This is a genomic window from Oleiphilus sp. HI0043 (assembly GCF_001634935.1).
In genome coordinates, this window is sequence record NZ_LWEY01001622.1 from 1 (window position 1) to 57,671 (window position 57,671).

At 43.9% G+C, this 57,671-nt stretch carries 50 protein-coding genes, 1 tRNA gene and 3 pseudogenes (1 of these 54 running past the window's edge); 14 read left to right on the forward strand and 40 right to left on the reverse strand.

Going from position 1 to position 57,671, the window contains the following annotated elements; all coding sequences use genetic code 11:
- From A3729_RS24410 to A3729_RS24500, 19 genes are all read right to left on the reverse strand, one after another.
- Nucleotides 1–502 (reverse strand): DNA translocase FtsK 4TM domain-containing protein (locus tag A3729_RS24410; protein ID WP_197476038.1); only part of this gene is annotated, 502 nt, incomplete at its 3' end.
- A gap of 156 nt (nt 503–658) precedes the next feature.
- The gene (locus tag A3729_RS24415; RefSeq protein ID WP_068515759.1) at nt 659–1,891 is read right to left on the reverse strand and encodes an O-succinylhomoserine sulfhydrylase; all 1,233 of its coding nucleotides are present in this window, start codon (nt 1,889–1,891) and stop codon (nt 659–661) included.
- Nucleotides 1,892–1,952: 61 nt separating this feature from the next.
- The gene (gene purF / locus A3729_RS24420; RefSeq protein WP_068515762.1) at nt 1,953–3,461 is read right to left on the reverse strand and encodes an amidophosphoribosyltransferase; all 1,509 of its coding nucleotides are present in this window, start codon (nt 3,459–3,461) and stop codon (nt 1,953–1,955) included.
- A 27-nt stretch (nt 3,462–3,488) separates the two neighbouring features.
- Nucleotides 3,489–3,980: a CvpA family protein gene (locus A3729_RS24425; protein ID WP_068515765.1), complete on the reverse strand. Its 492-nt coding sequence runs from the start codon at nt 3,978–3,980 to the stop codon at nt 3,489–3,491.
- Between the two features lie 104 nt (nt 3,981–4,084).
- The gene (locus A3729_RS24430) at nt 4,085–4,783 is read right to left on the reverse strand and encodes an SPOR domain-containing protein (protein ID WP_068515768.1); all 699 of its coding nucleotides are present in this window, start codon (nt 4,781–4,783) and stop codon (nt 4,085–4,087) included.
- Nucleotides 4,776–6,065: a folylpolyglutamate synthase/dihydrofolate synthase family protein gene (locus tag A3729_RS24435; protein WP_068515771.1), complete on the reverse strand. Its 1,290-nt coding sequence runs from the start codon at nt 6,063–6,065 to the stop codon at nt 4,776–4,778. The genes A3729_RS24430 and A3729_RS24435 overlap by 8 nt, the downstream gene beginning before the upstream one ends.
- 3 nt (nt 6,066–6,068) lie before the next feature.
- Nucleotides 6,069–7,034: an acetyl-CoA carboxylase, carboxyltransferase subunit beta gene (gene accD, locus A3729_RS24440; protein WP_068513657.1), complete on the reverse strand. Its 966-nt coding sequence runs from the start codon at nt 7,032–7,034 to the stop codon at nt 6,069–6,071.
- A 46-nt stretch (nt 7,035–7,080) separates the two neighbouring features.
- Nucleotides 7,081–7,884, reverse strand: coding sequence for a tryptophan synthase subunit alpha (gene trpA / locus A3729_RS24445; RefSeq protein WP_068513659.1), 804 nt, complete (start codon nt 7,882–7,884; stop codon nt 7,081–7,083).
- 2 nt (nt 7,885–7,886) lie between these two features.
- Complete coding sequence (gene trpB / locus A3729_RS24450; RefSeq protein ID WP_231872142.1) at nt 7,887–9,113, reverse strand: tryptophan synthase subunit beta; 1,227 nt, start codon at nt 9,111–9,113, stop codon at nt 7,887–7,889.
- Nucleotides 9,088–9,735 carry a phosphoribosylanthranilate isomerase gene (locus tag A3729_RS24455; protein WP_368664575.1) on the reverse strand — a complete coding sequence of 216 codons (648 nt, stop codon included), beginning with the start codon at nt 9,733–9,735 and terminating at the stop codon, nt 9,088–9,090. Before A3729_RS24455 ends, trpB begins: the two co-directional genes overlap by 26 nt.
- A gap of 131 nt (nt 9,736–9,866) precedes the next feature.
- Nucleotides 9,867–10,775 (reverse strand): tRNA pseudouridine(38-40) synthase TruA, encoded by a 909-nt coding sequence (truA, locus tag A3729_RS24460; RefSeq protein ID WP_068513664.1) that lies wholly within the window; start codon nt 10,773–10,775, stop codon nt 9,867–9,869.
- A gap of 65 nt (nt 10,776–10,840) precedes the next feature.
- Nucleotides 10,841–13,564 (reverse strand): FimV/HubP family polar landmark protein, encoded by a 2,724-nt coding sequence (locus A3729_RS24465; protein ID WP_068513667.1) that lies wholly within the window; start codon nt 13,562–13,564, stop codon nt 10,841–10,843.
- A gap of 304 nt (nt 13,565–13,868) precedes the next feature.
- A complete protein-coding gene (locus A3729_RS24470) occupies nt 13,869–14,732 on the reverse strand; it encodes a DUF4892 domain-containing protein (protein ID WP_068553128.1) in 864 nt (287 codons plus the stop codon).
- Entirely contained in the window at nt 14,713–15,585 is an 873-nt protein-coding gene (locus tag A3729_RS24475; protein ID WP_068513671.1) for an alpha/beta fold hydrolase, read from the reverse strand. The genes A3729_RS24470 and A3729_RS24475 overlap by 20 nt, the downstream gene beginning before the upstream one ends.
- Before the next feature lie 25 nt (nt 15,586–15,610).
- Nucleotides 15,611–16,381 carry a TatD family hydrolase gene (locus A3729_RS24480; RefSeq protein WP_068508560.1) on the reverse strand — a complete coding sequence of 257 codons (771 nt, stop codon included), beginning with the start codon at nt 16,379–16,381 and terminating at the stop codon, nt 15,611–15,613.
- A 114-nt stretch (nt 16,382–16,495) separates the two neighbouring features.
- Complete coding sequence (locus tag A3729_RS24485; RefSeq protein ID WP_068513675.1) at nt 16,496–16,846, reverse strand: PilZ domain-containing protein; 351 nt, start codon at nt 16,844–16,846, stop codon at nt 16,496–16,498.
- Nucleotides 16,847–17,008: 162 nt separating this feature from the next.
- On the reverse strand, nt 17,009–18,022 hold the full coding sequence (locus tag A3729_RS24490; RefSeq protein WP_068513678.1) for a DNA polymerase III subunit delta': 1,014 nt from the start codon (nt 18,020–18,022) through the stop codon (nt 17,009–17,011).
- Between the two features lie 58 nt (nt 18,023–18,080).
- Nucleotides 18,081–20,105, reverse strand: coding sequence for a transglutaminaseTgpA domain-containing protein (locus A3729_RS24495; protein ID WP_068513681.1), 2,025 nt, complete (start codon nt 20,103–20,105; stop codon nt 18,081–18,083).
- Nucleotides 20,106–20,135: 30 nt separating this feature from the next.
- Nucleotides 20,136–20,825, reverse strand: a complete 690-nt coding sequence (locus A3729_RS24500; protein WP_231872279.1) for a DUF58 domain-containing protein — start codon at nt 20,823–20,825, stop codon at nt 20,136–20,138.
- A 399-nt stretch (nt 20,826–21,224) separates the two neighbouring features.
- Between A3729_RS24500 and A3729_RS24505 the strand changes: the two genes are divergently transcribed.
- Entirely contained in the window at nt 21,225–21,851 is a 627-nt protein-coding gene (locus tag A3729_RS24505) for a hypothetical protein (RefSeq protein WP_068513687.1), read from the forward strand.
- A 45-nt stretch (nt 21,852–21,896) separates the two neighbouring features.
- Here the strand turns inward: A3729_RS24505 and A3729_RS24510 are convergent, their stop codons facing one another.
- On the reverse strand, nt 21,897–22,352 hold the full coding sequence (locus tag A3729_RS24510; RefSeq protein WP_068513689.1) for an isoprenylcysteine carboxylmethyltransferase family protein: 456 nt from the start codon (nt 22,350–22,352) through the stop codon (nt 21,897–21,899).
- Nucleotides 22,353–22,495: 143 nt separating this feature from the next.
- On the opposite strand from A3729_RS24510, the gene A3729_RS24515 reads away from it, so the two are divergent.
- A tRNA-Ser gene (locus tag A3729_RS24515) sits at nt 22,496–22,583 on the forward strand.
- Between the two features lies 1 nt (nt 22,584).
- On the opposite strand, the gene A3729_RS24520 is transcribed toward A3729_RS24515, so the two are convergent.
- Nucleotides 22,585–23,328: a type 1 glutamine amidotransferase gene (locus A3729_RS24520; protein WP_068513692.1), complete on the reverse strand. Its 744-nt coding sequence runs from the start codon at nt 23,326–23,328 to the stop codon at nt 22,585–22,587.
- 174 nt (nt 23,329–23,502) lie between these two features.
- On the opposite strand from A3729_RS24520, the gene A3729_RS24525 reads away from it, so the two are divergent.
- From A3729_RS24525 to ggt, 4 genes and pseudogenes are all read left to right on the forward strand, one after another.
- On the forward strand, nt 23,503–24,867 hold the full coding sequence (locus A3729_RS24525) for a CHAD domain-containing protein (RefSeq protein ID WP_082880551.1): 1,365 nt from the start codon (nt 23,503–23,505) through the stop codon (nt 24,865–24,867).
- 125 nt (nt 24,868–24,992) lie between these two features.
- Nucleotides 24,993–26,249 (forward strand): annotated as a pseudogene (locus tag A3729_RS24530) (ABC transporter substrate-binding protein).
- A gap of 147 nt (nt 26,250–26,396) precedes the next feature.
- A pseudogene (locus A3729_RS34700) lies at nt 26,397–29,402 on the forward strand (transporter substrate-binding domain-containing protein).
- A gap of 52 nt (nt 29,403–29,454) precedes the next feature.
- Entirely contained in the window at nt 29,455–31,245 is a 1,791-nt protein-coding gene (gene ggt / locus A3729_RS24545) for a gamma-glutamyltransferase (RefSeq protein WP_068513703.1), read from the forward strand.
- A 4-nt stretch (nt 31,246–31,249) separates the two neighbouring features.
- On the opposite strand, the gene A3729_RS24550 is transcribed toward ggt, so the two are convergent.
- Both A3729_RS24550 and A3729_RS24555 read right to left on the reverse strand, forming a co-directional pair.
- On the reverse strand, nt 31,250–32,005 hold the full coding sequence (locus A3729_RS24550; protein WP_197476044.1) for a pseudouridine synthase: 756 nt from the start codon (nt 32,003–32,005) through the stop codon (nt 31,250–31,252).
- Nucleotides 32,006–32,013: 8 nt separating this feature from the next.
- On the reverse strand, nt 32,014–34,059 hold the full coding sequence (locus tag A3729_RS24555) for an AarF/UbiB family protein (protein WP_068513706.1): 2,046 nt from the start codon (nt 34,057–34,059) through the stop codon (nt 32,014–32,016).
- A gap of 229 nt (nt 34,060–34,288) precedes the next feature.
- On the opposite strand from A3729_RS24555, the gene A3729_RS24560 reads away from it, so the two are divergent.
- The 5 genes from A3729_RS24560 (at nt 34,289) to A3729_RS24580 (ending at nt 37,357) form a co-directional block, all read left to right on the forward strand.
- Nucleotides 34,289–35,470, forward strand: a complete 1,182-nt coding sequence (locus A3729_RS24560; RefSeq protein WP_068513710.1) for a cation:proton antiporter — start codon at nt 34,289–34,291, stop codon at nt 35,468–35,470.
- The gene (locus A3729_RS24565; RefSeq protein ID WP_068513714.1) at nt 35,470–35,853 is read left to right on the forward strand and encodes a YchJ family protein; all 384 of its coding nucleotides are present in this window, start codon (nt 35,470–35,472) and stop codon (nt 35,851–35,853) included. Before A3729_RS24560 ends, A3729_RS24565 begins: the two co-directional genes overlap by 1 nt.
- Before the next feature lie 19 nt (nt 35,854–35,872).
- Complete coding sequence (locus tag A3729_RS24570) at nt 35,873–36,727, forward strand: DMT family transporter (protein ID WP_068513717.1); 855 nt, start codon at nt 35,873–35,875, stop codon at nt 36,725–36,727.
- A 111-nt stretch (nt 36,728–36,838) separates the two neighbouring features.
- On the forward strand, nt 36,839–37,066 hold the full coding sequence (locus A3729_RS24575) for a CopG family transcriptional regulator (protein WP_068511406.1): 228 nt from the start codon (nt 36,839–36,841) through the stop codon (nt 37,064–37,066).
- A gap of 3 nt (nt 37,067–37,069) precedes the next feature.
- Nucleotides 37,070–37,357 carry a type II toxin-antitoxin system RelE/ParE family toxin gene (locus A3729_RS24580; protein ID WP_068512156.1) on the forward strand — a complete coding sequence of 96 codons (288 nt, stop codon included), beginning with the start codon at nt 37,070–37,072 and terminating at the stop codon, nt 37,355–37,357.
- Nucleotides 37,358–37,515: 158 nt separating this feature from the next.
- On the opposite strand, the pseudogene A3729_RS31105 reads toward A3729_RS24580, so the two are convergent.
- Nucleotides 37,516–37,686, reverse strand: a pseudogene (locus A3729_RS31105) (integrase); the annotation flags it as partial.
- A gap of 149 nt (nt 37,687–37,835) precedes the next feature.
- On the reverse strand, nt 37,836–38,870 hold the full coding sequence (gene sohB, locus A3729_RS24585) for a protease SohB (RefSeq protein WP_068512159.1): 1,035 nt from the start codon (nt 38,868–38,870) through the stop codon (nt 37,836–37,838).
- A 307-nt stretch (nt 38,871–39,177) separates the two neighbouring features.
- On the opposite strand from sohB, the gene A3729_RS24590 reads away from it, so the two are divergent.
- Both A3729_RS24590 and A3729_RS24595 read left to right on the forward strand, forming a co-directional pair.
- Nucleotides 39,178–39,492, forward strand: coding sequence for an SCP2 sterol-binding domain-containing protein (locus tag A3729_RS24590; RefSeq protein ID WP_068507398.1), 315 nt, complete (start codon nt 39,178–39,180; stop codon nt 39,490–39,492).
- Between the two features lie 147 nt (nt 39,493–39,639).
- Nucleotides 39,640–40,380 (forward strand): YebC/PmpR family DNA-binding transcriptional regulator, encoded by a 741-nt coding sequence (locus A3729_RS24595; protein ID WP_068513720.1) that lies wholly within the window; start codon nt 39,640–39,642, stop codon nt 40,378–40,380.
- Between the two features lie 101 nt (nt 40,381–40,481).
- On the opposite strand, the gene A3729_RS24600 is transcribed toward A3729_RS24595, so the two are convergent.
- Nucleotides 40,482–44,204, reverse strand: coding sequence for an SbcC/MukB-like Walker B domain-containing protein (locus tag A3729_RS24600; RefSeq protein WP_068513723.1), 3,723 nt, complete (start codon nt 44,202–44,204; stop codon nt 40,482–40,484).
- A 10-nt stretch (nt 44,205–44,214) separates the two neighbouring features.
- Nucleotides 44,215–45,486 carry an exonuclease subunit SbcD gene (gene sbcD, locus A3729_RS24605; protein WP_068513726.1) on the reverse strand — a complete coding sequence of 424 codons (1,272 nt, stop codon included), beginning with the start codon at nt 45,484–45,486 and terminating at the stop codon, nt 44,215–44,217.
- Nucleotides 45,487–45,677: 191 nt separating this feature from the next.
- Between sbcD and A3729_RS24610 the strand changes: the two genes are divergently transcribed.
- Nucleotides 45,678–46,115 (forward strand): hypothetical protein, encoded by a 438-nt coding sequence (locus A3729_RS24610; protein WP_068513731.1) that lies wholly within the window; start codon nt 45,678–45,680, stop codon nt 46,113–46,115.
- 81 nt (nt 46,116–46,196) lie between these two features.
- On the opposite strand, the gene A3729_RS24615 is transcribed toward A3729_RS24610, so the two are convergent.
- The 13 genes from A3729_RS24615 to A3729_RS24675 all read right to left on the reverse strand — a co-directional run.
- On the reverse strand, nt 46,197–46,610 hold the full coding sequence (locus A3729_RS24615; protein WP_068513732.1) for a DUF2802 domain-containing protein: 414 nt from the start codon (nt 46,608–46,610) through the stop codon (nt 46,197–46,199).
- 59 nt (nt 46,611–46,669) lie between these two features.
- On the reverse strand, nt 46,670–47,158 hold the full coding sequence (locus tag A3729_RS24620; protein ID WP_068506790.1) for a chemotaxis protein CheW: 489 nt from the start codon (nt 47,156–47,158) through the stop codon (nt 46,670–46,672).
- Nucleotides 47,159–47,302: 144 nt separating this feature from the next.
- Nucleotides 47,303–48,583 carry a CheW domain-containing protein gene (locus A3729_RS31110; RefSeq protein ID WP_082880325.1) on the reverse strand — a complete coding sequence of 427 codons (1,281 nt, stop codon included), beginning with the start codon at nt 48,581–48,583 and terminating at the stop codon, nt 47,303–47,305.
- Nucleotides 48,580–49,224, reverse strand: a complete 645-nt coding sequence (locus A3729_RS24630; protein ID WP_068513734.1) for a hypothetical protein — start codon at nt 49,222–49,224, stop codon at nt 48,580–48,582. Before A3729_RS24630 ends, A3729_RS31110 begins: the two co-directional genes overlap by 4 nt.
- Before the next feature lie 48 nt (nt 49,225–49,272).
- Complete coding sequence (locus A3729_RS24635) at nt 49,273–50,055, reverse strand: ParA family protein (protein ID WP_068513736.1); 783 nt, start codon at nt 50,053–50,055, stop codon at nt 49,273–49,275.
- Nucleotides 50,056–50,310: 255 nt separating this feature from the next.
- Nucleotides 50,311–51,108 (reverse strand): flagellar motor protein MotD, encoded by a 798-nt coding sequence (gene motD / locus A3729_RS24640; protein ID WP_068513739.1) that lies wholly within the window; start codon nt 51,106–51,108, stop codon nt 50,311–50,313.
- A gap of 19 nt (nt 51,109–51,127) precedes the next feature.
- Nucleotides 51,128–51,868 carry a flagellar motor protein gene (locus A3729_RS24645; protein WP_068513742.1) on the reverse strand — a complete coding sequence of 247 codons (741 nt, stop codon included), beginning with the start codon at nt 51,866–51,868 and terminating at the stop codon, nt 51,128–51,130.
- Nucleotides 51,868–53,043, reverse strand: coding sequence for a chemotaxis response regulator protein-glutamate methylesterase (locus A3729_RS24650; RefSeq protein WP_068513746.1), 1,176 nt, complete (start codon nt 53,041–53,043; stop codon nt 51,868–51,870). The genes A3729_RS24645 and A3729_RS24650 overlap by 1 nt, the downstream gene beginning before the upstream one ends.
- Nucleotides 53,044–53,118: 75 nt before the next feature.
- Nucleotides 53,119–55,362 (reverse strand): chemotaxis protein CheA, encoded by a 2,244-nt coding sequence (locus tag A3729_RS24655; RefSeq protein ID WP_068511932.1) that lies wholly within the window; start codon nt 55,360–55,362, stop codon nt 53,119–53,121.
- A 13-nt stretch (nt 55,363–55,375) separates the two neighbouring features.
- Nucleotides 55,376–56,158: a protein phosphatase CheZ gene (locus A3729_RS24660; RefSeq protein WP_068511930.1), complete on the reverse strand. Its 783-nt coding sequence runs from the start codon at nt 56,156–56,158 to the stop codon at nt 55,376–55,378.
- A gap of 13 nt (nt 56,159–56,171) precedes the next feature.
- Nucleotides 56,172–56,558 carry a chemotaxis response regulator CheY gene (cheY, locus tag A3729_RS24665; RefSeq protein WP_068511934.1) on the reverse strand — a complete coding sequence of 129 codons (387 nt, stop codon included), beginning with the start codon at nt 56,556–56,558 and terminating at the stop codon, nt 56,172–56,174.
- Between the two features lie 245 nt (nt 56,559–56,803).
- Nucleotides 56,804–57,514, reverse strand: coding sequence for an RNA polymerase sigma factor FliA (locus tag A3729_RS24670; RefSeq protein WP_068511927.1), 711 nt, complete (start codon nt 57,512–57,514; stop codon nt 56,804–56,806).
- A gap of 29 nt (nt 57,515–57,543) precedes the next feature.
- Nucleotides 57,544–57,671 carry the final stretch of a MinD/ParA family protein gene (locus tag A3729_RS24675; RefSeq protein ID WP_068511924.1) on the reverse strand. Its footprint extends 694 nt past the window's final position, so the window shows 128 of its 822 coding nt (coding positions 695–822); its start codon lies off the right edge, out of view — the gene reads right to left on this strand; the stop codon is at nt 57,544–57,546.

Sequence of the window (57,671 nt, forward strand, 5' to 3'; positions counted from 1 at the left end):
CTAACATCAAAGTAGTGCCCAGGATGTTAAATTGAGCGAGCATACTGTTTGATAATTCCATACCAACAATACCACCCGAAACGTTATCTAAGCCTGCGACCGAATAAATAGCCAATAAACCCGTGGCACCAAGCAAAGTCAGAACAAAACCGATAACCCGAATGATAAACATTGGCCAATGAAAGACCTTCCTGGACTTTCTATTCTTAAAAAGCAGCGCGGCGCGATAGCCGATTAATATTGGGAAGAGGTAGGAAACATAGCCAAAAAAGTGCAGCAGTATATCGGCAAACCATGCACCGGCTTTACCACCGTAATTTGAAGCAACCTGATTTGTACCCGTGCTACTCCAACCAGGATCCATCGGAGAGTGGGAAATTAATGCAGCGAACAGAAAAATGCAGACAGCAACCGTTAGAATCAAGGCACCTTCACGCGAGCCTTGGGATAAATAGGCATGAAAATGATGTTGTTCTGAGTTACTACTACCAGGTTGTGCCATGTCGCTTATCACTGAATTACTAACTATGGTTGGCGAATCGAAAAAATATAAGTGTACGGACTATAGCTAACAGTATAGGAAAGCTTGAGGTATTTTTTAACTTTTATCGTTAATTATATGAAATATAGGAAAAAAGCTTTGCAGCAACAGGCTTTATTAAGCGATTGCTGCAATGCCACGACTCAAGTCTGCGATTAAGTCATCAGTGCTTTCAAGCCCAACCGAGATTCGAATCAAATTATCACTGATACCCGATTTATCACGATCTTCCTGACTTAAACGACCATGAGTCGTTGTCGCAGGATGAGTAATCGTAGATTTAGCGTCACCTAAGTTAGCGGTAATTGAAACAAACTCCAGCGCATCTATAAAGCGCCAAGCTGCTGCCTTGTCTCCCTTAATTTTAAAGGACAATACACCGCTATTTCCTGTTTGTTGGGATGCAACCAGGTCTGCCTGAGGATGACTTGCTAAGCCAGAGTAAAACACTTGGTCAACTTCAGCTTGTTCTGACAACCACTGAGCGATTTTCATAGCCCCATCACCGTGAGCTTTCATACGTATACTCAGGGTTTCTAAGCCCTTCAGCATCACCCAGGCATTAAAGGGGCTCAAGGCAGCACCGCCAGAACGGATAAAACCATGAACCTCTTCGATAATTGCATTTGAGCCGACAACCGCGCCACCCAAACAACGTCCTTGGCCGTCAATGTATTTAGTCGCTGAATGCACTACGATATCAGCACCAAGCTTCAAAGGCTGCTGCAAGATAGGTGTACACATGCAGTTATCAACAACAAGCAAGCAGCCTTTCGAATGACGCCCTTGTCTCGCCAGTTCTGCCAGTCTTGCGATATCAACTACTTCACACAGTGGGTTCGACGGCGATTCAAGGAATAGAAACCTAGTATTGTCCTTGATGCTGGTCTGCCATTGCTCGTAATCAGTCAGATCAACAAAGCTAATCTCAACACCAAACTTCTTTACAAACTTTTCTAGCAGAACTGTCGTCGTGCCAAAAACACTGCGCGAACAAATGACATGATCACCCTGCTCTAACAGAGCGTAGCAAACAGACATAATAGCAGCCATACCCGATGCTGCAGCAACACCACGCTCGCCTCCTTCTAAGGCAGCTAAGCGCGCCTCAAACATCGCAACCGTTGGATTGGTGAAACGCGCATAGATGTTCCCAGGCTCTTCGCCTGCAAATCGTGCAGCAGCTTCTTGCGCTGAATTAAACACAAAGCTTGAGGTCGGAAAAATCGCTTCGCTGTGTTCAAGCTCAGGACTTCTAATTTGCCCAGCTCGTACTGCAAGCGTCTCTAAACCAACACCGTCCAAATTTGGAACGGGAATATTACCTTTCGGTGGCTGGCTATTCGCCATCTCTTCTCACCTTTAATTCGAATTTTTAGTTTTCTATGACAAATAATGAGCTAATTCAGCCTTAATTGTCGTTATGAAGATCGATAGTGGCGTCATCTTCATTTAACTTCTTTTTGTTTGAATCATTACGTGCTTGCTCAAGCCTGTCGAGGTAATCACCACATATATCACCCGTTGGATAGACTCCGTTGAAGACCGAGCAATCAAACTCATCAATGTCTTCGTTTCCATCTTTCGCACAACGAATAAGATCTTCCAGGTCTTGATAAACTAGCCAGTCTGCACCAATAATTTCCTGAATATCTTCAACCGTGCGGTCATGTGCAATCAACTCAGTTGCAGCAGGCATATCGATACCGTAAACATTTGGGTATCTTACCTCAGGCGCGGCAGATGCAAAGTACACGTTTTTAGCACCAGCGTCTCTAGCCATTTGTACGATTTCACGACATGTCGTACCCCGTACAATTGAGTCATCGACCAACATAACGTTTTTATCTTTAAACTCTAGTTCAATGGGGTTCAACTTCTGACGTACCGACTTCTTACGCTGATTCTGGCCTGGCATAATAAAAGTACGACCAATATAGCGGTTCTTGATGAAGCCTTCGCGAAACTTCACACCCAACTCCACCGCCATTTGCATTGCAGAGGTACGGCTAGTATCGGGGATAGGCATGACAACGTCGATATCGTGATCAGGACGCAGTCGTTTTACTTTTTGGGCAAGTGTTTCACCCATACGCAGGCGCGCCTTGTAAACAGAGACCTTATCTATAATAGAATCAGGGCGCGCGAAGTATACGTGCTCGAAAATACAAGGTGTCAGTTTAGGGTTTTCAGAACATTGCTGTGTATGCAGTGTTCCATCATTCTCAATATAGATCGCTTCACCAGGCTCTATATCGCGCACAAGCTCAAAGCCTAGGGCAGCAAGCGCTACGCTTTCGGAAGAAATCATATATTCGGTGCCCTGCTCCGTCTCACGCTTGCCATAGCAAACCGGACGAATACCGTAAGGGTCACGAAAAGCCAACACGCCGTAGCCAGTGATCATGGCAATGACTGCATAGGCGCCTCGGCACCGCTTATGAACTTCTTTAACCGCGTTAAAGATTTCTACTTGCGTAGGTACCAGCTTTCCTTGCTCCTGAAGCTCGTGAGCAAAGACATTCAATAGTACTTCTGAATCGGAATTAGTGTTTACATGACGTAAATCCGACTTCAGAACCCCACTCGCTAGCTCAGCCGTATTAGTCAGATTACCGTTATGCGCTAAGGTAATACCATAAGGAGAGTTAACATAAAAAGGCTGAGCTTCCGCAGAACTAGAAGAGCCTGCAGTTGGGTAGCGCACATGCCCAATACCTACACTGCCTTGCAGGCGTTTCATATGCCGTGTACGAAAAACATCACGTACTAGGCCATTATCCTTTCTTAAAAAGAAACGATCATCTTGGCAGGTAACAATGCCGGCAGCGTCCTGGCCGCGATGTTGCAAAACGGTTAATGCATCATACAACGATTGATTCGCGTTGTTTTTTCCAACAACACCTACGATGCCACACATATGACTACCTCTTTAAAAACGTTTCTATCAAACTTTGGTTTCTTTATGACTTTCGAATACTGATCGAGACCATTGCTCTAATATAGACAAATTCTCGATCATTACCGAATTTTGCCACCAGTCGCTTTGCTCAAAAGGCGTTAAGCGAACAATGGCTACAAGCACAACTGCAAGAATTAACCCCCTGGCAAGACCAAACACAATTCCTAGCATTCTATCTATTGGGGTTAAGCCAGTTAAACGTATCAAAGCACCAACAATGAAGTTGATACCAGCACCCACCAGCAAGGTACCTATAAACAACATAATAAATGCTGCGATGGTTCTTAGTACTGGTTCATTAATTGAGTCAATCAATAAGGTTTGGAGATTAGGATGAAAGCTGCGCGCCACAATAAAGGCAACCACCCATGTAGCAAGCGACAAGGCTTCCTTAACAAAACCTCGCCTGAGACTCATTAAACTTGAAAGTGAGATAATGACGATGAGCGTCCAGTCGGCCCAATTTAAACCTGACATTTAAAGCGCATTAACCCCGTTAGTCTCTGACTTGCAATGATACATTTAACCCAAACAAATGATATCCAAAAAACAGGCGCGCATAATAACAAAGATAATGGGGGTTACGCATCAAAAAAGATGAGTCGACTATCAACCTTATACTTTTGGTCGAGTTTCTTCTTGGTTTTTTCAGCTTCACGCTTCTTAACAAAAGGACCGGTGAAGACCCTAATCGCTTTTTTACCGCCCAACAAAACTTCTTTTGTATGCCCGTCAAAACCATCGGCCCTGAGTTTGTCTCTTAGCTTATAAGCGTTCTCAGTTTTACTAAACGTTCCTAACTGAACCATCCAAATATTTTTAAAAACGGGCAAATGCGACACTTTTGGCTTGGAAGCCAGTGGACGTTTAGAGGCTGCTACGACAGGCTTAACTTCTTTGGGCTTAGGGGATTTTTTGACAGCTGCTGGGCTGGAAGGACTCTTTACCTGGACATCATCCGAAGGTTTTGACGCCTCATCGCTTAGGGCGCCAAGCTCAATTTTCTTAATAGCTTTCTCAGAGGGGCTTGGCTTAAGCAACTCATCACCCTCTACAACTTTACCCGTGTCGCTATCGACCGAGAGCACTTTGAACTGAGGTTGAACCGGCTTACCGATCTCTATTGTTTTATAGTCAGGTTTGGGTGGCACCGGTACTAAAAGACTTCGTCCTTCGTTATGAGGCTTATCAAAAATCATTGGCAGAAATATAATCGCCAAAGACAAGATAACGAACGCTCCGACCAAGCGTTGCTTTAAACTATCAACTGATTCACTCATAACTATCCATAAACTTTTTTGCGGCTTCGACAGTAAAGAACGAGCCAAACACTAACACAAGCGACTCTTTACCAGTAGTCATAGCCGATATTTCCTTCTCTTTTTGCTCTAGGCTAAACGCAAGTGCTTGATCTATCGTCTCGAAGCTAAGAACCTTATCGGACACTTCAGAAAGCACACTCTGCAATTCGGCAATAGACATTGCTCTGTCAACATTCAATGGCGCTATTAGCCAGCGATCCACAGATTCTGAAAGTTCCGCGACAACGCCTCGAACATCTTTATCTGCTAACGCAGAGAACACAACTTCAATTTTATCTTTTCCCTCACCCTCTTTTAACAAAAAGGACTTTAGGAACCTTGCTGCGTGAGGATTATGGCCTACATCAAAATATAAGCCTTTTACTTGGCTAGACTGTTCAAGGCGCCCTGACAACTTAACATTGCACATGCTTCGATATACCGAGTCGGCATCCAGCGAGCGGCCATCAAGCAATAGAGCGATTAACTGATAGGCGAGAAGAATATTGTTATCGGGTAAATTTAGCTTTGGAAACCCCTGAAACTTGAACCTACTCAAATCTTTCTGGGCAACACTCACCAAGTCATCGTCAATATAGAAATCTTCATGACAGACCAAGGTTTGACAAGCGAGCTTCTCAGCACATTCAAAGACGCTTTGAGGAAGGTTTTCACCAGCCAAAAATGGCTGACCTTTCCTTAGGATACCAGCCTTCTCTCTGCCTATTTGTTGAATATCGTCGCCGAGCCAGTCAATGTGATCAATGTCGATTGAAGTAATCACGGAGATATCTGCATCAACGATATTTACGGCATCCAAGCGCCCTCCTAAACCGATTTCGAGCAACACGACATCAAGATCTGCATTAAAGAGGACGTACAAAGCAGCCAAGGTGCCGAACTCAAAGTAGGTAAGCGGAGTGTCTCCCCTCACCTCGTCAATATATTGGAAGGCCTCAACAAGCTGATGGTCACTTGCATCAACGCCAAGCAATTGGACTCGTTCGTTGTATTTAGATATATGTGGAGAAGTATAGGTACCACACCTTAGCCCTTGCGAAGCCAGGCCAGCTTGGCTCAAAGCAATTGTCGAGCCCTTGCCATTAGTACCTGCGACCACCACAATTTTTCGCGGGCGCGCCTCAAAGCTCATTTTTTGGTAGACAGACTTTACTCTATCTAAGCCAAGCTCAATTTCTTTTGGGTGAGATTGTGATATGTGGCTTAGCCACTGATCGAGAGTGTTTAGCACGTTAGGCATGACTTAGGTAGACTGAAGCTCTTCACTCTCAGGTTCGGAATCAGAACCATCGCTATCAGCACTACTTTCTTCAGGTTTAGTCTCTTTAACTTCGTCCGGCGCTACTTTCGCCACTCTGAACTCTGTCAGTTTTGAAATAAGCGAAGACAAGCGATCCCTTAGTTCATGGCGCTCTAGTATCATATCGATTGCGCCATGCTCTAGCAAAAACTCACTCCGTTGAAAACCTTCTGGTAGCTTCTCTCGCACAGTTTGCTCAATAACACGTGGTCCGGCGAAGCCTATCAAAGCATTTGGTTCTGCGATATTCAAATCGCCCAACATCGCCAGACTAGCAGATACTCCACCAAATACAGGGTCTGTTAGTACAGAAATATAGGGAAGTCGTGCCTCTTTTAACTTCTCAAGTGCAGCGGCTGTTTTCGCCATTTGCATAAGTGAGATCAAGGCCTCCTGCATCCGCGCACCACCACTGGCACTAAAGCAAATCAATGGTTTACTTTCATCAAGACATAATTTTATCGCGCGAACAAATTTCTCCCCGACGACAGCCCCCATAGAACCACCAAGAAAAGAGAACTCAAATGCAGCAACGACAACCGGAACACCGTTTACTTCACCCTTAAAAGTAATCAAAGCGTCTTTTTCACCGCTCGCTTTTTGATTCGATACCAACCTGTCTTTGTATTTCTTCGTGTCTTTAAACTTCAGACGATCAACCGGCTCAAGGTTGGCATTAAGCTCAACCCGGTTATCGGGGTCAAGAAAGAGATCAATTCGCTGGCGAGCGGATACACGCATATGATGTTGGCATTTAGGGCAAACATTAAGATTTTTCTCAAGCTCAGGGCCATATAAAGCAGCACTACACTTTGGGCACTTTTTCCATACGCCTTCAGGTATATTGCCTTTTGAACCCGAGTCAGAACGAATCGACTTGGGTTTAATGATGTCCAGCCAACTACTCATTTTTCTACCTACACTCGTAACTTACACATTCAAAGTAAGAGATGGATTAAGCATCCATTGCAATACGCATTGATGAAACCAAGCCCTTAACGGCCTTATTTAACGCAACTTGATCATCTTTATTTTCAGCAATCAGATTTACAATGACGCTGCCAACAATAACGCCATTAGCTAACTTGGAAACAGCAGCAGCTGACGCTGCATCTCTAATCCCAAAGCCAACCCCAACCGGGATTTGGTTATATTTTTGGATCAATGCAACCTTCTCGGCAACCTCAGTTGTACTCAGTTCAGCTGAACCGGTGACACCTTTAACGGATACGTAATATACATAGCCGCTGCTATGACGACCGATATGCTGTATTCTCTCGTCGGTAGTTGTCGGTGCGATCAGGAAGATAGAGTCCAGATCATTTTCTTTCAGAAATGGTACAAGAGATTCAGCCTCTTCAGGCGGCAAGTCGACGATTAACGCACCATCAACACCAACCTCGGCAGCTTCAATAGCAAATTTTTCGTAACCTTTAATTTCCAAGGGGTTTAGGTAGCCCATCAATACGACCGGAGTATCTTGGTCTGTTTCACGAAATTCCTTCACCATCGAAAATATATCATCAAGCGATACATTGTGTTCAAGTGCACGCTCGCAGGCTAACTGAATTACCGGGCCATCGGCCATCGGGTCGGAAAATGGCACGCCAAGCTCGATTATGTCTGCGCCAGCTTCGACTAAGGTATGCATAATCTCAACCGTTGCGCCCGGTCTAGGGTCACCGCCAGTTACGTATGGGATTAATGCTTTTTTACCTTCGGCTTGCAAGTTCTCTAATACAGATTGAATACGACTCATAACTACACCTCAATTCCATCTATGCCAGCAACGGTATGAATATCTTTATCACCACGACCTGAAAGGTTAATGATCATAATTTTATCGGATGACATCGTCGCCGCCTTTTTAATTCCATAGGCGATTGCATGACTTGACTCAAGTGCAGGCATAATACCCTCAACTAGCGTTAGGCGACGGAATGCAGCAAGTGCCTCATCGTCGGTAACCGACACGTAATTTGCTCGCTTCATGTCCTTCAACCAGGAATGCTCAGGACCAACGCCTGGATAATCAAGCCCTGCAGAAATAGAGTGAGTGCCCTGAATCTGGCCAGCCTTATCAGACATCAAGTAGGTACGATTTCCGTGAAGAACTCCCGGAGCGCCAGCGCATAGCGGCGCAGCATGCTCACCAGTCTCGATACCGTGTCCTCCAGCCTCAACACCATACATCTCAACATCGTGGTCGCAGATAAAGGGGTAAAATAAACCGATTGCATTCGAGCCACCACCTACACAAGCGACTAAAGCATCAGGTAATCGCCCTTCTTTCTCAAGGCACTGAGCTTTTGCTTCTCGACCGATGATCGCCTGGAAGTCACGCACAAGCATAGGGTAAGGGTGAGGCCCCGCAACCGTACCAATAATATAAAAAGTATTATCGACATTCGTTACCCAGTCTCGAAGCGCTTCATTCATCGCATCTTTTAGGGTTTTAGTGCCGCTTGTTACTGCTTCAACTTCTGCACCCAGGAGCTTCATTCGATAAACGTTCAGAGCTTGACGACGCACATCTTCAATGCCCATAAAGACCTTACATTCGAGGCCCAAACGAGCTGCAACGGTCGCAGAAGCAACACCGTGCTGACCTGCACCTGTCTCAGCAATCACTCTTGGCTTACCTAAGTACTTAGCTAATAGTGCCTGACCGATGGTATTATTTACTTTGTGCGCGCCGGTATGATTAAGGTCCTCTCGCTTAAGGTAGATCTTTGCACCGCCCACTTCTCTAGTCAGACGTTCGGCAAAATAAAGCGGTGAAGGCCGACCCACATAGTCAGCCATATCCTTATCAAACTCTTTACAGAACTCAGGGTCATCTTTGAGAGAAAGGTATTTCTTCTCAAGGTCTTCAAGCGATGACATCAAAGTCTCTGAAACAAATCGACCACCATAAGGGCCAAAATGCCCTTTATTATCAGGAAGTTGAGCTAACAATTCTTCAGTAATTCGTGTATTCGCTGGCACTCGACACCTCATCTACAAAACTTGAAACTTTAGAGTGGTCTTTCACACCCTTACGTAATTCTACACCGCCACTTACATCTACCGCATAGGGGCGCACCTGTTTAACAGCAGCGCGCACATTCGAGGCGTTTAAGCCCCCGGCAAGAATAAGTGGTTTAGTGGTATTTTTTGGAATAATTGACCATTCAAAGGCCTCTCCTGTTCCACCAGGAACACCTTTTTTATAAGTATCTAGCAATAAGCCTAAGGCACTAGAGTAATGTTTATCGGCCTCTAGAATATCTTGCTCGCACTGAACACGCACGGCTTTAATATAAGGACGATCAAAGCTTGAACAAAAATCTTCGTTTTCATCGCCGTGAAACTGAATAAGGCTTAGCGAGGCTAGGTTAGAAACCTCTTTCACATAAGACTTAGAAGCATTAACAAATAAACCTACAGCAGAAACAAAAGGTGGAAGTTTAGCAATAATATCGCAAGCAAGTTCAGGAGAAACATAACGCGGACTCGGTTCATAAAAAACAAAACCAAGCGCATCAGCACCGGCGTTCACGGCACCCAAGGCATCACTTAAAGATGTTATACCACAAATTTTTGTTCTAGTGCGCACTTTGTCTTGCACAACCCTTTAGCTAAAAATAAATATGCGTCAGCATTATATCGATTTGCTAGACTGCATAATAGTGAAAAATAGTTGAGGCGCTGCTCGCTTCCTAAAACACAGGGCCAGACCATACATACTACAATGCTTAACTAGTCGAGCCTATGAGAAATACGCCACAGATCTGCATCATTGTCCATGCTTCCCGATGCACTTGCAATCATTGAGCGAATTATCGACGGCGCTCCTTGAGATACAGGCACACCAAAATGGGAGGGGTAATCGACATGCGTTAAGAACAAACCATTTGGCTGCGCAGTCACTCCCCCCTTAGTCCGGTCTCGTGCTTCGAGCACCCCGGCACACCAATCTACTGGTTTTCTCTGCTTACCTATTTCCATCAAAACACCAGCAATGTTACGAACCATGTGATGCAAAAATGCATTTCCCTTAATATCAATAACTAAAATATCGCCGAAGCGTTGAACATTAATAAATTCGACAAACCGAAACGGCGTTCTTGACTGGCAGCCTACAGCCCTGAACGAGCTAAAGTCATGCTCACCCACCAAACATTGAGCTGCCTGGTGCATCTTTATTTCATCTAAGGGGTCATGACACCAAGTCATTTCATTATGGAAGATTGAAGGCCTGACCGGGTGATTGTATATCACATAATGATAGCGCCTACTGGTAGCAGAAAATCGCGCATGAAACTCAGAGTCAACACAGCCAGCCCATGAAACACTGATATCTTTTGGTAGGTTTGAGTTGCTACCAAAAACCCACGCTCTTTCACTACGCTGCACTTCGGTGTCAAAATGAACAACCTGATGAGCACCGTGCACACCCTTATCGGTTCTGCCCGCGCAAACAAGCTCTATGGACTGATTGGCGACACTTGATACAGCCTCTTGTAAGTATTTTTGAACGGTAGGTAAGCCACTCTTTTGAGACTGCCACCCGTGATAAGCACTACCATTATATGACAAGCATAACGCAACACGGCCAGTAACGATTTCGTTACCGGCCGTGTCATTCGAAAGATGACCAGAACTCATTTGAGAGTCAACTCAGGTCGTCTAATTAAGACAAGTTTCATCCAAAAACTACCACTGCAAAATAATTAGTCCAATGAACTTAGCAATTCAGCCGCCTCTGCTTGCTGCTCAGAACTGCCTTCTTTAGTTACTTCTTCTAGTATATCTTTGGCGCCCTCGATATCACCCATATCGATATACGCTCGTGCCAAGTCAAGCTTGGTAGACGCTTCATCAGTACCTTCAAGGAAGTCAAACTCGCTTGCATCACCAAGGTCTTCATCAAACGACTGATCTGCATTCATCTTATCTGAAGCTTGCTCAAGAATATCATCGCTGATAACCGGCTTTTCGGCACCTAATGTTGCGTCAGACTCTAAATCTCCTTCTCCGCCCTGAGCTAATGATTCAACGATGGCTGAATCACTTAAATCTGAAGGCAGCTGAATCTCGGTTTCTTGCTCAAGCTCGCCGCTTAAATCTATGTCATCAAGATCCACGTCAAGAATCGCATCATCAAACTCACCAGAGTCTGACAACTCATCAGTAATCTCATCTACAGTTTCGTCTAGCACATCACTAGGCTCTAGAAGCGAGTCATCCAAGTCAGCAGTTAATTCTGCATCGAGTGATTCATCAATACCTAGATCATGCTCTTCATCTAGTTCAACACTGTCAAAGTCAAAAGATTGTGGTTCTTCCTCAAGCGCTTCAGCTTCAGCCTCAATAGACGCTTCAACCTCGCGTTTTGAGGCCTCAACCTCTTCCATCTCGCGATCTAGCTCAAGCTCATGTTCTTTATCTTCTAGCGACACCAACTGCTCATCCAGCATATCTCCGCGGATAGCGCTCGCTTGATCTAAGGCTTCAGAATCCTGAATTGCTTCTAATTCGCTATACTGGCGGTTAAATGCTTCAGTATCACCACTTTGCTTATATACTTCCAGCAACTTCAAGCGCAAGTCTGTTCTAACAGGTTCTTCTGAAATTGCACTTTCAAGAACTGCTGCAGCCTGATCCAGTCTGCCATAGGCAATGTAAACATCAACTTCAGCGATTACATCCTCATTTTCCTCGCCAGAGACGGCAGGCTCTTCTTCAGCAAATAAGTCTTCATCTATGTATTCGTCATCATCTTCAAGAGGGCTATCTAAAGATTCAACTTGCATGCCGTCTTCTTCAGCATCCTGATAATCGTCTTCCGACGATAGCGCATCTTCGCCCTCTTCTTCATATTCAATTTCGTCACTATCGTGCATTGCCTGAAACTCTTGCTCACGCTTAGCGTTATTACGCGAAACCAACCAGAGGACAAACACAACCAGCACAACAACTAGAACAGCAATTGATAAGTAGAGAGGATTACCAACGATCACTTCGATAATGTTCTGCTCAGCCTTAGCTGGCTTGCTTACAGGCATTTCAATAGACTTAGCCTTTTCAACTGCTGGCGATTTCTCAGCAGGTTTCATGCTCTCGGCCTGACCTGCTTGCTCAGTCTTTGGCATCGCTGCAATTTGCTCAGTACTTTCCTTAGCTTCAGCCATAGCGTCTTTTGCGGCTACCGTCTGATCAGAAGCCTCAGCAGCATTTTCAGCAACTGCGTCAGGCATTGCCATCAGCTTATCAGCCTCAGATAGCTCCTCAGTTTCCTGCGCAGCCTTCGCTTCCGCTAGCTCATTGACTCGCATTTGCGTCTGAATATTTGCTAGCTGATCATTCTTTAATGTAAGGAGTCTTTGCAAGGTTTGTAGCTGTTCTTCTAAGTCAGAAACACGACTATTTAACTCTTTATTCTCGATACTCGCTTTATCCAATTTTTCTAGCGTAATCGCTAGCTTCGGATCAGTCTCTTTACCGTTACTGCCGCCTGTTGCAGAGCTACCAGAGTTAGCACTGCTAGCACCGTCGTTTGTCTTTTCAGCAACAACAAGCTTGAGTTCATCACCAGCCCGCTTAACTGCTGGCTGATTAACGTCAGTTTTCGGTGCTTGGCTTGAAGCTACCGACTTCGAGCGTTTGCCTCTCGCAGACTCGTTCTGCGAAATAACTTCTTCTATTGCCTGATGCGTTGAACGCTGCTTAATCTGCTCAAGGCTGGGCAAACGTAGAACCTGACCTGCCTTCAATTTATTGATATTACCCTGAATGAAGGCACCTGGATTTAGGTCCTGAATAGCCAACATAACCTGCTGAGGGCTAACACTTCTATTTGGCCGCGCCTTGATTGCGATATCCCATAACGTATCAGAGCTACCAGTTGGGCCGTACTCACCACCTGAAATACCAGTCGAAGGGTTAGCAACAGAACGGCGACTTACCGGTGCAGGCTCTGGTACATTAAAAACATCGCCAGTTTGCGCTACCTGCGTCGTAACACTTGCAGCTTTAACCGGTGCGACAGGGTCTTCTGAAAATAATGGAGGATCAATCAACAAAGCGTATTCACGCAATAGTCGGCCACTTGGCCAAATCACTTCTACTAAGAAATTTAAAAACGGCTCTCGGACAGGTTTGTTTGTCGTAAGAACAACGACAAGCTTACCATCGGCATTCGTTTCAACTTTAAACCTCAGATCGGATAAAAAGTAAACACGGTCGACATTCGCTTTTAAAAACTCTTCGCGCGTTGCTAGTCCAGGAAGAATTTCTTCTGCCGAGAAATCACCTGAGTTTACAAGCTCTATTTCAGCTTTTAAGGGTTGGTTAAGTGCAGACGTTACAGTCGCCTCACCAATTCCAAGAGCGAAAACAGACTCAGCAATCAATACACCGAGTAGTGATAGAGCAAAGGCCAGCTTGCGTATCATCACTTATTATCCTTTATTATTTCTAACTTAAAAAAACAGTTCACTTATCTACTACCTTATAAAACTCTTCTACTCTACTCACACAAACAGGCATAGCCCATAAAACAAGGTATACAGGTAAAGAGGATTTTTTAAACACTGTAGATTAAGAAACCGCCACATTTTATTGCTTTTATTGGAAAAAATTCTGCAATATCCAATAAAGTATTGTTTAAACAAGCAGAATTATCAACAAATCTTTGTGTTTAGATTTGTTAAGTTTAAGTTTCATAAAAATGCACAACGAATACTGAACAATTAACGATCAATACGCATACAACCTGAACCAAACAGGAAGCTTTTCAAACGAAGGCTCTCCATGCAATGGCCCAAGTACTCGAAGCGTGATAGGTAATTTGGCTTGCCCTAGGGATTTACTTAACACTGCTACCTGAACCTCACCTTTTGTACGCAACTGATCCCAAAGCACTTTGGTTGGCTTCAGTTCTTGATCTGCATAGACAACCAAATATAGCTCAGAGGCTTCTACCGACTCAATATACCGGGCTATTGCCTCCGCTTGGTTTTTCGTAACATCACCCTCGCCCATGGAAGACCCGTTAAGCCAGACACCAACTGGCTCCGCATAATCCCCATCAGCAGCCGAGCTTTTGGTCACAGTCAGCTCATATATGAAACGCTGCCTAAGGCCATTCTGCACAAAATAGACGGCCGACCAGACTTCTTTCCCCTTACTGAGTGCCCTGCTTGCAACATAGTATTGATCACTATCACGGCCATACAGCTTATGCTCATCAAAAATTTTGTTCGCCCAGTAATTACTGCTGCCACAAGCGCGTTTTTTACACTGGAATAAGATTTCGCCTTTTACTGCTGCAGACTCCAGGTAATAATCAAAAGCCTGACTTAGCTCAACACCACTTTTGAGCCGATATAAACGTGACTCGACATCACCTGCAACAAACTCTTGCTTCTCGATACTCAAGGTATTACTGATGCGCTTCGGCGCGCTCAAAACGATCATCTGTTCAGAAGCTAAGCTTTCAACACTGCCCTCTAAAGAGACAGCCTTATAATTTTCCAAGCCTGAACTCAGCACATCCTGTACCAAGAAAAAAGATAGCAATAAAGTGAAAACCAGACTCTTTTTACTTATCGATAATTTCATCAATTAACTCCGCTGTTGCTGCAACATCACCATCCATGTGGAAGTGATGCCCACCTTCTAGGTCAAAGCGCGTAACATCCTTAAAATAAGATACCCGTTTTTGAGTCCTCTGAGCATCCGAGAAATACCCTTGTTTACCACATAAAACAAAGACCGGACATTCGATACCATTTAACACAACTTCAACTTGTTTTTCAGAAAACCGTACCATAGAAGGGGCTAGTAATTTCGGGTCTGAGCGCCAAATATAACCACCTTCTACCTCCTCTGTACCTCGCTCAATTAACAGCTGCGCTGCTTCTTTTGATACTTTTCCAATCCCCATCATTCGAACGCGAATAGCCATTTCTTTAGTTGGGTAAATGGTCTTTTTACTCTCTCGCGTCTGAGCAGCCTTTGCTACCGCTTTTTTAAGCTGTGGCAATACATTTTCTATTTCGTCTGTTAGAGGCCCTAAACTATCTAATAGAATTAGTTTATCAACCTTTTCTGGCATTGATGCAGCTAAAAACGAACACACAATCCCACCTAACGAATGACCAATCAAGGTAACTTTCTCGCCCGCATCATCAATCTGTTCGAGCACAGAATCTATAAACACGGCAATATCCACCACATTATCGACTAAATGATAAGACGACGAACTTGGCCTATGCTCGCTCCAACCATGCCCAGCCATTTCGACTGCATAGAAGGGACGATCTAGATTTAGGTAGTTGCATAGGGGTAGAAACGAAGCCGCATTGTCGAGCCATCCATGCAGTGCGATAACCGGCACACCATGACGTACACTATTTTTATAACCCGACAAACGCAATTTATCGGTTTGAATACTAAAAGGGCCTAACTCCATTCCATTCAACCTTTATGATAATTCGCTAGAGTCTAAACAGTTTCTTAAAGTTCTCACTTGTGACCTCAGCAACCTCTTCTACGCTGCAGCCCTTTAACTGTGCAATATATTTGGCAACCTCAGGTACATACTTAGGCTCATTTGGCTTGCCACGATACGGAACCGGCGCGAGATAAGGAGAGTCCGTCTCTATCAGCATGCGCTCTAATGGGACTCGCTTAGCAACATCCTTTAGCTCTACAGCATTCTTAAACGTAACAATACCTGAGAATGAGATATAAAAGTTATGATCCATCGCTCTGGAGGCCATATCCCAATCTTCAGTAAAACAATGCAGCACTCCCGCGACATCAGGGGCTGAGTATTGGCCAATGAGGTTTAGCGTATCTTCCTTCGCATCTCTAGTATGAACAATAATTGGTTTTCGACATTCTTTACTGGCAATTAAATGACGCTTGAATCTTTCCAGCTGAAGATCTTTATGCTCCAGGCCATAATAGTAATCCAGCCCCGACTCTCCAATCGCAATGACTTTTTCACGCTCAGCAAGCGATAATAGGCGTTCAATAGTGGGCTCTTCACAATCGGTACTACCTGGGTGCACGCCAACCGAAGCATAGACATCGGGAAATTTAGCTGCAATCTGAAGCACTTCTTCAATATGCTCCAGGTCAATTGCGACACAAAGCAATTTGTCTACAAGGTTTTCTTTGGCAGCTGAAATTGCAAGCGACAAGTCGCCTTCATATGGAGCTAATTTCAGACGATCAAGGTGGCAGTGGGAGTCAATAAACATGAAAATCAAGCGCGCTCTTGTTACAACGATAAAGCCGCACATACTAACTAAAAATGCGTATCTATGCGACTCACTTGAAGAATCGTATCAAGAAATTGGGGCACCCCCCTATTATTACATACTATGTGTAGGACGATCTGAGCTTAAAGAGCCTGCCAGGTAGGTTTCAATCTTGTTTTTGGCAGTAGCATCTTCTTCGTTAAACTGAACACCGATGCCCGCTGCTCGATTACCCTGAGCACCCTTAGGAGTCACCCAGATAACCTTCCCAGCTACCGGGATTTTTTCAGGTTCTTCCATTAGATTTAACAGCAAAAACACCTCATCGCCAAGATGATAGTTTTTTGCGGTAGGTATAAATAGTCCGCCGTTTTTAATGAACGGCATATAGGCGGCATATAAAACAGCTTTATCCTTGATTGTTAGGGTAAGGATACCACTACGCGCCCCAAATCCTGCTGACATACAATTCTCTTAACAATAACGCGCCCGTACAAACACTTGAATACAAAGCACTAATTGGTCGTTGCACCCACTGTAACCCGAACAGTTTCGAGTAGTATTAAGGTGATATATCTTCAGTATAGGCAAGCAATTGAAAATTGCTTCACACTTTTGAGATCTTTATTAAACCGTTCTTTTAGCCATTAAGCCAGCCCATTGGTTCAATAAAAACTCAAACACCAGCTGCTTGTTAGGATTGCTTGTACCGAGCAACAAACGCAGTTGATCCAAGGCACTTTTGTATAAATCAAGTAACTGAGCCTCGGTCGAAACCTTAGCCAAATGGTCGATCATTTTTGCCGCCGCAAGTCCTTCAGTGGAAAAGCTGGCCAACTTGACCTTTAAAACGAGCTCCAACCATTGAATCATCCACTCTACACGTAGAATCGACAAATCATCGCTCCACCTTTCAGCCAAAACAAGGGCCAAAACATCTTTACGAAGAAAGCTAGCCATTTCTTCTAGCATACGTTGATTTTCTTCAAGCGCGCCCGTTTTAACGTACTCCAAAGCTCTTAGCGGGGCTTGGGCCGCCAGCGCTAAAACCGAGTCTAACTCAGCTCCAGACAAGCTAAGCTCGTCTTTGTTCAGCGCCGCTTCTAGCCACTGCTTCGCTGCAGACGTTTCAGGTAACGAAAAGTCAATCACCTGACAACGAGAACGAATCGTTGGAAGTAACTGCCCCGAGCTATGTGATACTAAGATAATAACGGAATCGCCACTCGGTTCTTCAAGGGTTTTCAATAGCGCATTCGCCGCATTATGATTAAGTGATTCTGCAGGAGATAACACTGCGAGCTTTCGCCCCCCCTGCATGCTCGATTGCGCGAAAAACTCAACCATATTTCTAATCGCATCGACTTTAAGAATAGAGCTCCCTTCTTCGGGACCAATATGCTTATAGTCGGGGTGAGTTTCAGATTCGACAAGACGACACTGTTTACAAGTGCCGCAAGCTTGCTCAAGCTTTCCCTCAGACGTACTTTCACACAAAAGATACGCTGCTAGACTCTCCGCAAACTGTAGCTTACCGATTCCCTCAACACCATTTAACAAGAATGCGTGTGGAACTTTATTTTCTCTTACCTGCTTGAGCACACGCTCCCACTGAGCCGCCTGCCAAGGAAAAAATGACATTACCTGATTCCTTTAACCGTTTTAGCCAACACCAAAGACCAATTTTACCTTGATGACATCAAGACTGATATTGCTTTCGCTCTAAGTCACTCGTCACTCGCTCTAAAATACGATAGAGGTATTGCGGTGCGATAGAATGAATACGTAATAAATATTGCCTGGGCGTTTCACCCAGCGTTCTGCTATAGCCAATTCGAGCTAATACGTAGCAGCACATCATATATTTTTTCTCTGTCCAGGTATATTTGAAGGCATACTTTTGGCCCCACAAATAGATGGTGAATAAAATAAAAATAGCGACAAGCACATACGCAAATAAACTGGCGACACTTAAAAGGCTGTACTCCCCTAATACCGAACTGACAAACTTTTTATGCTCTCCCTGATTGTAATTCACTACCCATTTTTGCCAGCCATAACTCATTTTATCAACATATTGCCCCACCCACTTAACAAGCGCTAATTGCTGCCCAACTGATGAAAGTGGTGAGTCTTCAAGAAAGCCTTCTTTCTCGCGAAAGGCATCAGCCCCACCATCCAATATTCTTTCTGGTGCAACCATCGAGGTAGGGTCAGCCCTAAACCAACCTTTACCAACTATGTACACTTCAACCCAAGCATGCGCATCGTATTGATGGACAACCATATATTTTCCATTATCGCGCAACTCTCCACCTTGATACCCGATCACTACGCGAGCAGGAATATTTGCAAGCCGTAACATGTAAGCGAGGCTCCCTGCATAATGCGCGCAGAACCCCGTTTTTGTATCAAACATAAACTCATCGACGAAGTGCTCACCAGTCGTCTCGGGTTTAAGGGTGTAATAAAAATTCTGCTTGGCGAAGTTTTCCATTAGGGCTCGAAAGAGTGCTTCAGGTTCAGGGTATCGCGCCTTCATCTGCGCGATATATTGCTGTGTTCGAGGGTTGCTAGATGCACCTGGTCGCTGCAAATCTTGTACAACGGGCGTTCTGATTCGATCCACCCCCTTAAGCTCGGATAAAAAGGGTAATGAGCCAACCGCTATCCCAAGACTCTCTTGATAACTCAACTTGTATCGCGTCGCCTGAATGGCATCGTTTTTTAGGCTAAAAATGCCCATCTCACCTTTCAGTAAGTTACTACTTAAGGGCTGCCCATCATCGAGAGCAAAAGCCCAACGATTTTGATGCGGTTCTAGCATCACCTGGTAAGTAGCGCCGTCATGAGAATAAAGTTGGCCTGGGTCAATTTTATAGCGACTGACCGGATAATACTCAATACTTTGCCGCCACTCTCTGCCGTCAAACTCGTCGAGTACTAAACCTCGCCAATAAAGGTTTGACTTGGCGGGGACAACACCACTGAAATCTGCTCTAAAAGCCACTTCGGAAGACTTGGTAAGTGAGGCAATATCGCCAGGAGACATAACATTGCTAATACCTGTCTTTCCTTGCTGAGTTTTGAAAGGCATATGCCACAACGGAGCTATACGAGGAAAGAATAAAAACAGCACTATGACAAGAGGTATAGACACGGCCATGAGTTTGAAAAGCATTTTACCCAAAGTAGAAATACCACGCTTCCCTAAAGAAAATTCAGCGCCTATATTCTGGGATAGCAACACGTAAAAGCAAACAGCTATCAGTAGCAACTGCAACAGCGTATGAAATACACCCTGACTAAATAGAAACGAGACACAACTTAAATACAGCATCGTAAAAATACTTGTAAACAACTCTTTGTCAGCCTTGATCTCTAGAAACTTCAACACAGCTGTCAGAAACAAAAAGGCGCCAGCCATTTCAACAGAAAAGTTGGTTTTATAGTGCGCGACAAACACCGCGCAAGAAGCAAGCGTTAAGCATGTTTTGACAAATGTGCTTACCGGCGGGCTATTTCGCTTATAAGCTATAAAACGATAGACACAGATGAATAACGTAAAAACGATTAGCCATATGGGAAGATGATCACTGTGTGATATCAGCTGTAAGATGATAACTAATAGCAAGGCGCCAACCGGCTGCGCACGGACCGCAAATACGTTGCTCTGTCCGCTGATCACTGCTTTGTCATCACCTTCTCTTAAGTCTTTCTGCATTATCAAGCCACTAATATGATCACGTGCAAATTAATATAAGGCTAGCTGTTTAAGGCAGGCATAATAGTGCGCCTCACTTGAATCAGGTTCAATCACTATCACCGGTAACTCAAGACCAAAAGCTTGCTTAGCCTTGTACAGCCGAGTTATTTTCTCACACATAAACTGTAAGCGTTGCTCTTTTCCGTAGGGTTCATAATCTTGCCAACGTACACGGCTTGCATCTGAAGCAGTTAAGTCATTATCTTTAACCACTAGCAATTCAGAGCTTGCATATTTTTTCCAGTTAATACGCTGCATAGAATCGCCCGCTTGATAAGCACGAAGCGAATTATAGTCATCGGACCTTTGATCGCTCCTCAAACCTTTTTCAGCGCTATTCTCTGCTTTTGTAGGACTCCCTTCTACAGGTTTTGGGTAAACGAGTAGCGAGGCATCCAGTTTCAGCCATGTCCAGGCTCGAACCAGCCCAAAGGGAAAGCACGACTCCAAACGCAATCTTTTTAAGGTATGGTATCCCCGGTTTTTAAGTCCACCTTGAACCGGATATTCATTAAGATTATTCGTTACCGGAGGGACGGCACTCATTTGTCCTGCATCAAAGCCCACTTTAAGACCAAATGCCACTCCCTGCTCTTTTCTGTATTTCACGTAAAAGTAGCCGCGCTCCCCCTCAAATACACCCTCTTCTTTACCACTACTAATTTCAAGCCCGGACATATTCAAAAAACACATCCAGATAGAGAAAAAGAAAATCGCACCTAAGAAGAATGTAAATAGGTAAATAAGGCTATTCTGATAATTAATTGCCGTTATCAGCATCAACAACAAAAGTAACAGATAAGCAAAACCCGCACGCGAGGGGAAAATGTATATATTTTTTTGGGATAATCGAAAATAGTCACTTCGCTTACTGCGTGACGCAATCATCTCACCAACTCGTTCAGCTAAGGGCAACTTCAACTAGACACATCCCGCATAATTACTTTTCTTAACAGAAACATAGACTATAAACCTTGCATTAGCAGATCTCAGCCTAAATAATTACAGTATAGCTGACAGGTTGCTCACTTTTTCACCTGTTATTCTGCTGATCGTATAATATCGCAGGCACCGAATATGAACACTAGCTCTAGCATCATCCTAAAAGCGTCACCTTTATTACTACTGCCACTAATGGCTGGCGCAGAAGTTAAATCTCTTAGCAGTTCAGAGTTAACCGAAACCTATATCAAGGACTCGACAATTATTGTTACGCCTAAAAAGCAGGAAATTGAGACAACTCAAAAAACCTACTCCAGCCTGACAATTGCCCCGGTTGAAAATGTAGACCAGGATATGGATAAGCTAGGGCACCAACAGAACCACGTCGATGGCACTGCCAGCTCTGTCCTACTCAGTGAAGAAATGCTACGAAATGCAGCGATTGCTTCAGCAACCATCGCGCCTATTGACGTTGTGATCCCAACCTACGACGAGGTTAACACTCGCACAATGGAAGAAGTCATGAACGATACACGCTACGCGGTACCCGAGGGTGATTTCGACTTTGTCTATATTGGTGGCGACGGTGCCAACGATCTTGGGCTAAGTAGACAGGACAATCAACTTACCTTTTCAATTGGCAACCTTCCTCAAATTGACAAGATTGAACTTCCTCACGGTATTGATGAAGGTCCGCTTCAAATTACCCCCCGCGTTGGCGGCGGATTTGACCTAACCATTAATATACCTGATCAAAATTAGTAAAAGCTCATATAGCAGTCTATTTTTTTCTAACCTAATAGGCTGCTAAACCCACCTTCTCACTTGTTCGCAATACTCCCTGTAACTCGCCCCAAAGATCTTTACCAAAGCACGCTCTTCGGGCTTTATTTGAATTGCCGTCATGACATAGACGTACAATGCAAACACTAAGAAGTTAAAAGGGTTTGCCAAATACACAGCCCAAGCAAGCAACAGCGCTGCCATACCCACATACATTGGATTTCTCGAGTACTTATAAACTCCATCAACCACAAGCGTGGTCGCATTTTCAGGTTTAATAGGGTTAACGGTTGTTTTATTTTTCCAGAAGCTAAATACCGCTGGCATTAAGAAAAACACAGACGCAAGCCCCAAGACAGCCATAACAATACCAGCCAAGAGCCCAAACCGATATAGACTCACTGAAATCAAAGTATCCAGCCCATACATAATGCCTGCTGCAATCAGTGTTTGAAGTGGTGGAGGAATCCGAATATTCACGAGAACATATACCTATAAGTTAACTTTTATTAGCTACTAACGGGTTCAACTATTGCAATGATTAAAATGCTAGTTTAGAGTAGCGCACCTTTCTGGGAGCGTAACAGGGTTTACACCATTTGCGAAGCTAGAAAGTTCAAAACGGAGAGGTGTCCGAGTGGCCGAAGGAGCACGCCTGGAAAGTGTGTATACCGCAAGGTATCGAGGGTTCGAATCCCTCCCTCTCCGCCAATTAGTTTCCTAACAACACCCTATCAACAAACAACCCTATCAAATGGTTAGATTCTGGTGTTTCTTGGGCGCTTTCTAATACCTCTGTTAAATGCCCATCATCATCTGTATATTTTTCTTTGTAGTAGGTCAGCCTGTCAATCAAAATATCTCGATCAACTTCAGGATGGAACTGGAATGCCCAGAATGGTTTGTTCGCAACTCTAAAGGCATGGCAGCAAATATCGGTATAGGCTAATTCTATGCAGCCTTCGGGTGCCGAAATCGCTTTTTGCTGATGAACCGATACTGCGAGAAAGTCATTTCTGATGCCACGAAAGACCTGATCTGAAGCAGCATGTTCGGTGAGAGATATTGGGATAGTGCCCATCTCGTAATTTTCTTTGTCATCAATAATTTCACGTCCCAATGCTTGGGCAGCTAACTGAAAACCAAAACAAGATGCAAATACAGGGGTTTCATTTTCGACACACTGTAAAAGCAAGCGTTCAGCGTGAGGCACGAAAGTATATGTTTCAGGCTCCAAGACATTTGCCTCACTGGCTCCACCTACAAATAGTGCATCGTAGCCCTGCGCTACATCTCTCGCAAAGTCTGGCTGATCGAAAACGTTTAATACATCAAATTGGGTGACATCAAGCTTACTGTATCGAGCAAAGCTTTCTAATTCTTCCTGCTTAACTTGCTCGGTTTCCCTGATTTGTAATAATAATATTTTAAGGTCTGATCGTTCTTTGCTGGGCATAGGTACTTTCTTAATCCATGTTTTTTGACATACACCACTTTAGCAAAAACAACGAACAACTGTAAGAATTAGCAAATACAATCAAAACCTTGCAAACTAACTGTCATCTAAAAGGTTTATTATTGAGGAAGAACTTTTCTCACTAACATTTTTGATATTTCTAGAGGCTTTCTGATGAAGCACTTGTATCTCTTACGCCACGCTAAGTCCAGTTGCTCTAAGCCTTCTCTTTCGGATTTAGACAGACCACTGAACAAGCGAGGATTACGTCAGATAGCTATCATGTCTCCTATTCTTGAAGCTGACGGCGCATTACAAGCAAACATCTACTCCAGCAATGCAGAACGTGCACGGCAAACTATTCAGGCAACCCTTACATGCGCTAACTCATTCACTGAAGTCAAAACTGACAAAGATCTATACACGTTTAGCAGGAAGAAATTACTAAAATGGCTGCATAAGCTCGGCGATGATGAAAATGAAGTATTGATCGTTGGCCATAACCCCGCTTTTGAGGAACTTCTCGAGTTTCTATTAAAAACACCCATAAAACGTTTTCCTACCTGCAGCTATGTTCATTTAGAACTTGATACGCCAAGCTGGGCCGCTTTGTCTCCTCTTCAGGCTAAAGTACGACGCTTGATTACGCCCACGTCGGCGAGCTATGAAGAATATATGTGTAAAGTAAACAAAGCAGCTCATGACGCCGAAAGCGATCAAACACAAATCCGGTCTAATTTACTCAAACTACACAAAATGTCCTTGGGCTTATTGCCTGGCTGTCTTGCAGATATAGATTCCGAATTTGTTCATCAATACAGAGTTTGTCTAAGAAAAACCCGGTCAATTGCTAGCATGATTTACACCTTAACAAAAGACAAAACGCTTGATCAGCACCTACGGAACTTAAAACAGCACGCAATGCTCACTGGCGAGCTGAGAGATTTAGACGTATTTCTAAACTACCTTTCAGTCATTTCTGGTGAAGAGCAAGGCACATACGGTGAGGGGCTTTCTCAACTATACCAAGACCTCGAAAAAATACGTCACGAGAAGCTGTTAGCATTCTGTGAATTCGCCAATAGTGAACGTTTTCTTCGAGACAACAAACAATGGAAGCAGTTTCTTAGATCTAGTGAATTTGAACAGCTGTGTGGAAAAACTAATGATGACAAGCTTACTGACAAACAAATTGAGCTATCAGACAATATCAGTCGACTTATGGATAATTTAACCTCAAGCAATCAAGATGACGACCTTCACCATATCCGTAAGCTAATTAAGAAAAGCCGCTACCTCTCTGAGCTTACTGGCTCCAAAACAAACTCAGCCAAACAATCTTACAAAGCCCACCAAGCGCTCTTTGGGCGTTTCCAGGACTTATGCGTACAGTGTGAAATGTTAGGTAGGTATATTGAGCTACAGACTAAGAATGAAAATAAACAAGTGAAGACTTCTGCCAAAAAACTATTGAAGCACCTGCAACAACAAAAGACTGATCAAAAAGAAGTAATTTGTAAGCGAGAGCCTCATCTCTAAACTATTGGCGGATCAGTTTTTGTATAGCAATAGATATAAAACAATTTCTCATCAAAATTCCCTGCGACTTTACGTTGTATGGACTAAACTAAATTCCTGTTAATCCACTATTTTATGAGTTTTATATGCTTTTACGTAAGCTTTTCTGCCTATCCTTGTTAACACTAATCTCACATGCCAGTAGTTTAAGTGCAAATGAAGTCATTATAGGCCTTAACTATCCCGCTTCAGGCCCTTACCAAGTACAAGGACTCGCCCAAGAACGTGCTGCCGATATGGCAGTTGAAGAAATTAATAATAATGGCGGGATACTAGGAAAACCCATAAAGCTTCTTAAAAAAGACACTCAGTCAAAAGCCGCAATATCTACCACAAACGTCGTCCACATGATCGATGACCAGGGCGCAAAAATGATTTTTGGCGGTTCCTCTAGCGCTGTCTCTATTTCAGGTGGCTACGCTGCAAAAGCGCGTGACACTTTATACTTTGGCACGCTAACCTACTCAAATGCCACGACGGGGAAAGACGGTCATACCCACATGTTCAGGGAAAGTTATAACGCCTGGATGGGCGCTAAAGTGCTTTCAAAATACCTAAAGAAAAACTTCAAAGGTAAAGAGTTATTCTACATCACTGCAGACTATACCTGAGGCTGGTCGACTGAAAACTCAATTCGCAAGTTCAGCAAAACCAAAGACAAAAAAGCACACCAGCGCGCACTTGTCCCCTTCCCTGGTGCGACAAAGCAGGACTTCAAGGCGGCCTTAGACGCAGCGAAAGAAGAAGTACCCGATGTATTAGTGTTGGTTTTATTTGGCGATGATATGGCAAAAGCCTTAAAAATGGTCACCGCCATGGGGCTTAAGAAAAAAATGTCTATCGTCGTACCTAACCTGACCTTAGGCATGGCCAAAAGTGCTGGACCTGAAGCAATGGAGGGCGTTGTTGGTGCTTTACCCTGGGCATGGAATATACCAGAACAATACAATTATGAAACAGGCAAAAAATTCGTTGAAACCTTTAGCAAACGCTATGACGCCTACCCTTCTTCTTCCGCAGCTTCGGCATATTCAATTTTATATCAATACAAAGACGCCGTAGAACGCGCAGGCAGCTTTGAAACAGCCAAGGTTAGAAAAGCTCTGGAAGGCCATAAATATTCTTTGTTAAAAGATGAGCAGGAATGGCGAGCTTTTGACCAACAAAATATTCAGACAGTCTATGCTGTGAAAGGTAAGACTAAAGAAGATATTTTAAAAGATAAATACCAGTCAGATTACTTCGAGATTCTAACAAGTATGAGTGGCGAAAAAGCCGCAAGAACCCAGCGCCAATGGAAGAATGACCGATTTAAAGCAAACAAATCATCTATTCTGAATTAGCTCATAGGCCGGGGAAGGCGCTCAAAACAAGGAGCGCTTTGCCTACATTTTACTAGCGTTTGGGAATCACTGTTAAGTGCTTGTATTATTTGGTTTAAAACTAGGTATACATAAGCCCTAACTCTCTACAGAACAATCCGGACGTCTATGAGCAACAAGCAGCATGGTCACCCCCCTAAAAAATCAGTAATAGCAGCTACTCTTTTCCCTAGGATTACGTCTTTTTCTTCACTCACTCAGTGTTTGCAGCTGCTTATATTAGGTTTTATTTTAGCCCCGCTATATAGCCACGCGACGCCCGATAGCTCAATCAACTTAAGCCTGGAAGAACAAGAGTGGTTAGCACTACATCCCGTTGTATCAATAGCATATGATGGTTACTTCCCTCCCTACAGTTTTTTGGACAATGACAAATCTATCGATGGTTTTTCGCCAGAGTTGTTCGGTATTATTTCAAAAAAACTGGGGGTCGAGTTTTCGCCCTATGCAAAAACGCAATGGAAAGAGCTATACGAAGATGCCAAGCAACATAAAGTAGATATTGTGGCAACAATGGTAGAGCGTGATGAACGCAATACCTGGTTCAAGTTCTCTGACCCATATATTCGAAAGTCATTAGTTATTATCACTCGTGACGACAACACAGAGATTGATAGCAAATTTGACCTGAAATATAAAAAAGTTGCTCTGGTTTCTGACTACCAATACGCTAAACGAATTACTAAAGAGTTCCCTACGATTCAACCCTTGAAGGTTGATACGATGCTTGATGCGCTCAATGCCGTGTCTGTCGGTGATGCCGATGCAGCCGTCTCATTTATTGGTGCTGGGCATTATTATCGCACCAAGTATCTGATCTCAAACTTAAAATATGCAGCAATATACGACAGTAATGGCTCGCCTGAGTCGATTGCAGTAAGAAAAGACTGGCCGCTTTTATCTTCAATTCTAACCAAGGCTCTGCGCAGCATTCCCGAAGATCAGCTTCAAGCGCTTCGCTCTAAATGGCTTCCGATCGATTATTTACAAGCCAACAGGCAAGTTCGTCTAAGTCCTGATGAACGTGCTTGGGCAGATGCTCATCCAACTATTAAATTGGGTGTAGACCCGGAGTTCGCTCCTTTTGAGTTTTTTGAAGATGGCCAATACAAGGGTCTGGCCTCGGACTATATTAGCTTGTTAAATCGGCGCTTAAATTTAAATTTGGAAGTCATTCCTGACCTAAGCTGGGCAGAAGTGACCGAGAAAGCAAAAAATAAACAATTGGATGTTATGCCGGCTGTGGGTATGACTGAAGAGCGTAAGAAATTTTTTTAATTATACCCGCCCTTACCTGAGCTTCCATCGTGTCATTGTCACTCAGTCAGATTTTCCCTTTATTTCTGGCTTATCTGACTCAGCACTCATAAAGTCGCTGTTCAGGCAAATTCATCGCACTATGGCTTTGTCACTGAGCAGTCGAATATCCAGCCCCATACATACAAAACCCTGAATGAAGCCTTGCTCGCATTGTCAGGTGGCGAAGTCGATGCATTTGTCGGAAATGTCGCCTCAACTTCTTATTGGATACGAAAACTCAACCTTAACAACCTAAAAGTAGCCGCCCCCGTTTCAAAAGAAAAACAGAGTCTACACTTCGCTATACGAAATGACTGGCCCGAGTTGGTTTCTATTATTGAAAAAGGTCTGGACAGTATTACGGTGGAAGAAGAAGAGGCTATCCGCCAAAAATGGACAAGCATAAAAGTCGACAACAATCAGAGCCTAATGATCGTTCTTCGGATAAGTGCTGCTCTTTTTGTCATCATCATTATCGGTGCGCTTTGGAACATGATGCTAAAGCGTAAAGTAAGACAGCAAACTTCACAGATACTTCGTTCAGCGCATTATGACCAGCTAACCGACCTTCCAAACCGTTTCCTGATCGAAGACCGTTTACGAGAACGCATTAACGAAGCCAAACAGAACAACTCGAAAGTAGCCATGCTTTCGATAGACATCGATGAATTTAAGAAGATTAATGACTCCTACGGGCACAGTGCCGGGGATCAAGTTCTGAAACAAGTTGCTGAGCGGCTTGGCACAACACTAACAGAGGGTGACACACTGGGCCGCCTCAGTGGTGATCAATTCCTGATTATCATCAGTCACTTTAATGATGTGTCCGACCTAGCTTCAACAACCAGCTCCGTATTGGAGCAGTTTCGGGCAGCCTTTCAAATAGATGCGGGTTTATACACTCTTTCGGCGAGCATCGGGATCTCAATTTTTCCTTTTGACGGCGACACATCTGATGAATTACTTAAGAATGCCGATTCAGCAACTCACGTAGCAAAAGAATTCTCTAACGGTTCCTATGCTTTTTACACTAAAGAGCGAAAAGAGAAAGTATCGCGTCAAATTGAGTTAGAGCAAGCACTTCGCGCTGCCTTGGACAAGAACGAAATGTACTTGGTCTACCAAGCAAAGATCGACGCACAAAGTAAACAAGTAATAGGCTTTGAAGCATTATTACGCTGGCACAGCGAGCATCTTGGCCAAGTATCCCCTGCCGAATTTATCCCAGTAGCCGAGAGAAACGGCATGATCATTCCGATTGGTGAGTTCGTAATTCAGCAGTCTTTAGCTGCGCTGGTCGAGCTTAAAGCTCATTACAATGCACGCTGCACAATGTTGATAAACATTTCTCCGGTTCAATTTAACTCACCAAGTCTTATAGATGTCTTGAGCGACACGGTATCCTCCTCGGGCATTGACTATAGTTCGGTAGAAATTGAGATTACAGAAGGCGTTCTGATGTCCAGCCAGAGCAATACGGACTTCATACTTAATAAAATAACTGAGCTAGGTATGAAACTCGCAATGGATGATTTCGGCCAAGGATATTCATCTTTAAGCAGCCTCCGAAAATTCAGCTTTAACACCTTAAAAATCGATAGAGAGTTTATTAACGAACTTCCTTTTTACGAATCTGACTGCAAACTCGTCTCTGCTATTATCCTAATGGCGCACGGTTTGGATATGAAAGTAGTTGCCGAAGGTGTCGAGAGCCAGGAACAAAGCGACTTCTTGCTAGAGTGTGGCTGCGATTCAATACAAGGCTGGCTCTATGAAAAAGCCGAAAAGTTGTCTACCCTGCTCAAGCACAAGTAACGCACTGTTAAGCCGCTCCAGAATAAGAACCTAAGTAAGAGGATATCGCTAAATGAAGTCGCTACTCACCTTCATAACAACACTATCTTTCTATTCTCCTTTGCTTCACTGTCAGCAAGTAAGTGACCTATTCGCTCCAGAGCAAGGCCAAGCAGATAATAAACAACTCAAAACCCAAACAATACGCCCCGCTTCTGACCTTATAAAATCGCGCTATGCAAAAGAGTTTATGGTTGTCAGTGCACACCCGGAAGCAAGTAAAGCAGCCTATAAGGTATTAGAGCAAGGCGGTAATGCCATCGATGCTATGGTCACCGTACAAACGGTACTTGGTCTGGTTGAACCGCAATCCTCCGGTTTAGGCGGTGGCGCATTCCTGGTCTACTATGACTCACAAAATAACAAGCTCACTACCTTTGACGGGCGTGAGACTGCTCCCTTAGACGCTCACTCAGAACTTTTCTTAAAAGAAGACGCTCAGCCAATGGCTTTTTTCGACGCGGTAGTAGGTGGTCGATCAGTAGGCACACCCGGGACGGTTAAACTTTTAGCTGAGGTCCACAAGAAATATGGTAAGAAGAAGTGGCTATCTCTACTCAGCCCTGCGATACAACTTGCCGGAAATGGTTTTAATGTAGGCCCACGGTTAGCGAACGCAGTAAAAAGAGATGAAAAATATTTGAGCAGTGATGATAGCGCATACCAATATTTCTTTCCTGATGGACGTGCGATACAAGCAGGACAGCAACTTAAGAACCCTGCTTACAAAAACACCTTGGTCGCTCTAGCAAAACATGGTGGTGATTACTTCTATAATAGCGATATTAGCCAAACAATCGTTGATAAAGTAAAGCAAGCGAGCAACCCAGGCTTTCTATCCCAGAAAGATTTCTCAGACTATAAAGTGATTGAACGGCAAGCGGTGTGCTCTCCTTACAAGACTTACGAAGTTTGCGGAATGGGGCCACCAAGCTCTGGTGCGACTAGCATTGCGCAAATACTCGGCATCCTAGAGCCTTTCGGGCTGTCACAAAGAAGCTCAAACTCTGCAGAAACATGGCAGCTTATCGCCGATGCCAGCCGCCTAGCGTTTGCTGATCGAGGGCAATATATTGCGGACCCGGCATTTGTAGACTGGCCAAAAGCCATGCTCAACAAGCACTACCTTAGAAGTAGATCAAAGCTAATTACGCCAGGAACAGCCCTGCAAGGTGTATCGCCGGGAGTTCCCGATGCAAAATTTTATGCCGCCTATCAGGCAGGTAAGTCAATCGAAGTCCCCTCAACCAGCCATTTTGTGATCGTTGATAAAGATAAAAATATAGTTTCGATGACCAGTACCATAGAAAATGGTTTTGGTTCCAGACTAATGGTGAATGGCTTCCTTTTAAATAACGAACTCACTGACTTTTCCTTTAGGGCTCACCATAAAGGAAAACTCGTTGCTAACCGTGTTGAACCAGGTAAGCGTCCGCGTTCATCGATGGCACCCACCATCGTCTTTAAAAAAGATACCAATGGCCTCAAACAGCCCTATGTCGCTCTGGGTTCACCCGGCGGTTCACGCATTATTAACTATGTCGCCAACAGCTTAATTGCAATTTTGGATTGGGAAAAGACGCCACAAGAAGCCTTTGATCAGGCGCATATAGTTAATCGCTTTGGTGTGATGGATATCGAAGCAAACAGCTCGGCAGAGAAACTAAAAGACGTCTTTGAAGGCATGGGCTACCAAACAAAAGTGAAAGATTTAAACTCAGGCTTGCATGGGGTGATCTTTACTGAACAAGGCTTGCTTGGCGGCGCAGACAAGCGTCGCGAAGGGCTTGTCTTAGGAAAATAAATACTTATGTTTGCTTGTTGTCTAACTTGAAAGCAGCCTTGGGCCAATTTAGCTTCTGAGGCAGTCTAAAATCATTGCTTTCGCTTAAACTTGTGAGGCTAAAAGCTTCACCTCGAAAGTTCTCATCGGTGATATCATAGCGCTGTCCGAACAAATCAAAGCACATCTTATAAGCATGCAGATAGCCTCTATCAGCCTTCATACCACTATAGCGCTCGTCACCTAAAATTGGGCTCGCTAGTGACTTTAAGGCTACACGAAGCTGATGAGTTTTACCGGTTTCTGGCTTTAATGCAAATAGCCAATAGCCTTCTTTCGTGCTCAGTTCAGTATCTTTATTCAACATCGGGTCGAGCGCCTTGGCGAAAAAACGAGTCACAGCAGGATTAGTTTTTTCTCGACGAAGCAAATAACTACCACGACGCCCTTTAACCATATCACCGGCAACCGCCCCCTGCTTTTTACCTGGTTTCTTAGTACTCAGTGCCAGATAGTACTTTTCGATGGTTTTATTCTGGAGCATTTCACTTATTGCTTTGTTCGAGGCCTGAGTCTTTGCGAAAACCATCAATCCAGAAGTCATTTTATCTAAGCGATGAACAGGGAAAAGCTGCTCAGATTCGAACTGAAGCCTAACCTTTTGCACAATCCCTTGAAGTAGGTCATCACAGTGAAAAGGGATACCAGCTGGCTTATGAACGGCAAGAAGATTAGCATCTTCAAATAGCGTTATTAAGCTTTCATCAGTTTCTGAACTCACCAGCCGGCCTACTGAATTTCTAGTAAAGACATTGGCGCGACAGGGGCAGTTTTTGATTTTAATTGCTCTTGGGCAGCAAAATGATTCGTAGCATAGGGTGAATCTTCAGGCTCAGATAGAATATTCGGCCTAACAATGCGGTGATAAGTAAAACGAAGCGGAAACATCGCTACATCCGCAACAAGATCTTTCGCCATTGTCCAGCCAGAGATATCTTTATAAAGATTATTGTAGGTGCCGACCATAGCAAACAAAGATCTAGATAAGTGTAGATAATCGCTCTTAATGGTCATATCAAGCTGATAGGTATTAGACATTAAATGCAAGGCAGTCTGTAAACGCTGGCGCAAGCCTTCCTGCCCCTCTTCATAAAGGCGAAACATAAAGTCTCTACCCAATGGGGTAACGTTCTTTTTAATCAATGTTTCTTCAAGCGCTGTTTTAATCTCGTCATAGCGTTCCAGGTTTCCTTTTTGGCCCTTACTCATTTGAATAAGAGTCATCGTCAGCATATCAACATCGCCACTCAATACCGACGCCAGGTAACGACCTACCATTCCCCACTTACCACGCATATCGACGGCATTTCCCCAATCAATAAGGAACAACCTGGCATCGAGATCTACCATCACATTTCCAGGGTGAAGATCTCCGTGAAACTCCTGGTGTATCAGAAGATGTTCAAGCATGGTGTATAGGAAATTGTCGGCAAGTTTTCTCTGAAACTTTTTCTTTCGCTTACCACGGTAACGATCTATCGCCTGGTTTATCGCCATGGCATCCTGAAGGAATTCCATTTCAATGATGCGTCCAGTAGCACCGTATAAACCCGGTACATACCATACTGGCGATGCCAGGGCCCGCTGATAGAAACGGTCTTGAATTTCTGCTTCATGTTTAAAATCGAGCTCTTGCTCAAAGCCTTTGGTAAATTCCTTTATCTGTTCTGACATTGCCGCCAAAAACGGCCTCAACTTACTATGAGGTGCCCAGTACTGACTACTGATAAGCATCAGCTCGATGGCCAGAGAACCCATAGCAAACTCACGCTCTAGGTTATGACGTGCCACCTTTACGACGACCGGGACTAGAACCTCTTCATCCCCATGCTGCATTGGTTTCTTAGCAACAAATACTGAGCCAATTGAGCCGGATTTAATCGGGTTATTGACATCAAAACCAAAATATCGGGATTCTGGCTTCTGACCAAACTCCTCATTAAAGGCTTGATAGACCTCGGATGCCGTCATCGGGTCGACATCTTCCTGGAATACTTTTAACTCTTTAGAGATTTCTTCAGGCAGGAAGTCTGAGTTTGCAGCGGCGACCTGCGCCATTTTGATAAACAAAGGGCCGAACTCACGTACCATTTTGGCAACAATTTCTGCCTGTTGTTTAAAGTCTTTTGGGTCTGTTTGCAGGAAGGGTTTTATGTAGCGAATAGCCTTTATCTGTCGCTTAAGGATATGTATGTCGCCACGCAAAACCTGGAGCTTTAATACTATTTCAGACAAGGTTTTCTGATTTATCTTTCGGATATGCTTAATGCTGTTAACGATATCCAGAAGCAAAGGCTCATATGTACGCAAGACTGAACGGACAATATCCAGATTCAGCTCGACAACGCCTTTAAGCTCTGGCGATTCTATCAATTCTTGAAAGAAGCTCCAAAACTCATCAACAACAACTTCAGGAATATCGACTGGGCTGCGCAGAACCGCCTGCTTAACGACATAACCAATAAGATTTTCTGTCGACTCTTCATTGGGGATAATACGATACTTTCGAAGGTACTCCGTCAATGACCTAGAGTGAGATGAAACCGGGTGAAGATATAACTGCTCGAATAAAAGATCGAGTTCGTCGGCTAATTCATCTTGAGTGATCATGCGCTCTGTCATCAAGAGTTTCACAATCGGCACAAAGGCTTTTGGCAACGCGACACTACTCGTCGCCAAGTCGCCAGCCCCTTTAAATACGGAAAAGGTACTGTCCTTGATAGATGGAATATCCAGAAAGCGTTTTTTCTCTTTGGGCATTTTTGGCTTCGACATTATAAACAGAGCACCGTGCTTTCTTAAGCAGAATGACAGATTGATGAGCACAAGATTACCATAATGGCGACTTTCCTGCAGTCATTTGTCAACACAAAAAGCATTGTGACAGAGAGTTAAATTATTGCTTCAAAGCTAATAGCCGTAAATCGTTGCTATACTGCTTAAGAGGCAGATAAGCTTTCAAGTAAATTACATTGTTTTAAGACCCACTGAGCCCCAAAGTACTATGGAACATCTCTCGATTGTCAATTCCTTCTTCCTTATCTTTTCTGGGGCCGCGATCCTTGCTTCAATTGTTTTATATACTCGTCAGCCTATTATTGTCGCCTATATTGCCTTAGGTGCCTTAATAGGCCCTTATGGCTTGCACTATGTGAGCGATGCGCACCTGCTGTCAGAAATAGCAGAGATCGGAATTATCTTTTTGCTGTTTTTATTAGGGCTCGATATGCAACCAAAGAGCTTGATGCACATGTTGCGAAAAGCCACCCTGGTCGCTATTGTCAGTTCCCTAGCCTTCGCCTTTACCGGGTTTATGATTGGAAAAGGCTTTGGCTACAGCTCTCAAGAGTCCGTGATTATCGGCTGTGCGATGATGTTTTCTAGTACGATTATAGGCATAAAGCTTCTCCCTACAACCGTCTTGCATCACCGCCATGTCGGGGAACTTGTTGTGGGTATGCTACTGCTACAGGATTTGGTGGCAATTGTCGTGTTGCTCATATTAGGAGGCAGCGGTACTTCAGCAGATCCGGACAGCAACAGTATCTTTAGCTTCGTTAAAACAATGCTAACTTTGCCATTACTTATCTTTGTCGTATTCGCTACCGTAAAGCATGTCATCCTTAAATTGATATCCAAGTTTGACCGTTTTCATGAGTATATATTCTTGCTGACAATTGGTTGGTGCCTGGGTGTTGCAGAACTCGCACATTACATTGGGTTATCTTCTGAAATCGGCGCTTTTATCGCAGGCATCAGCATCGCGACTAGCCCAATCGCCCAATATATAGCCGAGCATTTAAAACCGCTTCGTGACTTCTTTTTAGTTCTGTTTTTCTTTTCGCTGGGCGCTTCATTCAACTTAGGCTTACTGGCAGACGTTATTCTCCCCTCACTACTACTGGCTGGGCTGATTATTGTTATCAAGCCAGTGATATTCCGTTGGTTGCTTACGCGCAGCAAAGAACCCAATGACATTGCCTGGGAAGCTGGTTTTCGATTAGGCCAAATTAGTGAGTTTTCGTTACTGATTGCCTACCTGGCAACCGCATCGGCTTTGATAGGGACCGAGGCCTCCCACCTTATCCAGGCCACAGCAATACTGACTTTCATCTTTAACTCATATATTGTTATCTTTAACTTCCCCAATCCGATCGCTATTAGCGACAAATTAAGACGAGATTAATGCCCAAAGCTCCTTGCCCCTGTGGGTCTTCCCTGACGTATGACGACTGCTGTGCTCTTATTCATGCTGACATAGCTAAAGCACTAAGAGCCGAGCAGCTAATGCGCTCTCGCTACAGTGCCTTTGTACTTGAGAATGAAGACTACCTTCTAACAAGCTGGCACCCGGACACCCGCCCAAGCAACCTTGATTTCGATTCACAAAGTAAGTGGCTTGGTTTGAAAATTAAAGATACAGTAGCAGGTCTAGAGGATGATAAGGAAGGCCAAGTGTCTTTCGTTGCACGTTATAAAGTGTCGGGCAAGGCTCAGCGAATTGTAGAGAATAGCCATTTCATTAAGCTTGATGGTATTTGGCAGTATCACTCAGCTACTGATAATTAATACTTGCTATGAAGCTTAAATGAATATATATAATAAAGTACTGCTTCATATGCATATCGCCGCATTATTGCTTGGTGGTACAGCACTTTTTTCAAAACTAATTCCCTATGCTGCCTGGGACATAATTGCCTACCGAACTCTGATTTGCGGCCTCACCGTATTTATTGTGGCACTTCTATTCAAACAAAAACTTAGAATTAGCACTTTACCCGTTTTTTTACTCTTGGTGTTTTGCAGCATGCTGTTCACCGTTCATTGGACAGCCTATTTTCAAGCGATGCAGCTGTCGACTGTCGCTATCGGCATGATCTCGATGTTTACCTTTCCTGTCATGACGGTATTTCTGGAACCCTTAATCAATAAAACACGGCTTCATAAAGCCGATATCCTCATGGGTTTGCTGGTTATGCTCGGTGTCTTTATGATCGTCCCGGACTTTACTCTCGAAAACAATGTCACCGCAGGAGTATTGTTTGGTCTTTTATCTGCACTGGCTGTGGCACTAAGAAATATTCTGGTATCAAAGCACCTGTCAGATATTTCCCCTTTCACCATTATGTTTTATCACGCGATGGTGTCAGCCGCAATTTTGCTACCCTTTGCATCTGTCTCGCCAGTGGAAATAAAAACACCCGATCTACTTGCATTAATTCTACTAGGCACCGTGTTTACGGCAATCCCACATACTCAAAAAACATACGCCCTACGCTATCGTTCAGCTAAAAGCGTATCAATGGTGATAAGCCTGCAAGTCGTTTATGGAAGCCTATTTGCATATTTACTTTTAAGAGAAGGAATAGTCTTCAACACACTACTTGGTGGTGGCATTATTTTGTTTGCTGCTTTGTATGAGAGTGTCTTTGCTAAGCACTGAGAGACTTAGTCTAAGTAGTGACTCTGTATCTAACTTATTAAATATTCTGTAGACCATTCACTACAAACCTGGTGTATAATTACACCAGGTTTGTATCGAGGGAGGTGTAAAATGCCGAGACAAAGTATTACGTTAACAGAGCAAAATGATTCTTGGTTGCGAAATCATGTAGATAATGTTCAAGATTACTCTAATAAAAGTGAATTGATAAACGATCTTATCCGCAGCGCGAGAAGGGCTGAAGCAATTAATAGAAAGCTTGAAGATGCAGAATCCAGTGGTTTTGTAAATCAAATGGCATCTGAGATGCTGGCTGAATTCAAGTCAGAACTGAAGTAAGGCATGTTTGAATTTAAGATATCTTCGAATACTAAAGAAGACCTAAAGCGGATATACGCTTACGAATATAGCGAGTTTGGAGAAGCTCAGGCAGATACCTATTACCATGGTTTTTTCGATATGTTCGAGAAAATTTCTATCAACCCATATCTCTTCCAATCAGTTGACCATATTCGCCCAGGTTATAGGCGCTGCTCTTATTGCTCCGATAATATTTACTACCGTGTTAATGGTGCGGTCGTTGAAATAATGGCTATTTTAGGAGGTCAGGATATTGATTGCTGGTTATAGGAACTCTCTAGAGTTAATAAGCGATTACTGAAAGTCGAGGTCTTATTTAAAAGCCAAAATTAATTTACTTATTTTGATGAGCCCTTAATGCCGGCTTTTAAAAAATTGCATAAAAAGGAAGTTACTTAAATTGTAAATAACCGCCTTTTGACGAAATTCTACACCTGAATTCGTTCGGCAAGATCAAGCGCATCATCTACTTCAACCCCAAGATACCTTATAGTGCTGTCAATTTTAAAGTGCCCTAGCAATATCTGAATAGCTCTAAAGTTCTTTGTTTCACGATAAATAATTGAAGCTTTTGTTCGCCTCATTGAGTGGGTGCCATAAGCTGGCTAAATAATGGATACACAGAGCTTCAATGAGCACCAAACTTGCGCACTTTGAAATTACAGGTAAATTGCGGCCCCTGTTTAAACATTCACAAAATAAAAATGGGGCCAGAGTCGCAACCCCGCCCCATCAACGACTTAATTAATTACTTCATACCACGAGAGATATTCAGCTCGGAAAGCAGTTTGGTAACAGACTGTTCAATACCTGAGCTTACCGACATGCCTAGTTTATCCATCAAACTTTTCTTTGCTTTGAATTCCAAGGAATAGACCTCTGAGTCCTGACAGGCTTCTAAAATATATTCATCTGATGTTTTCAAGTCATCAACTAAAGATACTTCCTTGGCTTTAGAACCAAACCAGATATCACCATTGGCAACTGATTCAATATCAACCGATGGACGACGTTCTGAAACGTAGGACTTAAATAACTGGTGAGTATCCTCCAAGTCCGACTTAAACTTCTCTCTTCCTTCGTCAGTATTTTCACCAAACATTGTTAAGGTTCTTTTGTACTTGCCAGCAGTCAGGATCTCATAGTCGATATCATTTTTCTTCAGTACCTTGTTGAAGTTAGGCACCTGAGCCACCACACCAATCGAACCCATTATAGCGAAAGGTGAAGCAATAATCTGATCTGCAACGCACGCCATCATGTAACCACCACTCGCAGCGACCTTGTCTACGCAAGCTGTCAGTTTGATACCCTTCTGCTTAATTCGATCTAGCTGTGCAGAGGCCAAACCATAGGAATGAACCATACCGCCAGGACTTTCAAGCTTGACCACGATTTCATCGGTACCCGGACGTGCAACCAACAGTGCCGCAGAAACGGCTTCTCTGAAGCCCTCAACAGCGCTAGCTTTAATATCACCCTCGAAGCTTAGAACAAACACCTTCTTTTTATCTTCAGTGTCTGACTTCCCCTTACTTTCCTTTTCTTGCTTCTTGAGCTGCTTTTTCTTGTCTTTTAATGCTTCTTTACTCAGCATCGACTCTTCAAGCGTATCTTTGATTTCCTCGTACTTTTCATTCAATTTTTCAATCAGCATTTCCTTGCTTTCAGGCTTCTTGTTTTTTAGAGCTGCACTGCTTGCTGCAGCCATCACTATTAAAATGGCAGCAACAACTGTAATTGTCTGCGCCAAGAAGACACCGTACTCAGTCAAAAATTCCACGCGCTTATCCTCAGGTTTGATATATACAAATAACGAAAACATTATGACCATTGCATTGTTGGGCCATTATTGCCAAATACAAGGGTTTCGTTCAGATATTGTTGGCTACTAATTTACACCTTCACACCATAATTCAAACAAGCGTTCGATTTATTAGTTGACAAGCGTTTTTCGAGTAACTAATCTTGACATCCGTGAAAATCAATACGCTTCACACTCAGGCTAGCTACCTTGCACTATTGAGCTTCAACCTCATGCATATACACGTGTAGCTTAGCGATAATTGATACATAAAAAGGGTATTCTCATGTCTGTAGCTTCTACTTTCGAGACACTAAAAGAAAACTTCAACGCTGACGCAGCTAGCGGCATCGACTTGGTATTCCAATTCAACATCGAAGACGATGACAACTACAGCCTAACTATCGCTGACGGTACATGCGAACTAGCAGCTGGTGAGCACGATGATCCTTCAGTTACTTTGATCATGAACACTGAAACTCTTAAAGGCATCGTTAGTGGCGAAACTGACGGTATGCAAGCGTTCATGGCTGGTCAGCTACGTGCTGAAGGCGACATGATGCTAGCAACTAAGCTAGGCGAGCTTTTCAGCATCGGTTAGTAAGGTCTGCTTAACATGATTAAGCTAAAAAAGCCGCTTCTGCGGCTTTTTTTGTGCGTGACACTTTTTAAACCTTTTACATCACGGTAGTATTCTGTTTCTGAAAACAGTATTCCGATTTCTAAAAATAGTTTGGGACCTTAAAAAATGGGTAGAGCTTACCAAAACCGTAAAGAATCAATGGCAAAAACCGCCGACGCCAAAACCAAGGTATACAGCAAGTATGGCCGCGAGATTTATATGTGCGCAAAGTCTGGTGGTATCGACCCGGACGGTAACCTTTCACTTAGGTCAATGATTGACCGCGCCAAGAAAGATCAGGTTCCTGGTCATGTTATCGAAAAAGCGATTGAAAAGGCAAAAGGTGGTGCTGGCGAAGACTTTGCGACAGCTCGCTATGAAGGTTTTGGCCCCGGAAACTGCATGGTAATTGTTGACTGCCTAACGGACAACCCTAACCGTACCTTCGGTGATGTGCGCCAGTGTTTTACCAAAACCAAGAGTAAAATTGGTGCCCAAGGTAGCGTTGGTCACATGTTTGATCACAGTGCTATTTTCGTATTCAAGTCTGAAGATGAAGACACCGCGCTTGAAGCCTTAATGGAAGCCGATGTTGATGTCAGTGATATCGAGTGTGAAAACGGCGAAATCACGATATTTGCACCTAACACTGATTATTTCAAGGCAAAGCAAGCGCTTAACGAAGCATTCGGTACAGAGAACAAGAACGGTGAAAAGGAAGTAGACTTTAAAGTTGATGAAATCCAGTTTGTTCCACAAACAACGACTGAAATTTCAGGTGACGATATTGCTACCTTCGAAACATTTTTAGATATGCTTAACGACCTGGATGACGTGCAAAACGTTTATCATAGCGCTGAGTTTTAAAACGTTTCTCTTAGGCAGAGGGTTTCACCCCTCGCTAATGCGGAATCCAAAACAAGCCAAGGTGCTTACGTTTCAGTAAAGCACTTTGGCCGCTGCCTACCTTAATCAGCTTGCCCTTTAATCTCATAAGCCTTATCCAAACGGCTGTACCCAAGCCCGCTCATTTTTTTAATATCAATCTGAACAGGTATACGCTCTTTCAAGGCATCTATATGACTAATCACGCCAATCATTTTACCCTGAGAGTTGAGCTGATCCAGTGAATCTAGTGCGATATCCAATGTCGCACGGTCTAGCGTACCGAAACCTTCATCGAGAAATAAACTGTCAATTTGAGTTTTATAGCTAACCAGGTCAGACAAAGCCAGGGCCAGCGCCAAGCTGACCAAAAAGCTTTCACCGCCAGATAGAGTTCGTGTATCTCTATGCGAATCTGCTTGCCATTTATCGACTACCTGCAATTCCAGCCCTTGAATATCACTTCTAACCAGATAATAACGGGCATGTAGCCCCTCAAGCCTTTGGTTTGCGAGTTGTATTAAATAATCTAAGGTCAGGCCCTGTGCAAAGACTCTGAAACGTTTACCATCTTTGGAGCCTATCAAACTATTAAGGTGACTCCAATCATCGTAGCACTGTCGCTGGGCTTCAATTTCTCGCATCAGGTTTTCATGCTTTTGTTTCTGTTCTGCGTTGGTCTTAAGTATCTGCGTTAGTTCACCCTGCCTCTGACTACAAGCTTCTACTTCACTCTCCAGGCCATCAAGTAGCGCTTTGAGCTCTTCGAGTGACAAATTAGGAAGATCTTTAGCTTGTAACTCTTTTAACTGGCTCTGGGCAGTTTTTAGCTCTGCCTCCAATGTTGCTTTAGTTTTTTGTGTTTCTTCTTTTAAAGACACCAAATTCTCGATCTCTACGTCATCAAGATGAGCCTGCTGAAAGCTGGGCAGGTCTTCGAACACGCTATTCTCGAGTCTCTGCTGCCAGTCATGAGCAAGACGATCCAACTGATCTTTGTGTTCAAACTTCTGCTGCTCGAGCTGCTGCTGCTTTCCCTGAAGTGCCGATAAGTTTCTCTCGATCTCAGCTATTGACCCCTGCAAGCCCTGATAGGACAGAAGCCTTTTTTCACAATTTTGAGCCGACTTCTCACGCTCGGCACTTACATCTTTATCGCCGAACAGACGTTTGCGCTCTGCCTTCTGTACAGCAAGCTGCTCCATGAACGACTGCTGTTTCTGTTTCGCCTCGGCAAACTGGGAATTAAGCTCGCTCAATACGGCTTTGTATTGGTCATGTTGCTTTTCGATATCGCTAATTAATCCAAGCTCTGTCTGAAGTAGCTTTGCCTTGTCGTCATACAGCGAACACTCCTTTCGGGTTGTCTCCAACCACTCGCCTAAAGCACTTAAGTCCGGACTTATCACGACATCATGGCCACTAAGCTTAGCCAGATTTTCTTGTAAAGATTGATCTAGCTCCTGCTCACTACTGCATAAGCTATTGATTTGATCTTGTTTATCTTGGCACTGCTGGCTGATATAGCGATGCTCAGTTTCTTGTATCTCTTTATCTCTTATTAGAGCGTCTAATAAATTCTGTTCTACTTTCTCTTCTTCCTGGCAGGCCTCTAGTGCGCGACGGAGGTTCGATAATTTTTCATATTGATTGTCTATATTTTCAATATCACTTAAGACTTCTTCTAAAAATTGAGGGACACCTTCATCTGCTACAAGCAAACTACAATTAATTTGAGCAGCATAAGTTGCCCAAACCTGCTCGGTTTCCGCCTCTTTTTTCAGTGACTCCTCTGCTCTTATTCTTAACCCTTCAAGTTCCGCACCTTGACGAATTAAGGCTTCCTTCTTGGCAAGTCCCTGCTCTTTTAACGCTTCAGCAACTTTTTCTTGAGCAAGAAGCTCATCATTCGTTGACGAAGACTCAAGCTCGCCATATCCATCTAACATTGGATGATCCACGGAACCACACAAAGGGCAAGCTTCGCCTTCTTTTAATTGTGCTCGGTGCTCACTTAAGCTGACAATACGGTTTTCGAGCAAGACTCTTTCTTTTAATGACAAGAAATACTTATTAGCTTGCTGATAGGCTGTTCGAAGGCTAACAAGCTCAGCCTCAAGGCTTGCTATCGAAGCATCTTGTTTTTCGATAGACGACAGGATTTGTCGACAACTAAGCTTTTGATCCTGCGCTTGCTCAAATATTCTCTTGCACTCGGCTACCGCATTCTTTCTAAGGGAATTCTGTTGAATAAGATTCTCTAACGTTTCCAAACTCAACTGCTTATTAAGCTCTTCTAGAAAGCGATCTAGTGCTGTTTTTGCACTCGAAGATCGACTAAGGAGTTTTTTATGCTCTTGCTCTCGGATAACAAGTTGCGAATTTAATTCTCTTAGGCCTTTTTCCTTCGCCAACTTAACTGCATTGTCGCTTTCAAGCAGCTTTGCCAGAGACACCGTTTGCTCTTTTACCCGGTTATACTGTTGGAATAGCGTGGCAATCCCGTCAAGCTGGGTTTGCGCACCTCTAAGCCACTCATGCTTTTCCAGCCACTCGCCCACGGACTTAGTTATGTCGTGGCTATTTTTAATCTGCTTGGCACAGTCTTGCAGCTGTTTTAGCGTTTGAGTTTTTCTGGCGTCTATTTCAACTAATTCGGCATCGGCGGTTGATATGCTTTTCTGCTGGGAAGTAATACCTTGATCTAAAGGAACCAGCTGCTCAACTAGAAAGTTTTCTAGTCTTACATGGGTATTCTGAGCATCCTGGTATTCATTTTTAGCAAGCTGACAATTACCTTCTAATAGGTGGAATTCCTCTTGCTTTAAGCTACAAGAGGCATTGATTTCCTGGAAGTTTTTATCATATTGGTTTTGTTGAGCTTGAGCGCGCTGATATTGTTCATAATATGGTGAGAGCACTCTCGCTGGTAGGGCTCTTTCAAGCCTTGCAAACTCGGGTGCTAAACTGTCGCAATATTGAACATGCGCATCGAGCGCTGAACGACACTGCTTATTACTCGCCTGCAATTTTTCAAGCTTTTCAATATGAGAAACCTGTGCCTGAATATCGCCTCTTTTAAGCAAAGCAGTCTTACGCTTTTCTTCGAGGGCCTGTTCTTCAGCATACAGTAATTCAAGCTCCTCGGGACTAGTCTGCTCTAGACCTTCCAACTTGGCCGTCAGTAGCGTGTGTCGCTCTTTTTCTTGTCGAAAGCGTTCAAACACCTCGCTAGAAACTCTGCCGTATATGTCCGTTCCCGTTAACTCTTCAAGAAGTTCTGCCCGGTCTCCCGAATTTGCATTGAGGAAGGCTGCAAAGCCACCTTGAGCCAGAAGCATGGATTTTGTAAAACGTGAAAAATCCAAGCCCGTTATTTCGGCGATATGTTCTAGTTTGTCGCGGAGCTTATCAGCAATAATTTTATCGCGCCCCTCCTCACCGGCCCCGAGTAGTGCTAGCTCAACTTTGGGGCTTTGTAATTTTCCATCAGCTTTGCTTCGCGCCCTTCTTACTTCCCAAAATGCGCGAAAAACCTGGTCACCCTTAACACTGAACTCCACCTCACACATGCATTCGTGACAATGACGAGTCATTACCTTCTCAGCAGGTGATGGTTCATTTAAACGCGGTGTTTGGTGGTATAAGGCAAGGCAAATTGCATCTAACAGCGTAGATTTTCCGGCACCAGTAGGCCCAGTGATTGCAAATAAACCGTTGCTTGCGAAAGGCTCCTGAGTGAAGTCAATAAACCACTCCCCTCGTAGAGAGTTGATGTTCTTAAGGCGAATACTTAGTATTTTCATAACTGCAGCTCTAGAGCTTGTCTCCTTGCTCAGCTTGTAGCAGCGCCTCTTTAAACATCTGTTGCAGACGGCTTTTTAGTGCATCATCGATTCCATCTGGCTCTAATGACAGCCGTTTTTCAAAGACTTCGCTTGCTTTAAGCTCCTGTAAACGTTCGCTACTTTCGGCGACCAGGCTTAACCCTTTTCGATTTCTGCTGCGCTTCAAACAAAGCACTTCGATATTGCTATCGACCACTAACTCTTCGATGCGTTTCTGAAGGTCTTCAAGATAATCCTGTTCTTCAACTTCTACCTCAAGCCAAATAGTCTCACTAAGGTCACCATTGCTTTCTGAACAATAAGCACTGCCATCACGACCGCCCTTCAACTCTGAAAGTTTAGTGCTAATCTCCTCGAGGTTTCCTTTTATTTTGTACAGCTGCTGAAAAACCGGTACATCTATGGCATCCACCGTCACACCAGCCTCATCAAACTCTACCACTTGCACTGACTTTTTCTGGTTTAGCTCGTCAAAGCTAAGCGGAATTGGCGAACCACTATAGTAGATATTGCCATTGCCCTTAATTTGCTGCTGTTTATGGATATGTCCCAGGGCAATGTAATCTGCCGAGGGAAATGATGATGCTGAAAACGCCTCCAAGGTGCCGATATAAATATCCCTAACCGATTCACTTGTGCGCGCGCCGACGACTGTTAAGTGCCCTGTCATAATAATCGGGATCTTTGAATCATTAACATCTCTTAAACCCAGTGCCTTACTATAAAGCACCTGATAGTGCTGCTTTATCGCATCTTGTACATCTCGTTGCTTTTCTTTCCCTGTCGAACCGGAGTGACTACCAACCAGGTCTCTAGCTCTTAGAAATGGAACGGCACATATAATTCCCTTTATTTCTCCAGCAGCGCCTGTCACGGGCAATAGCTGTTGCTCGTAGGTATTCTCGTTTGCAGAAGAAATTACATGCGTGTTGAAGTGTGCAAGCAAGTCAGAGGTTTCTTCAAGCATGGCGACAGAATCATGATTTCCGGCAACAATAACGAGAGGCACAGCCTTGTTTGTCGCTTCACTAAAGTCAATCACAAACTTGTGATAAAGTTCGCGAGCATAGCTAGGTGGAGCCCCGGTATCAAATATATCGCCGGCAACAATAACGGCGTCAACCTCATGCTCAAGAACCTGCTCAACCAGCCAATTAAGGAAACCCTGATGTTCTTTTTGGCGACTTTTACCCATGAAATACTGACCAAGATGCCAGTCGGAGGAGTGAATTATTTTCAAGATGTTGACCCGATTTTCAATTTGAAGACTAATTTACCCCTTATTTTTGTGAAGTAAAGGCATTTTATTGCGGACTTGGTTCACATGGTTGCATAAGCTTTCAAAGTGATACAAAGATCACCTTGTTAATTTTCTTGTAAAAGATAAGTTTAATAGTAGCAATGAATTAGCAGGACTTATTGAGACAGATTATGAAAAGACAACTCATCTATCACACACCGATTGCACTCGATGCACAAAGCTATAAAACAAGTGAAGCATCTGTTTTATCAGGCCAAGGGGTACATGAGAGAGCAACGATTAAAACCATTTCTCGTGACGGCATATGCCTAAACTGTGACCAAGAAACCTTGCATCGCTTACTACCCAATACACCTTCGGTATCACCTAAGTGTCCGGTTAAAGTTGAAGTCGCATTTAAATTAGAAAGCTTTCTTCAAATTAATGCAGATGTAATCTGTATTAGACGCTTATCTAAAGATACCTTTCAACTTGAGTTACGCTTTGGCGCCTTAGATGCCGAAGCTGAGTGTGAAATTGACGCCTATATTGAACATTCACTATACAAAGAAAAGAGTAAAGTAGTGCAGCCGATAAGAGCTATGAATGAATATTCTGCAGTTGCTTAAGCATTTGATGATGTATAACTAGTTCACACCCAAGCTATGCTCTCGATGTGAACACTGATTTAAGTATTGGCTGGCTTAAAGCTACTTAGTGGGAGTAAGGGTAGGAATAGTATCTTGCTTACTTTCGGTGAGAGCACTAACAAGCTCTGCTTCTGGACGAGAGATGCCACAACTATTCATTAGGTCATCGATCCCCGCTCCCAACTCCACCAAACGTGACGCTTCGGAGTAAGAAACTTTAGTCGGGTCATTTTTCTGCATTTCGTCTATTATGGCTTCAAGCTCTTCGACACGCTTTTCCAGAGCAATAACCTTACGCCCAACACCCATTGAGCCATGGCTAATTCCCTGAACTTCTTTTGATAGCTCATCGACCAGATCAGCAGTGCTCCTTTCTGATAAGGTAATGCTACGCTTGATTACCAAAGCGTACACCGCAAGCAAACATACGAGTATCGCTGAAACCAATGGAACAAACTCTACAGAAATTGACATGCCTACTCCTCATAGCCCTCAATTAGCATTGAGGGCCAAAAACAAATTGGCTATCGAGTTTAGAACGAGCCCATTTCAGACCATTCTTCTTCAGATAGCATCTTCTCAAATTCAACCAAGATAATCAGTTCGCCGTTCTTATTACAAACGCCCTGTATAAATCTTGCACTTTCTTCGTTGCCGACATTCGGCGCAGTTTCCATTTCAGAGTGTTTAATATAAACAACCTCTGCAACCGAGTCGACCAGAATACCAATAACCTGCCCATCAATTTCAAGAACAACGATACGAGAATGGTCAGTTACATCGGCACTAGGTAAACCAAATCGAGCCCGTGTATCGATAACCGTTACTACATTACCGCGCAGATTGATAATACCCAACACATAGTTAGGTGCGCCTGGCACGGGGGCAATTTCAGTATAACGTAATACTTCCTGAATCTGCATTACGTTAATACCATACGTCTCGTCTGCTAAGCGAAAAGTGACGTTTTGCAGAATCGGATCTTCAGCAGCATGGCTACTGTGCCCAGTGTTTGATGTCATTAGTTGACCCCTTACCTATTTCCTAAAAGACAATAATTCGCGCCAAGTTTTCAAAGCTTTACTCTCTCACGTCAAAAACTTAACAGATCATCTTCTAAATATAGAGCATCGCACAATCTATGCCAGAAAATAGTGACACAATTATCAAGAAATTGAGCTTCCATTGCCAGAAGCTTTCTCTTCTAGCATCAAGCTCATTACGTCTGCGTCGAGTAAAGCACACATATGCCCTATCACCGTACCAGATAACCACGCTCGACTCGTACGCTCACTGCGCCATTTAACCATATCAGGTTCAAGCTGAATGGATTCGTGAACTGAGTCGCAAGCTAAGCCCCAATTATTTCCACCCAGTCTAATAATGAACTGATATCCGGCCCGAGCATCCTCGCTCCAACGGTCCGGCATGACCCATTGAGCTGTATCGACTACTCTGACATTTCTATCCAAATGTCTATACAAGCCCATAAAATAATCTGCCCGGCCGACAATTGGCGTGAGCTCCTTTTCAATTTTATAGATTGCACCGAGAGAAACTAAAGGCACCGCAAGCTTTAAACCCGCTACAGAAAAGATCAAACACTCGAAGCGATCTTGAGCCCATGAAGGCGGCCCAACTTGTCCAGGCTCACCAGGCGTAACCAAAGCTGTTCTTTTTTCATGTATCTTTTCAATTTCAGAAACTTCAGTAGTCACAGCCTCCCTAGCCTGAACTTTAGCGTCTACCTTGGTATCACTCAGGGGTGCAGGTGCAGAAACGGATACCTTTGGCTTGTCGACAGTTTCAACAAGTACTTCTTGCTTAACCTTTGTTTTAAGCTCGGGCTCGGCTTTAAGACCAAGCTTCGCTTCCAAGCGGGAAAGCTGAGCCGCGCTCAACTTTGACTTTTTCTTCTCCAGAATCGCTAAGGCCGTCTTTCTATCTAGCTTAGTCTGAAGCTTTTGTTCAGTCTTTTGCTCGGTCTTAACTTCAAGCTTTTGCTTTACTTTAAGGTTCTGCTCAGATAACTCTTTAACACTCGGCTTGGTTTTAACCGGCGCAAGCTTTGGAAATGCAGCAGGTATAATCAGAGGTGAAATTTTTGATCTTTCAGGCTCAGCAAATTGAGGCTTAGCCGGCTTCACTTTTGCAAAATTTGCTTTTGCAATAACCTTAGGCTTTAACTTGGATCCTACTCTGCCTTCAAGTGGCTCTTTAGACCTTGTATGCATTACATTCACGGAGTCTAGAGAGTGTAATTCCGCGTCACTAAGCTTGTTTTTGTGTATTGTATCTAAGTCTTTTAAAGGTTGCTGATCGGCAACTGAGCCAAGCATATCAAAGAAGTATTCATCCATAGCATCAGATGAGCTGACATTCTCGTCCTGATCGAATTCACGCCCTCCATGAATAGAGTGCTTCTTATCGATATCTTCAGAGCTCATCGCACACTCTCTACAGACTGCTCCGCTAACCAAAAAGCAGCGTAGTAATCATCTATAGCTTGCTCAGAGTAGTCTAAGAAGCATTGCCGAACTCGCGGTGAAAGCGGTTTTCTTAAGTAATAGAGAAATGTTAATAATACTATCTGGGCCTCACACTGAGACCGAAAACTTTGATCATCGTCTTCTCTTACCATTTTAATTGTCGGAATAAGAGATAGGTCAGGCGAAATAGCTTCAGTCGTTTTAACAGTGGAACCACCCAAAATCCCAAGAACTGGCTGAGCGCATTGTGGCTCTGATGCCACCCTGGTAACACTAGTTACCGAATCAACATGACTTGGCTTACGTGAAGTGACAGATCCGCCCTGATTTTGCCGACCTTCATTTGTAAGATTGGCTTCTTCAGCAAACTCACAATCGGCACTTATATTTTCTTGCTCACTGACGTGTGCGCTTTCAGAAATTTGAGCAGATGACTCATTCAGATAGTTTTCGGATGTATGCTCTGCCGAAGAACATGAGCTATCATTAGGCTTACTAACAGGCACAGGGTCGCTACCAAACATATCGCTCAGGTAATCATTTAGCAAATCTTCCGTGCTAGAGTGAGGCGTCCTGCTGTCAGTGTTATCCTGAGTCATTTGATAGTGTAATTAATCTCTCGTATGAGTTTAAAGCCTGATAAAGCCTTAGGCATTATTGCTTGTCAGCTCTTTAAGCGTCTGCAGTAGCTTCTTATAAGCTCTCACTCCGTGAGTATCAGCGTCGTAAATAGATGGTACCAGACCTTTCATACTTGCATCTCGGAACTTCGTATCAACGGGAACGGCATACTTCCAGACATCATCTCCCCACGTCGATTTGATGGTACGCAAGCTTTGTGTTGAAGCCTGTGTTCGACGATCAAACATGGTAGGCAGAATAAGATGTCTTAAATTGCTTTTCTGAGACCGAATAACCATACCCAAAGTATGCATCATTCTTTCCAAGCCTTTAATCGCAAGAAACTCTGTTTGACAAGGTACGATGAGCTGCTGGCTCGCAGCAAGAGAGTTGATCATTAGTACACCCAATGAAGGCGAATTATCGATCAAGACGTAGTCATATTGATCCCACAACATTGCCAGCGTTTTCGAAATGATCAGCCCCATACCTTCAACGCCAACCATTCTACGTTCAAGCGTCGCTAAAGCCGTTGAAGCAGGCATTAAATCCAGACCCGGGCAAGAAGTGTCAGTAATCAGTTGTTCAGGAAGACCATCAGGAACCTTACCCTGATGCATAAACAAGTCGAACGCACTTTGCTCAATCGTATCCGGGTCGTAACCAAAATAACTGGTTAAAGACCCATGCGGATCAAGATCCATAACCAACACTCTTTTGCCTTCTTGTGCCAACAACCCGCCTAGCGTTACTACACTAGTCGTTTTACCGACCCCGCCTTTCTGATTGGCAATACCCCAGATTCTCACCGCGTCACCTCTGAAAAATTATATTTTAGCTTTGCTCAAGCATACCATTTAGCCTAGCTGGCTAGAATATCCTGCTAGGGATACTTGCTAATTCTGTATCGCTTGAACAAATGAACAACGGAAATGGCATAAAGTTGCCGAATTTACGTCACTAATAATCTTAATAGTGTACAGAGCACAAATCGTGCCATCGGCACAGTATTGAAAGGTAAATACTTAGAAAATATTTCTTTATAAATGAATGAGCTACGAGACTTACTTCATTAAGCCCTGACGAATATCCTGACTTTTGGAAATTAATAGAACAACGCGGCGGTTTTTGCTTTTTCCAGCTGCCGTATCATTCCTAGCAGCAGGTTGAAACTCTCCGTAACCCATCGCGCCCATGCGAGAAGGCGACACCCCCTCCAGTGCGAGGTATCTAACAACTGTGGCTGCTCGCGCTGCAGAGAGCTCCCAATTAGATGGGAATACAGGGCTTCGAATAGGAACATTATCAGTATGCCCCTCTACCAGCATAGCGTTATCGTGCTGGTTCATAATACCTGCAATTTTTTCAATAATTGGCAAAGCATCATCAACAGGCTCCACACCGCCGCTTTGAAAAACAACCGTATCATCCAACGAGATCTCGATCCAATCGTCTTTCTTCTGAACGCTTACCTTTTCCTCGAATATCAAGTCTTCAAAGTTATCTTCAAACTCCCCTGCTATCATTTCGAGTTGGAGGTCTTCTTTGCTAGGTTCCTTCTTTTTCTTTCGTTGATCAGGGGGTGGTGATGACTCACCGATCATTGGTTGGATAAAAATTTCACGTGAATCCGGAGAGGTAGAGCGAGGACTTATATCTCCAACCTGAATTGGCTTTATGGTTTTCGCGGGAGCGTTAAAGACCCCTTCCAAACTCTCAGAAAGGACTTTATATTTACCTTCATTTACCGAAGAAATTGAATACATCACAACGAAGAAAGCAAACAGCAAAGTGATAAAGTCAGCGTATGATACTAACCAACGCTCATGATTATCATGCTCTTCTTCTAATTGCCTGCGCATAGCTTAGCTCAAGTGATAGTTAAGTGATAAAGCCGCGTAGCTTTAGCTCGATTGAACGAGGGTTCTCTCCCTCTGAGATTGCCACCAAGCCTTCGATAAGCATTTCTCTATACTGGGATTGCCGTTGAATCACAGACTTTAGCTTACTACCGACTGGGAAAAACAGCAGGTTGGCAAATGCAACGCCATAAATTGTCGCTACAAAGGCAGTCGCGATACCAGCGCCAAGAGAGGATGGGTCAGCAAGGTTACTCATAACATGTATCAGACCCATTACTGCGCCAATGATACCAATGGTAGGAGAATACCCCCCCATCCCGTCATAGATCTTTGCTGAACTAAGGTCATGACGCTCTTTAGAAATAAGATCCAACTCAAGTACATTTCTAATCACTTCAGGCTCAGCACCATCAACGAGCAGCTGAAGACCTTTACCAGCAAAAGGCTCATCTTCTTTCTCGACTGAAGACTCTAGCCCAAGCAAGCCCTCTTTTCTTGCTCGCATACTCCAGGAAATAACCTTTTCAATCCCGTCATCAATCGACACATAAGGCGGTATAAACACCCAGCGCAACATGACAATGCCTCGCTTTAATGTCTGAAAAGGAGTTTGTAACAATATCGCAGCAAACGTACCGCCTATAACTATTAAGGCAGCGGGGCCATTAAATAATGAATCAATATGGCCACCCTCTAGGTAGTTACCACCTAAAATGGCACCAAAGCCAAGGATAACACCTAAGATACTCAGCAAATCCATTACATCACTCCTTCAATCACGTGATCTGCTATGGCGTCAATATCAAAAGAGCCGTCAGAGTAACCAGCCTTGTCAACTGCCATCGGCATTCCATAAATTACGCAGCTTTTTTCGTTCTGAGTATAAACCGTGGAGCCAGACTGTTTAAGCAAGCGGCAACCTTCTCTACCATCGGCCCCCATACCAGTCAGAACAATTCCCAAAACTCTTCCGGGGAACGCTTTCGAAGCTGAACCGAAAGTCACGTCGACGGAAGGTTTGTAGGTCAACCTAGCATCACCTTCCAAAATTGAGATAGACCGACCTTTACCCGAGACAATCATTTGCTTAGCTCCAGGTGCTAAAATTGCTGTTCCTGCCTGCAATGTTTGCCCATCTACTCCATGCTTAACGGTAAGTTGACATAAATTGTTTAGGCGCTCTGCAAATGCAGGGGTAAAGGTCTCAGGCATGTGCTGAACAATCAGTACAGGAACCGGCAGATTAGCCGGTAGCTTTGACAGTACTTTTTGTAAGGCAACCGGCCCACCCGTTGAAGCGCCGATGACTAGAAGGTCTACCGGGTGAGATAACTTCTTGGCTCTGTGCGTGGCGCGTTGACCACGATTAGTACTCTGTACTTCCGGGCGTGACGGCACACTTTTATTTGTAGTGCTTGGGCGTCCGCTCACTGCTCTACGCTTTAAAACACTTGAACTCTCACTTGCTTGTATACTGGATGAAGCCTCGGGGTTTAGTGAGCTAGCGCTGCTAACCGAGCCACTTTGAGAAGTTCCACTCTTTTTTGCAATAGCCAGGATTCTTTTCTTCAGAACCTCTTGCATTTTCCCTGCATCGCGAGCGATATCTTCAAAATTCTTTGGTAAAAAATCGACCGCTCCAGCTTCTAGCGCATCTAGCGTTACACGAGCACCTTCGTAGGTAAGAGATGAGAACATTAGAATAGATGTAGGACATTCTTGCATGATATGGCGAATAGCTGTAACGCCATCCATAACAGGCATCTCGTAATCCATGGTGACCACATCAGGGGACAATTTCTTTACGAGCTCAATTGCTTCACGCCCGTTTGACGCAGTACCAACGATCTTGATTTCAGAAACCAAGCTTAGAATTTCACAAACCCGTTTCCGAAAAAAGCCAGAATCATCTACAACTAATACAGTGACACTCATCGAATCTAACAAGCGCCCCCGTAGCGATAAAGATTGCAGCGTGTACTATAGCGACAGCGCATCCTGATTTTTAGCCTATGCGTAGCGGTCTAATAGACTTGGAATATCTAGTATCAAGGCGATACGACCATCACCCGTAATCGTTGCGCCGGCCATGCCTGCTGTGCCATGTAGCATGTCACCAAGTGGTTTAATCACGACTTCTTCTTGGCCAACCAACTGATCCACAATAAAGCCTACGCGCTTACTACCCACAGCGACAATCACCACATGAGCAGAATCAGTATCTTCAGTGTATGAATTCACTAACCAGCGTTTGATGTAAAACAAGGGATAAACATTATCACGAACAACAACACACTCCTGTCCATCAACAACATTTGTCTTGGTCAAATCAAGGTGGAAAATTTCAACCACACTAACCAGAGGAAAAGCAAAGGACTGATTTCCAAGCTTAACCATCAAGGTAGGCATGATCGCCAAAGTTAAGGGTACTTTAATTGAAAGTCGCGAGCCTTTACCTAACTCAGAATCAATATTTACCGTACCGTTTAACTGGGTAATTTTTGTCTTAACAACATCCATTCCCACACCACGGCCGGAAATATCGGATATTTCCTGCTTAGTCGAAAAGCCAGGTGCAAAAATAAGGTTATAACATTCGCTATCGCTTAAGCGATCAGCAGCGTCTTGGTCGTAAATGCCTTTTTCAACAGCTTTTTGACGTAGAACCTCAGCATCCATACCTGCGCCATCATCTTCAATGGCTAGCATGATATGATCACCTTCCTGCTGTGCTGACAGAACCACCTGCCCTATACGTTCCTTACCTTTCGTCACACGGTCATCAGGCATTTCAATGCCGTGGTCTACAGCGTTTCGTACAAGGTGAACCAAGGGGTCAGATAGCGCTTCAACAAGGTTCTTATCAAGGTCAGTATCTTCACCAACCAGAACCAGGTTAACCTCTTTCTTAAGGTTCCGAGCCAAATCTCGCACAACCCTGGGAAAACGTCCAAAGACCTTCTTAATCGGCTGCATTCGAGTTTGCATAACCGCTGACTGAAGATCACCTGTCACGACATCTAAGTTGGACACAGCCTTCTGCATGGACTCGTCACTGCTTGCATCGCCAAGACGTTTTAGTCGGTTACGCACAAGCACCAATTCACCCACCATATTCATGATATCGTCTAGGCGCTTTGTATCAACACGAACTGTTGTTTCTGTCGCTATGGTTTCATTCTTCTTCGATGCCGCTTTAGCAGCTGGTTTTGCAGCCGGCTTTGGCTTAGCTGCAGCTGCTGAGGCTGGGGCCGGTGCAGGCGCTGGCTTTGGTGTGGGCTCTGGAGCCGGCGCAGAACTGGCAGCAGCCTTGGTCGTTGGCGACCCGCCTGCTCCATGAAGTTCATCCAGTAGCTTTTCGAACTCATTATCGGTAATCAACTCTCCATCACCGCCAGCAGGAGTAGCTGACGCTTCAGACGTGGCATCACCTGCAGCAATACCTTCGCTATTGAACTGACCTTCACCATGCAAGTCATCCAATAGTTTTTCAAATTCTTCTTCGCTTATATCACCCGACTCTGGCGAGCTGTTCGTGTCGCCACCCGCAGCCGGTTCTTCAAAAAACAAATCCGCCGAGGAGCTGTCTGGTGAAGCTGAGGCACCAGCACTTTCGCTGACACCAACAGGAGCACCGGAACCGTGTAGCTCATCTAACAAGTTTTCGAATTCGTCATCGGTAATTTCGTCAGATTCTTGTTCGGATGCCGCTGGTGCACTCCCTTTACCCGCATCATCATCTAATGCATCCAAGAGCTGTTCAAACTCATCATCAGTAATATCAGCCTCTTCAGCAGAGGCTTCTGCAGCAACCGGCTCCGGTGTTGGTTCAACAGCTGCAGGTTCAGCAGCAGGCGCAGCATCAGCAGGTTTCGCAAAACGTTCTAACTCACTTAAAAGCTGTGGGTCAGCTGGGGTTGGATCTTGGCCATCTCTGACTTCACTGAACATTTCGTTTACAGAGTCTAACGCACGTAAAACGACATCCATTAAGTCAGCATCAAGACTTCGCTTACCATTTCGCAGAATATCGAACACGTTTTCTGCAATATGACAACACTTGACCAGTGCATCCAACTGTAAAAAGCCTGCTCCACCCTTTACAGTGTGAAACCCTCTAAAAATTGCGTTTAGCAAATCTTTATCGTCTGGATTTTGCTCTAGATCAACCAGTTGCTCTGAAAGAAGCTCGAGTATCTCTCCAGACTCTACAAGAAAGTCCTGAAGTATCTCATCATCCGCTTCAAACCCCATCTTCTACGCCCCTTTAAAATCCTAGACTGGACAGCAAATCATCCACATCATCCTGGCCAGAAACAACGTCTTCGCGTTGCTCTGCATGGAGTTGTGGACCTTCACCCTCAATGCCTGTTTCTTGTTTTTCTACTTCGTGGACTGTTCCTGTAATCTGGTCAACCTTACCGGCCATTCTGACCAAATTAACAAGATTCTCTTCAACATCTTTAACCAATCCGGTGACTCGTTGAATCACTTGACCAGTTAAGTCTTGGAAAGACTGCGCTAACAGTATTTGCGTGAGATTATCATTTACTTTATCTGAATCCTCACACAACTTTCCAAGGAAAGTTCCCATTGTGGCTGTCAGCGTTCTAAACTCATCAGGTTTCATTTCCTTACGCTGTAAGCGAGACCAATCCATCTTGAGTTTTTTCGCTTCCTGGCTGATTCCTGAAGCATAAGGCATGGTTTCTTCGACAAGATCCAAGGTCTTGTTTGCAGCCTTATTGGTCATATCAACCACATACGCGAGTCGGTCGGACGCATCCTCTATAGTAGACAGGTCATCTTTAGCCGTCTCACTGGAAGCATCGATGTGAAAGTTCCGAATTGACTCGTGTAGCGACCGAGTTAAGCGACCGACTTCTTGGTACAGAGTTTTATCCCGAGTCTCATTTAACTCAGAAATAATACCTAACGCCCCCGACAAGTCTCCTTTGTCAATTCGCTCCTTCAACTCATTAGCCTGAGCCTTCAAAGTCTGCTCAAAACCGCTTAGAGGTTCGCTATTTATTAGCTTTGCGTCAGTCATGAATCGCTCAGCCTTAGGAATCGATACGTTCGAAGATTTTCTCAATCTTCTCTTTTAAAACAGCTGCGGTAAATGGCTTAACGACATAACCGTTCACACCTGCTTGCGCGGCAGCAACTATCTGATCTCGTTTAGCCTCAGCCGTTACCATTAGCACAGGAAGACTTTTGAGGTTATCGTCAGAACGAACATGCTGAAGCAACTCAATACCAGTCATCCCAGGCATATTCCAGTCAGTCACCAGAAAGTCATACTTACCTGTTTGAAGCATTGGTAAGGCAGTACTACCATCGTCAGCTTCATCAGTATTAGTAAACCCTAGGTCACGCAATAGGTTCTTAATAATTCGTCTCATTGTAGAAAAATCATCTACTACGAGAATTTTCATATCTTTATTCAAGTCGACCTCCACTCATGTCGATACCCGAAATTACATTTTAATACCTAAAAACAAGTCTAGTCGGTGTTCTTAGGCTAGCCAGTTTTTTTTGATATTTGTTTCACTTATCGGCACATTTCTTAACAACTATATAAAATCAAGCCAATTTATTAATTTTATTCGCTTTATTTTCCCCTTACATGGGGGACAAACTTTGAGAAAAGAGGTCTAAGCAAATAGTTCGATCAGGCTAAGACAAACTGCAATCAGGTACGCCAATCACTCATTCTAGCTTTCAAACGCATCGCTGCTTGAGAATGTATTTGACTTACTCGAGACTCACTAACAGAGAGCACCAAACCAATTTCTTTAAGATTCAACTCTTCTTCATAATATAAAGACAAAACCATTTTTTCACGCTCAGGGAGAACATCAATCTCTTTGGCCAAAGCTCGACGAAAGGCATCATTCTGAACATCCGTCGCGGGCGTGTCATTCTCGGACAAATACTCTTCACTAGAAACGTCACCTGACTCACTTAGCTCTTCAAAGCTAAATAACTTGCCACTAGCGCTGTCTTTCAAGCAAGCAAAGTATTCCTCAAGCGTCATACCTAACTCTGAGGCAACCTCGTCATCCTGCGCATCACGACCCTCTCTATCTTCAATAGCCTTGATCGCTTCACTTATCTTTCTTGCATTCCGATGAACAGACCTTGGCACCCAGTCTCCCCGGCGCACCTCATCCATCATCGAACCACGAATTCTAATGCCCGCATAAGTTTCAAAGGACGCACCTTTAGAAGCTTCATACTTCCTGGAAGCCTCTAATAACCCGATCATACCAGCCTGAATTAAATCATCGACCTGAACGCTAGACGGTAGACGAGATATCAAATGATGCGCAATTTTTTTGACTAAAGGCGCATGAGACCGAATCAAATCATCGGCACGTTTTACTTGAGCGTCTGTATACATCAGCCTATGACACCGGAACTAAACACGTTCTAGTTTGAGGTAGCCTGAACCAGGCGCTCAACAAAGAACTCCAAATGACCTTTTGGAGAAGAAGGCAGTGGCCAGCTATCCGCTTTTTGGGCAAGCGTCTTATATGCCAACGATGCTTTTGCACGAG

Bases quoted from the DNA above. Each gene is read 5' to 3' on its own strand.
- A3729_RS24495 (WP_068513681.1), bottom strand. From the start codon at position 20,105: ATGCAGAAAGACTTAAGAGAAGGTGATGACAAAGCAGTGATCAGCGGA.
- A3729_RS24650 (WP_068513746.1), bottom strand. From the start codon at position 53,043: ATGAGTGTCACTGTATTAGTTGTAGATGATTCTGGCTTTTTTCGGAAA.
- A3729_RS24430 (WP_068515768.1), bottom strand. From the start codon at position 4,783: ATGAGTGAATCAGTTGATAGTTTAAAGCAACGCTTGGTCGGAGCGTTC.
- A3729_RS24480 (WP_068508560.1), bottom strand. From the start codon at position 16,381: ATGTTTATTGACTCCCACTGCCACCTTGATCGTCTGAAATTAGCTCCA.
- A3729_RS24435 (WP_068515771.1), bottom strand. From the start codon at position 6,065: ATGCCTAACGTGCTAAACACTCTCGATCAGTGGCTAAGCCACATATCA.
- A3729_RS24600 (WP_068513723.1), bottom strand. From the start codon at position 44,204: ATGAAAATACTAAGTATTCGCCTTAAGAACATCAACTCTCTACGAGGG.
- A3729_RS24475 (WP_068513671.1), bottom strand. From the start codon at position 15,585: ATGGAGTTAGGCCCTTTTAGTATTCAAACCGATAAATTGCGTTTGTCG.
- A3729_RS24620 (WP_068506790.1), bottom strand. From the start codon at position 47,158: ATGACATCAAACACTGGGCACAGTAGCCATGCTGCTGAAGATCCGATT.
- A3729_RS24415 (WP_068515759.1), bottom strand. From the start codon at position 1,891: ATGGCGAATAGCCAGCCACCGAAAGGTAATATTCCCGTTCCAAATTTG.
- A3729_RS24615 (WP_068513732.1), bottom strand. From the start codon at position 46,610: ATGTCAATTTCTGTAGAGTTTGTTCCATTGGTTTCAGCGATACTCGTA.
- A3729_RS24660 (WP_068511930.1), bottom strand. From the start codon at position 56,158: ATGACTGACGCAAAGCTAATAAATAGCGAACCTCTAAGCGGTTTTGAG.
- purF (WP_068515762.1), bottom strand. From the start codon at position 3,461: ATGTGTGGCATCGTAGGTGTTGTTGGAAAAAACAACGCGAATCAATCG.
- A3729_RS24425 (WP_068515765.1), bottom strand. From the start codon at position 3,980: ATGTCAGGTTTAAATTGGGCCGACTGGACGCTCATCGTCATTATCTCA.
- A3729_RS24575 (WP_068511406.1), top strand. From the start codon at position 36,839: ATGCCGAGACAAAGTATTACGTTAACAGAGCAAAATGATTCTTGGTTG.
- A3729_RS24580 (WP_068512156.1), top strand. From the start codon at position 37,070: ATGTTTGAATTTAAGATATCTTCGAATACTAAAGAAGACCTAAAGCGG.
- A3729_RS24525 (WP_082880551.1), top strand. From the start codon at position 23,503: ATGAAGCACTTGTATCTCTTACGCCACGCTAAGTCCAGTTGCTCTAAG.
- A3729_RS24505 (WP_068513687.1), top strand. From the start codon at position 21,225: ATGAACACTAGCTCTAGCATCATCCTAAAAGCGTCACCTTTATTACTA.
- A3729_RS24555 (WP_068513706.1), bottom strand. From the start codon at position 34,059: ATGTCGAAGCCAAAAATGCCCAAAGAGAAAAAACGCTTTCTGGATATT.
- A3729_RS24645 (WP_068513742.1), bottom strand. From the start codon at position 51,868: ATGGATTTGCTGAGTATCTTAGGTGTTATCCTTGGCTTTGGTGCCATT.
- A3729_RS24560 (WP_068513710.1), top strand. From the start codon at position 34,289: ATGGAACATCTCTCGATTGTCAATTCCTTCTTCCTTATCTTTTCTGGG.
- truA (WP_068513664.1), bottom strand. From the start codon at position 10,775: ATGAGTTCTGGTCATCTTTCGAATGACACGGCCGGTAACGAAATCGTT.
- A3729_RS24520 (WP_068513692.1), bottom strand. From the start codon at position 23,328: ATGCCCAGCAAAGAACGATCAGACCTTAAAATATTATTATTACAAATC.
- A3729_RS24490 (WP_068513678.1), bottom strand. From the start codon at position 18,022: ATGTCATTTTTTCCTTGGCAGGCGGCTCAGTGGGAGCGTGTGCTCAAG.
- A3729_RS24590 (WP_068507398.1), top strand. From the start codon at position 39,178: ATGTCTGTAGCTTCTACTTTCGAGACACTAAAAGAAAACTTCAACGCT.
- A3729_RS24670 (WP_068511927.1), bottom strand. From the start codon at position 57,514: ATGTATACAGACGCTCAAGTAAAACGTGCCGATGATTTGATTCGGTCT.
- A3729_RS31110 (WP_082880325.1), bottom strand. From the start codon at position 48,583: ATGAGCTCTGAAGATATCGATAAGAAGCACTCTATTCATGGAGGGCGT.
- ggt (WP_068513703.1), top strand. From the start codon at position 29,455: ATGAAGTCGCTACTCACCTTCATAACAACACTATCTTTCTATTCTCCT.
- A3729_RS24485 (WP_068513675.1), bottom strand. From the start codon at position 16,846: ATGTCAGCAGGATTTGGGGCGCGTAGTGGTATCCTTACCCTAACAATC.
- A3729_RS24595 (WP_068513720.1), top strand. From the start codon at position 39,640: ATGGGTAGAGCTTACCAAAACCGTAAAGAATCAATGGCAAAAACCGCC.
- A3729_RS24570 (WP_068513717.1), top strand. From the start codon at position 35,873: ATGAATATATATAATAAAGTACTGCTTCATATGCATATCGCCGCATTA.
- A3729_RS24630 (WP_068513734.1), bottom strand. From the start codon at position 49,224: ATGACTCAGGATAACACTGACAGCAGGACGCCTCACTCTAGCACGGAA.
- A3729_RS24565 (WP_068513714.1), top strand. From the start codon at position 35,470: ATGCCCAAAGCTCCTTGCCCCTGTGGGTCTTCCCTGACGTATGACGAC.
- A3729_RS24610 (WP_068513731.1), top strand. From the start codon at position 45,678: ATGAAAAGACAACTCATCTATCACACACCGATTGCACTCGATGCACAA.
- A3729_RS24500 (WP_231872279.1), bottom strand. From the start codon at position 20,825: ATGTCCGGGCTTGAAATTAGTAGTGGTAAAGAAGAGGGTGTATTTGAG.
- A3729_RS24465 (WP_068513667.1), bottom strand. From the start codon at position 13,564: ATGATACGCAAGCTGGCCTTTGCTCTATCACTACTCGGTGTATTGATT.
- A3729_RS24470 (WP_068553128.1), bottom strand. From the start codon at position 14,732: ATGAAATTATCGATAAGTAAAAAGAGTCTGGTTTTCACTTTATTGCTA.
- trpA (WP_068513659.1), bottom strand. From the start codon at position 7,884: ATGAGTCGTATTCAATCTGTATTAGAGAACTTGCAAGCCGAAGGTAAA.
- motD (WP_068513739.1), bottom strand. From the start codon at position 51,108: ATGCGCAGGCAATTAGAAGAAGAGCATGATAATCATGAGCGTTGGTTA.
- A3729_RS24655 (WP_068511932.1), bottom strand. From the start codon at position 55,362: ATGGGGTTTGAAGCGGATGATGAGATACTTCAGGACTTTCTTGTAGAG.
- accD (WP_068513657.1), bottom strand. From the start codon at position 7,034: ATGAGTAGTTGGCTGGACATCATTAAACCCAAGTCGATTCGTTCTGAC.